Annotated in this window: 51 protein-coding genes and 1 riboswitch (1 of these 52 running past the window's edge); of the genes, 24 read left to right on the plus strand and 27 right to left on the minus strand. The window is 54.0% G+C overall.

The features are described from left to right. Positions 1 to 134, minus strand: a riboswitch (cobalamin riboswitch); it reaches 54 nt to the left of the window's first position. A gap of 134 nt (positions 135 to 268) precedes the next feature. Together cobO and RT613_RS01450 are read left to right on the plus strand one after the other, a co-directional pair. After that, positions 269 to 886 carry a cob(I)yrinic acid a,c-diamide adenosyltransferase gene (cobO, locus tag RT613_RS01445; protein WP_313612392.1) on the plus strand — a complete coding sequence of 206 codons (618 nt, stop codon included), beginning with the start codon at positions 269 to 271 and terminating at the stop codon, positions 884 to 886. A 13-nt stretch (positions 887 to 899) separates the two neighbouring features. Further along, positions 900 to 2,357: a cobyric acid synthase gene (locus tag RT613_RS01450; RefSeq protein ID WP_313612394.1), complete on the plus strand. Its 1,458-nt coding sequence runs from the start codon at positions 900 to 902 to the stop codon at positions 2,355 to 2,357. Here RT613_RS01450 and cbiB read toward each other — a convergent pair. Beyond that, positions 2,344 to 3,309 carry an adenosylcobinamide-phosphate synthase CbiB gene (gene cbiB, locus RT613_RS01455; RefSeq protein ID WP_313612396.1) on the minus strand — a complete coding sequence of 322 codons (966 nt, stop codon included), beginning with the start codon at positions 3,307 to 3,309 and terminating at the stop codon, positions 2,344 to 2,346. The genes RT613_RS01450 and cbiB overlap by 14 nt on opposite strands. On the opposite strand from cbiB, the gene cobD reads away from it, so the two are divergent. Further along, the gene (gene cobD, locus RT613_RS01460; protein WP_313612398.1) at positions 3,308 to 4,339 is read left to right on the plus strand and encodes a threonine-phosphate decarboxylase CobD; all 1,032 of its coding nucleotides are present in this window, start codon (positions 3,308 to 3,310) and stop codon (positions 4,337 to 4,339) included. The two genes, cbiB and cobD, sit on opposite strands and share 2 nt — an antisense overlap. Before the next feature lie 44 nt (positions 4,340 to 4,383). Here cobD and RT613_RS01465 read toward each other — a convergent pair whose 3' ends face one another. From RT613_RS01465 to RT613_RS01505, 9 genes are all read right to left on the minus strand, one after another. Then, positions 4,384 to 5,661 carry an L-fuconate dehydratase gene (locus tag RT613_RS01465; RefSeq protein ID WP_313612400.1) on the minus strand — a complete coding sequence of 426 codons (1,278 nt, stop codon included), beginning with the start codon at positions 5,659 to 5,661 and terminating at the stop codon, positions 4,384 to 4,386. Between the two features lie 35 nt (positions 5,662 to 5,696). Further along, entirely contained in the window at positions 5,697 to 6,026 is a 330-nt protein-coding gene (locus RT613_RS01470) for an L-rhamnose mutarotase (RefSeq protein WP_192490573.1), read from the minus strand. 12 nt (positions 6,027 to 6,038) lie between these two features. Further along, positions 6,039 to 7,172, minus strand: coding sequence for a mannitol dehydrogenase family protein (locus tag RT613_RS01475; protein WP_313612402.1), 1,134 nt, complete (start codon positions 7,170 to 7,172; stop codon positions 6,039 to 6,041). Further along, positions 7,169 to 8,179 carry a zinc-binding alcohol dehydrogenase family protein gene (locus tag RT613_RS01480; RefSeq protein WP_313612404.1) on the minus strand — a complete coding sequence of 337 codons (1,011 nt, stop codon included), beginning with the start codon at positions 8,177 to 8,179 and terminating at the stop codon, positions 7,169 to 7,171. The genes RT613_RS01475 and RT613_RS01480 overlap by 4 nt, the downstream gene beginning before the upstream one ends. Positions 8,180 to 8,183: 4 nt before the next feature. Beyond that, on the minus strand, positions 8,184 to 9,026 hold the full coding sequence (locus RT613_RS01485; RefSeq protein WP_313612527.1) for an amidohydrolase: 843 nt from the start codon (positions 9,024 to 9,026) through the stop codon (positions 8,184 to 8,186). A 5-nt stretch (positions 9,027 to 9,031) separates the two neighbouring features. Next, positions 9,032 to 10,045, minus strand: coding sequence for an aldo/keto reductase (locus RT613_RS01490; RefSeq protein ID WP_313612406.1), 1,014 nt, complete (start codon positions 10,043 to 10,045; stop codon positions 9,032 to 9,034). Between the two features lie 74 nt (positions 10,046 to 10,119). Further along, on the minus strand, positions 10,120 to 11,061 hold the full coding sequence (locus RT613_RS01495; protein WP_313612407.1) for an ABC transporter substrate-binding protein: 942 nt from the start codon (positions 11,059 to 11,061) through the stop codon (positions 10,120 to 10,122). 85 nt (positions 11,062 to 11,146) lie between these two features. Next, positions 11,147 to 12,169, minus strand: coding sequence for an ABC transporter permease (locus tag RT613_RS01500; RefSeq protein ID WP_313612409.1), 1,023 nt, complete (start codon positions 12,167 to 12,169; stop codon positions 11,147 to 11,149). An 8-nt stretch (positions 12,170 to 12,177) separates the two neighbouring features. Then, positions 12,178 to 13,743 carry an ATP-binding cassette domain-containing protein gene (locus tag RT613_RS01505; protein WP_313612411.1) on the minus strand — a complete coding sequence of 522 codons (1,566 nt, stop codon included), beginning with the start codon at positions 13,741 to 13,743 and terminating at the stop codon, positions 12,178 to 12,180. 245 nt (positions 13,744 to 13,988) lie between these two features. Between RT613_RS01505 and RT613_RS01510 the strand changes: the two genes are divergently transcribed. Next, positions 13,989 to 14,681: a FadR/GntR family transcriptional regulator gene (locus RT613_RS01510; protein WP_409558737.1), complete on the plus strand. Its 693-nt coding sequence runs from the start codon at positions 13,989 to 13,991 to the stop codon at positions 14,679 to 14,681. Positions 14,682 to 14,732: 51 nt separating this feature from the next. Next, positions 14,733 to 16,274, plus strand: coding sequence for an altronate dehydratase family protein (locus tag RT613_RS01515; RefSeq protein ID WP_313612529.1), 1,542 nt, complete (start codon positions 14,733 to 14,735; stop codon positions 16,272 to 16,274). Positions 16,275 to 16,398: 124 nt separating this feature from the next. Here the strand turns inward: RT613_RS01515 and purH are convergent, their stop codons facing one another. The 4 genes from purH to htpX form a co-directional block, all read right to left on the minus strand. Beyond that, entirely contained in the window at positions 16,399 to 18,015 is a 1,617-nt protein-coding gene (gene purH, locus RT613_RS01520; protein WP_313612415.1) for a bifunctional phosphoribosylaminoimidazolecarboxamide formyltransferase/IMP cyclohydrolase, read from the minus strand. 105 nt (positions 18,016 to 18,120) lie between these two features. Beyond that, positions 18,121 to 19,764 carry a heparinase II/III family protein gene (locus RT613_RS01525; RefSeq protein WP_409558738.1) on the minus strand — a complete coding sequence of 548 codons (1,644 nt, stop codon included), beginning with the start codon at positions 19,762 to 19,764 and terminating at the stop codon, positions 18,121 to 18,123. A gap of 222 nt (positions 19,765 to 19,986) precedes the next feature. After that, positions 19,987 to 21,372: an RsmB/NOP family class I SAM-dependent RNA methyltransferase gene (locus RT613_RS01530; protein ID WP_409558741.1), complete on the minus strand. Its 1,386-nt coding sequence runs from the start codon at positions 21,370 to 21,372 to the stop codon at positions 19,987 to 19,989. Beyond that, positions 21,372 to 22,331: a zinc metalloprotease HtpX gene (gene htpX, locus RT613_RS01535; protein WP_313612418.1), complete on the minus strand. Its 960-nt coding sequence runs from the start codon at positions 22,329 to 22,331 to the stop codon at positions 21,372 to 21,374. The genes RT613_RS01530 and htpX overlap by 1 nt, the downstream gene beginning before the upstream one ends. Positions 22,332 to 22,454: 123 nt before the next feature. Here htpX and RT613_RS01540 point away from each other — a divergent pair, with 123 nt between their 5' ends. Further along, a complete protein-coding gene (locus RT613_RS01540; protein ID WP_313612420.1) occupies positions 22,455 to 22,673 on the plus strand; it encodes a DUF1674 domain-containing protein in 219 nt (72 codons plus the stop codon). Between the two features lie 161 nt (positions 22,674 to 22,834). On the opposite strand, the gene RT613_RS01545 is transcribed toward RT613_RS01540, so the two are convergent. The 8 genes from RT613_RS01545 to hemE form a co-directional block, all read right to left on the minus strand. Beyond that, positions 22,835 to 23,716 (minus strand): ParB/RepB/Spo0J family partition protein, encoded by an 882-nt coding sequence (locus RT613_RS01545; protein WP_313612421.1) that lies wholly within the window; start codon positions 23,714 to 23,716, stop codon positions 22,835 to 22,837. Between the two features lie 30 nt (positions 23,717 to 23,746). Then, complete coding sequence (locus tag RT613_RS01550; RefSeq protein ID WP_313612533.1) at positions 23,747 to 24,541, minus strand: ParA family protein; 795 nt, start codon at positions 24,539 to 24,541, stop codon at positions 23,747 to 23,749. 24 nt (positions 24,542 to 24,565) lie between these two features. Then, positions 24,566 to 25,180 carry a 16S rRNA (guanine(527)-N(7))-methyltransferase RsmG gene (rsmG, locus tag RT613_RS01555; protein WP_313612422.1) on the minus strand — a complete coding sequence of 205 codons (615 nt, stop codon included), beginning with the start codon at positions 25,178 to 25,180 and terminating at the stop codon, positions 24,566 to 24,568. A gap of 11 nt (positions 25,181 to 25,191) precedes the next feature. Further along, positions 25,192 to 27,072 (minus strand): tRNA uridine-5-carboxymethylaminomethyl(34) synthesis enzyme MnmG, encoded by a 1,881-nt coding sequence (gene mnmG, locus RT613_RS01560; RefSeq protein WP_313612424.1) that lies wholly within the window; start codon positions 27,070 to 27,072, stop codon positions 25,192 to 25,194. 68 nt (positions 27,073 to 27,140) lie between these two features. Further along, positions 27,141 to 28,472: a tRNA uridine-5-carboxymethylaminomethyl(34) synthesis GTPase MnmE gene (mnmE, locus tag RT613_RS01565; RefSeq protein WP_313612425.1), complete on the minus strand. Its 1,332-nt coding sequence runs from the start codon at positions 28,470 to 28,472 to the stop codon at positions 27,141 to 27,143. 118 nt (positions 28,473 to 28,590) lie between these two features. After that, entirely contained in the window at positions 28,591 to 29,856 is a 1,266-nt protein-coding gene (gene rho / locus RT613_RS01570) for a transcription termination factor Rho (RefSeq protein WP_192490589.1), read from the minus strand. 195 nt (positions 29,857 to 30,051) lie between these two features. Continuing rightward, positions 30,052 to 30,594 (minus strand): protoporphyrinogen oxidase HemJ, encoded by a 543-nt coding sequence (gene hemJ, locus RT613_RS01575; RefSeq protein WP_313612426.1) that lies wholly within the window; start codon positions 30,592 to 30,594, stop codon positions 30,052 to 30,054. Further along, positions 30,591 to 31,619: a uroporphyrinogen decarboxylase gene (hemE, locus tag RT613_RS01580; RefSeq protein ID WP_313612427.1), complete on the minus strand. Its 1,029-nt coding sequence runs from the start codon at positions 31,617 to 31,619 to the stop codon at positions 30,591 to 30,593. The genes hemJ and hemE overlap by 4 nt, the downstream gene beginning before the upstream one ends. A 404-nt stretch (positions 31,620 to 32,023) precedes the next feature. Between hemE and RT613_RS01585 the strand changes: the two genes are divergently transcribed. Genes RT613_RS01585 through dnaQ form a run of 5 tightly spaced genes read left to right on the plus strand, consistent with a single transcriptional unit; the run spans position 32,024 to position 35,647 of the window. Beyond that, the gene (locus RT613_RS01585) at positions 32,024 to 32,845 is read left to right on the plus strand and encodes a pyruvate, water dikinase regulatory protein (protein WP_313612429.1); all 822 of its coding nucleotides are present in this window, start codon (positions 32,024 to 32,026) and stop codon (positions 32,843 to 32,845) included. Positions 32,846 to 32,895: 50 nt separating this feature from the next. After that, the gene (locus RT613_RS01590; RefSeq protein ID WP_313612431.1) at positions 32,896 to 33,495 is read left to right on the plus strand and encodes a Maf-like protein; all 600 of its coding nucleotides are present in this window, start codon (positions 32,896 to 32,898) and stop codon (positions 33,493 to 33,495) included. Beyond that, positions 33,488 to 34,348: a shikimate dehydrogenase gene (locus RT613_RS01595; RefSeq protein WP_313612433.1), complete on the plus strand. Its 861-nt coding sequence runs from the start codon at positions 33,488 to 33,490 to the stop codon at positions 34,346 to 34,348. Before RT613_RS01590 ends, RT613_RS01595 begins: the two co-directional genes overlap by 8 nt. Beyond that, positions 34,345 to 34,953, plus strand: coding sequence for a dephospho-CoA kinase (gene coaE / locus RT613_RS01600; protein ID WP_313612434.1), 609 nt, complete (start codon positions 34,345 to 34,347; stop codon positions 34,951 to 34,953). Before RT613_RS01595 ends, coaE begins: the two co-directional genes overlap by 4 nt. Continuing rightward, the gene (dnaQ, locus tag RT613_RS01605) at positions 34,946 to 35,647 is read left to right on the plus strand and encodes a DNA polymerase III subunit epsilon (protein WP_313612435.1); all 702 of its coding nucleotides are present in this window, start codon (positions 34,946 to 34,948) and stop codon (positions 35,645 to 35,647) included. The genes coaE and dnaQ overlap by 8 nt, the downstream gene beginning before the upstream one ends. A gap of 204 nt (positions 35,648 to 35,851) precedes the next feature. Here the strand turns inward: dnaQ and secB are convergent, their stop codons facing one another. Next, the gene (gene secB / locus RT613_RS01610; RefSeq protein ID WP_313612437.1) at positions 35,852 to 36,331 is read right to left on the minus strand and encodes a protein-export chaperone SecB; all 480 of its coding nucleotides are present in this window, start codon (positions 36,329 to 36,331) and stop codon (positions 35,852 to 35,854) included. A gap of 64 nt (positions 36,332 to 36,395) precedes the next feature. After that, positions 36,396 to 36,938 carry an FxsA family protein gene (locus tag RT613_RS01615; RefSeq protein ID WP_313612439.1) on the minus strand — a complete coding sequence of 181 codons (543 nt, stop codon included), beginning with the start codon at positions 36,936 to 36,938 and terminating at the stop codon, positions 36,396 to 36,398. A gap of 142 nt (positions 36,939 to 37,080) precedes the next feature. Between RT613_RS01615 and RT613_RS01620 the strand changes: the two genes are divergently transcribed. From RT613_RS01620 to gyrB, 5 genes are all read left to right on the plus strand, one after another. After that, complete coding sequence (locus tag RT613_RS01620; RefSeq protein ID WP_313612440.1) at positions 37,081 to 37,779, plus strand: Tim44/TimA family putative adaptor protein; 699 nt, start codon at positions 37,081 to 37,083, stop codon at positions 37,777 to 37,779. Continuing rightward, on the plus strand, positions 37,776 to 38,897 hold the full coding sequence (locus tag RT613_RS01625) for a murein transglycosylase A (RefSeq protein WP_313612442.1): 1,122 nt from the start codon (positions 37,776 to 37,778) through the stop codon (positions 38,895 to 38,897). Before RT613_RS01620 ends, RT613_RS01625 begins: the two co-directional genes overlap by 4 nt. Continuing rightward, positions 38,894 to 39,460 (plus strand): Smr/MutS family protein, encoded by a 567-nt coding sequence (locus RT613_RS01630; protein WP_313612444.1) that lies wholly within the window; start codon positions 38,894 to 38,896, stop codon positions 39,458 to 39,460. Before RT613_RS01625 ends, RT613_RS01630 begins: the two co-directional genes overlap by 4 nt. After that, positions 39,457 to 39,822, plus strand: a complete 366-nt coding sequence (locus tag RT613_RS01635) for a helix-turn-helix domain-containing protein (RefSeq protein WP_313612445.1) — start codon at positions 39,457 to 39,459, stop codon at positions 39,820 to 39,822. The genes RT613_RS01630 and RT613_RS01635 overlap by 4 nt, the downstream gene beginning before the upstream one ends. Before the next feature lie 141 nt (positions 39,823 to 39,963). Then, a complete protein-coding gene (gyrB, locus tag RT613_RS01640; RefSeq protein ID WP_313612447.1) occupies positions 39,964 to 42,399 on the plus strand; it encodes a DNA topoisomerase (ATP-hydrolyzing) subunit B in 2,436 nt (811 codons plus the stop codon). Between the two features lie 138 nt (positions 42,400 to 42,537). Here gyrB and RT613_RS01645 read toward each other — a convergent pair whose 3' ends face one another. Continuing rightward, positions 42,538 to 43,140, minus strand: a complete 603-nt coding sequence (locus tag RT613_RS01645) for a nitroreductase family protein (protein ID WP_313612449.1) — start codon at positions 43,138 to 43,140, stop codon at positions 42,538 to 42,540. A gap of 341 nt (positions 43,141 to 43,481) precedes the next feature. Between RT613_RS01645 and RT613_RS01650 the strand changes: the two genes are divergently transcribed. From RT613_RS01650 to RT613_RS01680, 7 genes are all read left to right on the plus strand, one after another. Further along, the gene (locus RT613_RS01650; RefSeq protein ID WP_313612451.1) at positions 43,482 to 44,324 is read left to right on the plus strand and encodes a fumarylacetoacetate hydrolase family protein; all 843 of its coding nucleotides are present in this window, start codon (positions 43,482 to 43,484) and stop codon (positions 44,322 to 44,324) included. Positions 44,325 to 44,511: 187 nt separating this feature from the next. Beyond that, positions 44,512 to 45,273: a M48 family metallopeptidase gene (locus tag RT613_RS01655; protein ID WP_313612453.1), complete on the plus strand. Its 762-nt coding sequence runs from the start codon at positions 44,512 to 44,514 to the stop codon at positions 45,271 to 45,273. Positions 45,274 to 45,410: 137 nt separating this feature from the next. After that, positions 45,411 to 46,073 (plus strand): phosphoribosylanthranilate isomerase, encoded by a 663-nt coding sequence (locus RT613_RS01660; protein ID WP_313612455.1) that lies wholly within the window; start codon positions 45,411 to 45,413, stop codon positions 46,071 to 46,073. Positions 46,074 to 46,075: 2 nt separating this feature from the next. Next, complete coding sequence (trpB, locus tag RT613_RS01665) at positions 46,076 to 47,296, plus strand: tryptophan synthase subunit beta (protein ID WP_313612457.1); 1,221 nt, start codon at positions 46,076 to 46,078, stop codon at positions 47,294 to 47,296. Positions 47,297 to 47,298: 2 nt separating this feature from the next. Then, complete coding sequence (gene trpA, locus RT613_RS01670; RefSeq protein WP_313612458.1) at positions 47,299 to 48,138, plus strand: tryptophan synthase subunit alpha; 840 nt, start codon at positions 47,299 to 47,301, stop codon at positions 48,136 to 48,138. Between the two features lie 39 nt (positions 48,139 to 48,177). Beyond that, positions 48,178 to 49,080 (plus strand): acetyl-CoA carboxylase, carboxyltransferase subunit beta, encoded by a 903-nt coding sequence (gene accD / locus RT613_RS01675; RefSeq protein WP_313612460.1) that lies wholly within the window; start codon positions 48,178 to 48,180, stop codon positions 49,078 to 49,080. A 123-nt stretch (positions 49,081 to 49,203) separates the two neighbouring features. Next, positions 49,204 to 50,556, plus strand: coding sequence for a folylpolyglutamate synthase/dihydrofolate synthase family protein (locus tag RT613_RS01680; protein WP_313612462.1), 1,353 nt, complete (start codon positions 49,204 to 49,206; stop codon positions 50,554 to 50,556). Positions 50,557 to 50,584: 28 nt separating this feature from the next. Here RT613_RS01680 and RT613_RS01685 read toward each other — a convergent pair whose 3' ends face one another. Continuing rightward, complete coding sequence (locus RT613_RS01685) at positions 50,585 to 50,995, minus strand: helix-turn-helix domain-containing protein (protein ID WP_313612464.1); 411 nt, start codon at positions 50,993 to 50,995, stop codon at positions 50,585 to 50,587. An 18-nt stretch (positions 50,996 to 51,013) separates the two neighbouring features. On the opposite strand from RT613_RS01685, the gene RT613_RS01690 reads away from it, so the two are divergent. Beyond that, a complete protein-coding gene (locus RT613_RS01690; RefSeq protein WP_313612465.1) occupies positions 51,014 to 52,324 on the plus strand; it encodes an MFS transporter in 1,311 nt (436 codons plus the stop codon). A 70-nt stretch (positions 52,325 to 52,394) separates the two neighbouring features. Here RT613_RS01690 and trxA read toward each other — a convergent pair whose 3' ends face one another. Beyond that, the gene (trxA, locus tag RT613_RS01695; protein WP_313612467.1) at positions 52,395 to 52,715 is read right to left on the minus strand and encodes a thioredoxin; all 321 of its coding nucleotides are present in this window, start codon (positions 52,713 to 52,715) and stop codon (positions 52,395 to 52,397) included. Positions 52,716 to 52,755 lie beyond the last annotated feature (40 nt).

Consider the following 52,755-nt stretch of genomic DNA (forward strand, 5'->3'; position numbering starts at 1 on the left):
AGTGGCGTTTCGGCGTGGGCTGACCGCTTACAGTTGCGGGGGCAGCCACGGACTGGCCCACAAATGCGGGCGGAACCGTGTTCCCTCTTAGCTTTTCCCGTTGCCGGAAAAAGACCGTCAGTGCGCTACACTTAGGCGTAACGATGGCTGCGGTCAATGCAAAGCCAACCGCCAAGCCGCATTGCCGGGTGAGGCAAATTGGCTATAGTCGCCGCTTCGCAAATAGCAGATAAGCGTTTTTTGGCACAGCAATGACAGGAAAACCGCAATGACCCGCGAGATTACCGACACGGAAGCAGAGCGCCACCGCCAGAAAATGGTCAATCGCAAAGCTGTTCAGGATGCTGAAGTCGCGGAAAAAACGGTCGAAAAAGGTCTTTTGATCGTCAACACCGGACCGGGAAAAGGCAAGTCGACCGCAGCCTTCGGTTTGGCGCTGCGCATGCTTGGCAATGGCCGTCGTGTGGGTGTCGTACAGTTTATCAAGGGTGCCTGGGCGACCGGTGAACAGCAGGCGCTTGAGCTTTTTGGCGACCGGATCGAGTGGCGCACCATGGGCGAAGGTTTCACGTGGGACACTCAGGACCTGAAGCGCGACGTTGCGGCAGCAACCAAAGCCTGGGAAGAGGCCAAGGCCTTGATGGCCGACGAAACAATTGGTCTGGTGATCCTGGATGAGCTGAACATTGCGTTGAGATATGACTATCTCGATTTGAACGAGGTCATTGAAAGCCTGACCAATCGTCGTGCCGATCTGCATGTGGTCATCACGGGCCGCAATGCAAAACAGCCGCTGATCGACGCCGCAGACATGGTCACGGAAATGACCCTGATCAAACATCATTTCAAGGCAGGCGTAAAAGCACAGGCCGGCATCGAGTTTTAGGACCAGACCCCACATGACAGCACGCGTTCTGATGTTCCAGGGCACCGGTTCGGATGTCGGAAAATCCCTTATGGTGGCGGGCCTTGCCCGTGCCTTCGTCAAACGTGGCCTTTCAGTACTGCCGTTCAAACCCCAGAACATGTCCAACAATGCCGCCGTAACTGCAGACGGTGGTGAAATTGGTCGCGCCCAGGCACTGCAGGCGCGGGCAGCCGGTGTGCCTTTGTCCGTTCACATGAACCCGGTGTTGTTGAAACCACAAAGCGAGACCGGTGCACAGGTGGTGGTGCAGGGAAAGGTCATCGGCAACGCTAAGGCTGCTGACTACCAGCATATGAAAGCTGGCCTGCTGACCCATGTCCTAGAGAGTTTCGAACACCTGAAATCACAGGCCGATCTGGTTCTGGTCGAAGGTGCTGGCAGTGCCTCCGAGGTTAATCTGCGCGCCAATGACATTGCCAATATGGGGTTTGCCCGCGCGGCAGACGCACCTGTCATCCTGATTGGCGATATTGACCGGGGAGGCGTCATTGCCAGTCTTGTCGGGACAAAGACCGTTGTTGAACCGGCTGATGCTGCAATGATCGAGGGATTTATCGTCAACCGGTTTCGCGGCGACCCGACATTGTTTGACAACGGAATGCGGATCATTGCCGAGGGTACCGGGTGGAGAAACATCGGTCTTTTACCGCATTTCTCCGACGCCCGGCATCTCCCCGCAGAAGACGCGCTTGGGCTGACAGGTCCGGGTCACCAGAAACCCGGTGCCAAAATCCGCATTGCCGTGCCTATCCTGCCGCATATTTCCAATTTTGACGATCTTGATCCTCTGGACATGGAAAATGATGTCGAATTGATCAGGGTGAGACCCGGGGACGTTATTCCCGGTGATTGTGCGCTGGTGCTGCTTTGCGGCTCCAAGTCGACCATTGCCGATCTCGAAACACTGAAAAAGGCGGGTCTTGATATTGATATCAAGGCGCATGTCAGACGCGGTGGCCACGTGCTTGGCCTGTGCGGTGGTTACCAGATGCTTGGCAAGACCGTCTCTGACCCTGATGGCATTGAGGGACCACCATCGACGCTGGCGGGGCTTGGATTGCTGGATGTCGATACGGTTCTGACTGGCGACAAACGTCTGGTTTCCGTCACGGGTCAGAGTTCAGATGGCATATCCTTCTCCGGCTATGAGATGCATGTCGGTGTCAGCAGCGGCGCGGACTGCAACCGTCCATTTTCATCCATCGGCAATCATCTGGAAGGCGCCGTATCACCTGACGGGCGCGTTTTCGGCACCTATGTCCACGGGCTGTTTGCCGATGACGGGCAACGCAGTGCCTGGCTTCAAAGGCTGGGTGGTACAAGCTCTGACCTGAATTACGAACAGCAGATCGACATGGTTCTGGATCGTCTGGCCGCCCACATGGAGCAGCATCTTGATCTCGATGCGCTGCTTGCTATCGCCCGATAAGCAGCGCCAGCAAAGCGAAAAGGCCGATCAGCAAACCATCGGCAATACGTGCCAGCTTCAATGCACGTCTTATATCGGCGGCATTGAGCTCGCGGCGGCCACCTTTGCCCATAAACCGCGCATCGATCATCATACCGTCATAAGACCGTGGACCGGCCAGCGCAAAACCAAGTGCGCCCGCAAGAGCGGCCTCGGGCCAACCGGCATTGGGTGAACGATGGTGGTGTGCATCACGTTTGATCGCTCGTAAAGCATTCTTGGGTGAAGCCCCTTTGACGAAAAAAGCCGCCGCGACAAAAAGATAACCGCTGAGCCGAGATGCCGGATAATTGACGAGATCATCCAACTTGGCCGATGCATTGCCAAAGGCTTCATAACGTTTGTTACGGTGGCCAATCATGCTGTCGGCCGTATTGATGGCCTTGTACGCAGCGCCACCGGGCAGTCCCAACATGCCAGTCCAGAAGGCTGGAGCGACGATGCCATCCGAAAAATTCTCGGCAAGGCTTTCAATGGCCGCCCGCGACACAGCCGCTTCATCCAACTGATCCGGATCACGTCCAACAATCATCGAAACGGCCTTGCGACCGGCTTCAAGCCCTTCGGTTTCAAGAGCCACCGCCACCGCCTTGACATGCTGCTCAAGACTGCGTTGCGCCGGCAAAGTCGCGCACACCAGTGCCACAAACAAAAGCCCAAACGGCAACAGCAACAACACCGACTGCACCAGTGACGCCAGAAAAATTGTCACCACCAGAAAAACTATCAGCGCCGTCACACCCATGACTTTTCGTTTTGCAAAATCGTCGCTCTCCCGGTTCCATTTTTTATCGAGGAGCGCAATAAACGATCCAACCCATGTCACGGGGTGCCCGATACGGGCGAAAAGCCAGTTCGGATAACCAGTGAACCGTTCGATCAGCAGAGACAGGAAGGCGAGAGCGAAAAACATGGACAGTCAAATAGCAGAAAAGATCGAGCCTGTGATCCTGCACGGCGGAAATCTTGCACGCGCCAAAACCCTGTTTCCACAGGCTCCTGAACCGTGGATCGACCTGTCGACCGGCATCAATCCTATTTCCTATCCTCACTCACCAATACCGGCCTTGGCGTTTTCCCGCCTGCCTGAACCTGCTTTGGCGGAGACACTCAAGAAACACGCTGCCCAAGCCTACGGCGCGCCGTCCGCCGCGCATGTCGTTGCGGCACCGGGCACACAGATCCTGTTGCCACTGGTTTCTGAACTGGCCAGAAAATCCTCGAAACCCAAAGCAGCAATTCTGTCACCAACCTATGCCGAACATGCCCGGGCAGCGCGGTTGAACGGTTTTGACGTGGTGGAAACGGACAATTTTGAGGAACTTAAAACGGCTGATCTGGCCATTGTTGTTAATCCCAACAACCCGACCGGCCGCGTGGTGTCCAAAACCGATCTGCTGGCGCTTGCAAAAATCTTGACGGCCAAGGGCGGCACACTGGTTGTCGACGAAGCTTTCGGAGATGCCGGTGAGGGGTATGAAAGCCTATGTGGCGAAGTTGACCAGGGCGGTATCGTCGTCCTGCGATCCTTCGGCAAATTTTACGGCATGGCGGGCTTGAGATTGGGTTTTGCGGTAACCACACCGCAGACCGCCAGCATATTGGAAAATCGCCTTGGCCCATGGGCGGTGTCTGGCCCTGCGCTGCACATTGCGACTGAAGCCCTCGCCGACAAATATTGGCAGGTCGACATGCGCTTGCACCTGCGCCAGAAAGCCCAAAGGCTGGATGAGGTTCTTGCAGCCGCTGGCCTGACGGTATCAGGTGGAACCAATCTTTTCCGTCTAGTTCGTCATGACGATGCCCGCGGGATTTTCACACATCTCGGTGAAAATGGAATTCTGGTGCGCGCTTTCGAGGAACGGCCGCAGGACCTGCGCTTTGGCCTGCCAGGACGCCAGGAAGAGTGGCAACGGCTTCGTGATGTCCTGAAATCCATATAAAAATCCCCGGACAAAGCCGGGGATCAGATCTTGCAGAGGTTTTATCAACCCTTGAAAGTATATTCCGCAATCGACGCGGGCTTCATTTCAATAGAGAAGCCAGGCAGCTTTGGCGGCATATAGGCCGCTTCACGGATATCGCATGGCTCGATGAAGTGCTCGTGCAGGTGGTCGACATATTCGATCACGCGGCCTTCCTTGGTACCGGAAACCACGAGATAGTCGATCATCGACAGGTGCTGAACATATTCGCAAAGACCAACGCCACCGGCATGCGGCCAGACCGGCAGATTGTATTTTGCAGCAATCAGCAGCACGGCGAGAACTTCATTCAGACCGCCCATGCGGCATGAATCGATCTGTACGACGTCAATCGCGCCTTCAGCGATGAACTGCTTGAACATGATACGGTTCTGGCACATTTCGCCAGTTGCAACCTTCACATCGCCAATCGCCTGGCGAATCTTGCGGTGGCCGGCAATGTCATCCGGGCTGGTTGGCTCTTCGATGAAGAACGGCTTGGAGAAGGCCAGCTTGTTGATCCACTCGATTGCCTGGTCAACTTCCCAGACCTGGTTGGCGTCGATCATCAGGTAACGATCCGGACCAATCACTTCACGTGCAATGGTCAGACGGCGGATATCGTCTTCCAGATCACGACCAACCTTCATCTTGACGTGGTTGAAACCGGCATCGATGGCTTCCTTGCATAGACGGCGCAGCTTGTCGTCGTCATAACCCAGCCAACCGGCCGAGGTCGTGTAGCAGGGATACCCCTCACTTTTCAGGGTCTCGATGCGGGCAGCCTTGCCGGCCTCAGCCTTCTTGAGAATGGCCAGTGCATCTTCACGCGACAAAACGTCGGTCAGGTAACGGTAGTCAACGATATCAGCGATTTCTTCTGCGCTCATATCGGCAACCAGCTGCCAGACCGGCTTGCCAGCCTGCTTGGCCAAGAGATCCCAAACGGCATTAACGACGGCACCGGTGGCCAGATGCATGGCACCCTTGTCCGGACCGATCCAGCGCAGCTGGCTGTCGCTGGTCAGGTGACGCCAGTACTGACCCGGATTTTCCAAGACCTTGGCAAGGTCGGTACCAATGACGAGATGGCTCATCGCCTTGATCGCCATGCAGCAAATGTCATTGCCGCGACCGATGGTGAAGGTCAGGCCGTGGCCTTCCAGACCATCCGTGTCGGTTTTCAGCACCACATAGGCTGCCGAATAATCCGGATCGGGGTTCATGGCGTCCGAACCGTCGAGGCTCTGGGAGGTCGGGAAACGCAGGTCGTATACTTTAAGGTCGGTAATCTTGGTCATGGCCGGTTACTCGCGGTCAGGGAAATTAAAGGTTCTCAGTCGTGGTGGAATGTTTCTTCCATCATAGCCCACCACTCTCCATCCTTGCGGCTTTCAAGCGGTTGCTGGCAAGGAATGGTGAAAGACCACCATTCCTGATTCTTGGGGTCGGCGGCGATACGAGCCATATCGGCTTCATAATCCGTGCCGTGATATTCCCAGTATCCGAACAGCAGATTTTCGGGCTCGCGCAGGAAGATCGTGTAGTTGCGGATATTGCTTTTGCTGATCAGCTCCAGAACTTCCGGCCATACCGCAGCGTGAAGCCGCTTGTATTCCGCAATCATGTCCGGCTTCACGCCAATGACCATGCCCATGCGCTGCATTGATAACTCCTGTTACTGCTTTATGGTCGCCATTGCAGCGCGAAGACGCGTCTGCGGCAGATTGAGGCCGAGCCTTTCAGCCCAGGCGATAACCGGTGCGATACGGCGGCGTTTTTTCTCGTCGTGATTGCCGGCAATGTCGGCAAGCCGGTGGGCGAGGTACGGGTTGAGAAAACGCTCGCGAACATCATCCACATAGGCCTTTGCCTCAATTCCCAAACCTTCAGCGGCAAACAGTGGTAGAACCTCTTCCTGCCAGACGGCTTCAAGATCGACACGCAAATCCACGTCTGCCATGGCTTCACGCACAGTCTCATCCTTGGCACGCGCATCGACCAACCAACGTTCAGCCAGATAGCTGTGACCGAGATTGAGAAGGTAGAGCTTCAGGTTTTCGTAATGATCGAGATCATCGGTCAAAACGAGATGAGGATGCACACAGGGCAATGTCAGCCCGGCCTGATTTTCAACCGCCCAGATGGCGTAGGGTTCGGAAACCGCACCAACCGGCTCAATCGGTTCGGAAACAATCCGGTCAACGAGGCTGTTCGCAAAACGGCACTTTTCCGTCAGGTAAAATGTGAAACCGGCGGGCAGTTGCCAACTATTGGCGAGCCCACGAATAATGTCCTTCAACCGGTCACCATTACGCGGGATCAGTTCACACGGGAAAACCGAAATTTCACTTTCCGGGTGAAGCTGCCAGCGCTCCAGCAGCAGCAAACAAAGCTTGGCCGGAAAGCTCTTTGGAACCCGGGTAAAATCATCAGCCAATTCGGCGCCATCATCCGAATCCAGCTCATAACCCTTGTCGCCGGTGTTGGAGATAATGACCTTGGCAACCGAGGCAATCTCGCGAACGGTCTGCCAATCCTGGCTCGCATTCAGGCCAAACGCCACAGCCGTACCGCGACGCTCCTCATCAACAGCAACGCCGTTTTTCAAGCCACGAATGCGCACCGGATATCCATTGGGATCACCGAGCGCTGCAATGCGTGCTGCACTCTGGGCATTGCCTGTTGTCTGAACAATCGCAATCTTGCCAAGCGCCTTGCCGGCCTCCAGCGCTTCCGACACGAAGAGGTCGGCATGCGCCAAAAGAAAACGACTTGTCCCGAACTGCAGGATGGGAGGGGCTTCGCTCATTGAACCTCAACCATGCCTTTCACAACACCAGCGGCGGGATCGAGCAAACCGGAAAACTTCTCCGGAACTTCGGTCAGTGTCATGCGGTGGGTGATCAAGGCATCCGGTACGCCGCCGCTGCGCTGTGCAGCAATGACCCGTTCAAAATCTTCAATCGTCGCATTGCGGCTGCCGAGCAGCGTCGTTTCGCGCTTGTGGAACTCAGGGTCGTTGAAGGTGATGTCGCTGCTGACGATCGAGACCAGCACATAGGTGCCGCCGTGGCCGACGAAAGAAAAACCGCGCTCCATGGCCTTCGGATTGCCTGTTGCATCAAAAACGGCATCAAAGAAGTCGCCATTGGTGATCTCAGACAGTTTGTCCTTGTCGCCATCACCCAGCTGAACGGTTTCATCGACACCGAGATGTTTCTTGCAGAAATCCAGGCGGTCGCTGCGTCCGTCAATGACAGTGACGCGTCCGCCATCAAGCTTTGCAAAGACGGCAACTGCCATGCCGATCGGACCACCGCCAACAATCAGGACATTCTGGCCTTTTTCGACTCTGGCGCGGCGCACGGCATGCGCGCCGATGGCCAGAAACTCGGTCATCGCGGCCTGATCAAGGCTCAAGCCTTCAGCCTTGAGAACGAATTGCTGGGGCACGCTGAGATATTCCGCCATGCCGCCATCGCGATGCACGCCAAGAACACCGATATTGCGGCAGCAATTGCTCTTGCCCTTGAGGCAGGCGCTGCAATGACCGCAGGAGATGTAAGGAATGATCGTGACAACATCGCCCTTGGCAAGGGTGCTTCCCTGCGGTGCCTCTTCCACAGCGCCAGACAGCTCATGGCCCATGATGCGTGGATAGGACAGATAAGGCTGATTGCCCGTGAAGATGTGCAGATCGGTACCGCACACACCAATGCGGCGTACACGCACCAGCACTTCGCCATCGCCTCGTGACGGCATGTCCTTGTCAACGGCTGTCAGTGTTCCGGGAGAATCGCAGCTTATCGCAAGCATCACATCACCTGTTTTCAGAAAACGACCTGCGGTCGGTCAGATTGTAGAAAGAAATGGCGTTTCCACCAAAGACGGCATCGTGATGCTGTTGCGGCACGATATCACGGCACATCTCCAGCCAGCCGGCATAATCGCCAGCAAGCCGCAGCACTGGCCAGTCACTGCCCCAGATCACCCGCGAAGGCCCGAAAAGCTCTAGGATGGTTTCCGCATAAGGGCGGACAGCCTGAGGTTTCTGCTCACCGGCCTCGGTCAGCAGACCCGACAATTTGCAGGATACATTGGGCAGGCCTGCCAATGCTGCCATGTTCTGACGCCATTCGCTGTAATGGCCAGTTGCTATCCAAGGTTTGGCGCCATGATCGATAACCACCTTCAAGCCAGAATGGCGTGACACAAATTTGAAAAGTGCGGGCAGGTGCCGAGGCAAAACCAATGCATCGAACACAAGGCCACTGGCAATCATCGCATCGATTGCCGGGTCCAGCGCAGGATCATCGATCCAATTGTCGTCTTCCAGACCCTGCAACATGGGCCGAAAACCCTTAAGCAGTGGATTGGCAGACAGTGCCTTGATGGCCTCTACAGCCCCTGGAGCTTTCAGATCCGTCCAGCCAACGACACCCTTGATAAAGCGGTTTTTGGCCGCCAAATCGAGCATATAGGCGGTTTCCGCCTCGCTCTCCATCGTCTGAACCAGCACGGTGCCATCGATGGACTGCGCGTCCAGCAATGGCTTCAGATCCAGAGGGGAAAAATCCCGGTAGATTGCCTCCAGGGACGGCGGGGGCCATTGGCCCTGCCGGTCCTTCATAAGCCAGAAATGCTGATGGGCATCGATCCGCATGTCGATCAAGCCTTGCCGCCAGGAACCGGTGCACCCTCGGCAATCAGGCCACGCTTGCGCAGCTCAGCCCAGAACTCGGCAGGCACCTCTTCTTCAAACCACTCAATGTTGGAGGTCAGCTGGCTTGCGTTGCGCGCGCCGGAAACCACCGTGACGGAGGCAGGATGGGCCAGAGGAAATTGCAAGGCTGCTGCTTGCAACTTGACACCTGTGTCAGCACAAACCGCTTCCAGTGCCTCCACGCTCTTGACGATATCAGCCGGTGCATCGGCGTAGTTGAACTTCTTGTTGCCAGCCAGAATACCGGAGTTGAACGCACCGGCGATGACGATCGCGGTACCGGCCTTGGCGCAATTGTCCATGAAGGCGAGGCTCTGCTGTTCTAGCAGCGTGTAGCGACCGGCCAGCATGGCGACATCAACGTCAAACACCTGCATGGCATCACGAATGACTTCCCATTCGTTGACGCCAAGGCCAACAGCCTTGACCGAACCTTCGTCACGCAGCTTTGCAAGCGCCTTGAAACCGCCGCCCGAGGTCAGCTGCTCCCAGTAATGCGGGTGCTTTTCACCATGCGTCGCAGAGCCGATGTCGTGGATGTAAAGAATATCAGGCCTCAGAATTCCAAGACGCTGCTGGCTGGCGTCAAACGAACGCAAAATGCCATCATAGGAATAATCATAATTCGGGCGGAACGGCAGTGGAGCGACATAGGCATCCTCCTCCGGACCAACCGTATCATCAGGAACCATCACGCGGCCAACCTTGGTGCTGACGGTGTAATCCTTGCGGTCATGCTCGGTCAGCATCGTGCCGAGACGACGCTCGGAACGGGTGTAGCCGTAAAACGGCGCGGTATCGAAATAACGAATGCCGCTTTCCCATGCCTTGTCGAAAGCACCCTTCGATTCCTCGTAAGGCGTGACACGGTAAAGATTGCCCATCTGGGCGCAGCCAAGCCCCATAAGGGTAACGTCAACGGAGCGGCGAGGCAGCTTGCGCGTATCGGATACTTTCATCGTCTGGCACTTTCATCACGCATTTGCAGGGAAAACCGGCGCGCCGCCTGTTGCGACGCGCCCTGTCTGGCAGATTAGTAAAGAACGTTCTTTGCTTCCGGCTTTTCGATGTTGTCCTTCGTGACAACAACCACACCGGTGTCAACGAACTTCTCGACCTTTTCCTTGTTCAGGATTTTGCCGATTGTCTGCACGCCAAGTTCACCCATCTGGTAGGAACCCTGAACGGCAATACCGGCCAGTGTACCATCCTTGACGAATTCCTGCAGGTCCTGGTTACCGTCAAAGCCGATACCAACAACCTTGCCAGCCTTGCCGGACTGAACGAGCGCACGGCCGACACCGATTGCTGTTGGCTCATTGGCACCGAAGATGCCCTTGAGGTCCGAATTGGCAGCGAGAACGTCGGTCGTCTGGTTCAGAGCCGTCGCCATCTGCGACTGGGAATAGAACGGACCAACGATTTCCAGCTTGGAATTTGCCTTGATGTAGTCGGTGAAACCACCAACACGACCAATTTCAGAACCGGCACCGGCAACGTAGGACATGATGGCAATCTTGCCTTCAGTACCGACCTTTTCGATCAGCGCCTGCGCTGCAAGTTCACCGGCCTTCTTGTTGTCGGTAGCAAGGAAAGACTGGTAATACTGCTCGGAACCCTCAGCAAGCTGGGAGTCGATCAGCACGACAGGAATGCGGGCTTCCCATGCCTTCTTGACAGCCGGGACCAGTGCGTCTGGATCCGACGGTGCAAGAACGATGCCGTCAACCTTACGGTTGACCGCGTTTTCAACCATGTTCACCTGGTCTGCAATCGCAGATTCCGAAGCCGGACCCTGGAATGTGATGGTGTGACCGTTCAGGTCCTTGATCGCAGCGTCTGCACCCTTCTGGACGTTCTGCCAGAAGGTGGAGTTTACCGTCTTGACGATAACTGCAATTTCACCGGCCTGAACTGCAGAAACGCTCCACAGTGCGATGACAGATGTGAGAAGGGCAGTCGAAAGTTTCTTCATCTTATCCTCCAATGATGGCCACTCTGGCCTGTTCGGGAGAACTCCTCGTCCCCCTTTATGTTTACGGAAAGGGTCCGCGCCCTTCTCAGCGGCGGTTACGCAACTGGTCGATCCACACGGTCACCAGAATGACGAGGCCGATGATAATTTGCTGCGTAAAGGCCGAAACACCGTTCATGTTGAGACCATTACGCAGAATGCCAATAACGAAGGCACCAATGCCCGTGCCGGAAATCGTACCAACGCCACCAATCAGCGACGTTCCGCCAATCACCGCACTGGCAATCGCGTCCAGCTCATACATCACGCCTTCATTCGGCTGTGCTGTGACGAGACGGGACATCAGAACGCAGCCGGTCAAACCAGCAAGCGTGCCTGAAAGAATGTAGGTAAAGTTGGTGACCCGGCTGACATTGACGCCCGAGAGGCGTGCAGCTTCGGCATTGGAGCCAACAGCATAGATATGGCGGCCAAGCACCGAACGGTTCAGCATCAGGGAAACGGCAATACCGATGACAACCATCAGGATGACCGGGTAAGGGATGCCAGGGAACACGACATTCGGAAAACCGTCTTCGCCAATGTTGACGATGCGGAACAGAGCGCCGTTACCGAGAACGCCAAAGGATTCACCAAGACCGGAAACCGCACGCGCGCCGGTAATTTGCAAGGCAACACCGCGGGCAATCAGCATCATGCCAAGCGTCGCAATGAACGGCGGCAGTTTGAAGCGCGTGACCAGAAGGCCGTTGATGTAACCACAGATCGAGCCGGTCAGAATGCCAAGGATCATGGCAAATGGCACAGGAATGCCAAGTTCCTTCACCGCAAGCGCAGCAACAACACCGGCAAGCGCCAGCACCGAGCCGACCGAGAGATCGATACCGCCGGTGATGATGACGCAGGTTGCGCCAATACCGAGAAGCGCAATCGACGTGACCTGCAAGGCGATGGTCATGGCATTGCTAACGGTGAAGAAAGCGCTGCTGGTGAGCGAAAACACGATGGTCAGCGCAACAAGGCTGCCCAGCGCCGCAAACTTCTGGATGATATCCTTCTGGCGGTCGCTCAAGGACATGTTCTTTTGTTCAGGATTATTGCTGCTCATTGCATTCCTCACTGCGCCGCCGGTACATAGCCGGATGCGTATCGCATGATTTCTTCCTGGTTCGTTTCGGCCGTCTTCAGGACACCGGTGATCTTGCCTTCATGGAAGACGGCAATACGATCGGTCAGACCCAGCACTTCCGGCAATTCGGAACTGATGAGAATGACGCCAATGCCCTGTGCGGCCAGTTCGTCCATGATTTTGTAGATGGCAAATTTCGCACCCACATCGATACCGCGCGTCGGTTCATCGAAGAACAGGATGCGGGATTCGCGGAACAGCCATTTGCCGATGATGATTTTCTGCTGGTTGCCACCGGATAGCAGACGAACGGTCTGCTCGATCGACGGTGTCTTGACGTTGAGAAGATCGACATATTTGCGAGCGATCTCATTGTGCTTGGCAAAATCAATCACGCCAAACTTGCTGGAAACCGCTTCCATATTGGCAAGTGTGGTATTGGCTGCCACCGACATTTTCACCGCAAGACCATCACTTTTGCGGTCTTCGGAGAGATAGGCGATGCCTTCACGGATCGCATCCTGCGGCGAGCGAATATCAAGGACACGGCTTTCAAAAGTGATTTCGCCGGCATCAAGCGGATCGGCACCAAAAATGGCGCGCGCAACTTCCGTGCGGCCAGCCCCCATCAACCCGGCAAAACCAAGAATTTCACCCCGCTTCAACTCAAAGCTGACATCCTCGAACACACCCTTGCGGGTCAGGCCCTTGACGGCAAAGATAACTTGATCGGTCGGCGTGGATGTACGTTCGGGGAACTTCTCTTCCAGCGACCGGCCAACCATCTGGGCAACGATATTATCAACCGTCGTTTCAGCAAATTTGGCAGTGGAGATGTAACGACCGTCACGCAAGATGGTGACGCGATCTACGATCTGCGCCATCTCATCGAGACGGTGAGAAATATAAACAATGCCGACACCGGAACGTTTCAGGTCATGAATGACCTTGAACAGCAGGGTCGTTTCCTGCTCGGTCAGCGATGAGGTTGGCTCGTCCATGATGAGCACTTCGGCATCCAGCGACAGTGCCTTGGCAATTTCCACCATCTGGCACTGCGCAACGGACAGACCGCGCACCGTCTGGTCCGGATCAATATCGACGCCCAGACGATCAAGACAGCGCTTGGCATCGGCGCGCAGTTTTTTTCGATCAACCCAGAACCCACGGCGCGGCTCGCGCGCCAGATAGATGTTTTCCGCCACACTGAGATGCGGAATAAGATTCAGTTCCTGATGAATGATGGCAATGCCGGCCGCTTCGGATTCGAGCGGCGAGGAATACTGAACCTTGTTACCCTTATGAATGATTGTACCTTCAGTCGGCTGATAAACGCCGCTGACGATTTTCATCAATGTTGATTTTCCGGCACCGTTTTCACCACAGACCGCGTGCACTTCACCGCGCACAAGATCAAAATCTACGCCCGACAAGGCCCGGACACCGGGGAATTCCTTGGTGATATTTTCGAGGCGCAGCAGGGTTTCGGCAGCACCGGCAAAGCTATCGCCAGGCGTATTTTCGCCTACGATATTGAGTTCGCCTTGTGACATTTGAGATCCTCCATGCGCAACCACGCTCCACCCGGTTGCCTTCAATCGGAGGCAATGGTTAGGCCGCATTTTTTTATTGGTCAAGCCAATTATCCGAAAACTTTAAAACTCAACTATGAGAAATCAAAATTGAGTCATAATAAATACTGTTATTTCAATATATTAAACTTGGTCTTGCCAATTGTCACACTTATCGATACGGTAAGGCCACATCCGAAAAATCGGAAACGCCTATTTACAATCAGATGATTGGCCTGACCAAACCAATGGAAACACGCCGCCTATACCAGCAGATTGCCGATCAGATCCGCGAGTTGATCGATCAGGGCGAATTTCAGCCCGGCTCACGGCTTCCAGCGGAGCGCGAACTGGCCCAGAAACTCGGTGTTTCACGGCCTTCCTTGCGTGAAGCGCTGATTGCGCTTGAAATCGACGGCAGCGTTGAAATCCGTATGGGCTCAGGTGTTTATGTCTCCGTGGAGCCGGCAACTGCCGCATGGCAAACCAAATCGATGGGCGAAAGCCCAACCGAGCTGATGCAGGCCCGTGCCGCCATTGAAGGTGCGACCATTGTCTTGGCCGCCAGCCGCATTACCCAGGACGCTCTGGCGACCCTTCGCCAACTGCTGAACGGCATGAAAAAAGAGATCGATCTCGGCAAAAAGCCGCTCGATCAGGACCGTCTGTTTCACATCACCATTGCCGAACAATCACAAAACAGCGTGCTGGCCCGCATGGTGGCAGAGCTGTTCGATGAACGGCATAGTCCTATTTCCGCCCAGTTTCGCGTTCGTTTTGAAGACCGTGAAACATGGACACGGGCCTTGAAAGAACATGAGGCCATTTTGGTTGCCCTTGAAATGCGCGACCCACTGCTTGCGCAAGCTGCGATGCATAGCCATCTCGAAAGTTCGAAGCAGCGCTGGATCGAGAATTAAGATAGCGCCCTTGCGCAGATTTAAGCCGGGAGGAGGAAAATCCCTGTGACAGTGCATGACAAAAAACTGAATTCTGAGCCCACCATACTGTTGAACATCAACGATAATGTTGCTGTGGCTCGCAGATCCATTCCAGCCGGTAGCCCAACGGGCAGGGGAGATCTTGTTGCCGCTGATCTGATCGGCCGTGGCCACAAGGTGGCATTGAAAACCATCAAGGCTGGCGAAGACGTCCGCAAGTACGGTCAGGTCATCGGCATCGCCACGCAGGATATCGAACCCGGTCGTCACGTGCATCTGCACAACCTTGCCATGGTACCCTCGGAGCACGCACATCAGTTCAGCGTCGATATCGAGGAAACTGGCATGGTGCCGGAAGCCGAACGTCGCACCTTCATGGGTTATGATCGTGGCCTTGGTGGCGCAGGCACCCGCAATTACATCGGCGTCATCGCCTCGGTAAACTGTTCCGCCACCGTCTCCCGCTACATTGCCGATTATTTCAACAAACAGGGCGGGTTGGACGGTTTTGACAATGTCGACGGCGTTGTGGCGCTGACCCATGGCGGCGGCTGCGCGCTCAATACAAAGTCTGAAGGTTACCGCCTGCTGATCCGCACCATTCAGGGTTATGCCCGCCATCCCAATTTTGGCGGCATTCTGCTGATCGGTCTTGGCTGTGAAACAAACCAGATTGCCCCCATTCTTGAACATTACCGGATGGAAGAGGGTGAGCGTCTGCGCACCATGACCATTCAGCAGCATGGCGGAACGCGCAAGACGATCGAAGCTGCGATTGCCCAGATCAAAGACATGCTGCCGCTGGTCAACCAGGCCAAGCGCACGCCACAGCCACTGTCCAAACTGAAGCTGGCGCTGGAATGTGGTGGTTCGGACGGTTATTCCGGCATTTCCGCCAACCCGGCACTCGGTTACGCATCTGACCTGATCGTGCGCAATGGTGGCACGACAGTGCTTTCCGAAACACCTGAGATCTACGGTGCCGAACATCTTCTGACACGCCGCGCCGTGACACCTGCCGTTGCCGAAAAGCTGCTGCAACGCATTGACTGGTGGCGCGATTACACTGCACGCAATGGCGACGAGCTGAACAACAATCCGTCACACGGCAACAAGCTGGGCGGCCTTACCACCATTCTTGAGAAGTCTCTCGGTGCCGTAGCCAAGGGTGGCTCGATGCCGCTGAAAGCCGTTTATGAATTTGCCGAAACAGTGACAGAACCAGGCTTCGTGTTCATGGACACCCCCGGTTACGACCCTGTGGCTGTAACAGGCCAGGTTGCTGGTGGCTGCAATGTCATCTGTTTCACGACAGGACGTGGCTCGGTGTCCGGCTTCAAGCCATCGCCTTGCATCAAGATCGCCACCAATACCGAAATGTTCGAACACATGCAGGAAGACATGGATCTGAACTGCGGTGAGATCGTTACCGGTGCCGAAAGCATTGAAGAAGCGGGTGAGCGTATTTTCGAACGAATTCTTGCCGTCGCGTCCGGCGACAAGACCGTCAGCGAAATCTACGACTACGGTGACAATGAATTCGTGCCGTGGCAGGTCGGCGCTGTGACCTGATAGGCGTGAAACATCTGAAATGACCGTGAAAACAGAAAAAGGCCCGGAGAAATCCGGGCCTTTTTCTTGATGTTGGATCATGTAGACCTTTCTCGCCGGTGGTACCGGCAAGGCGTGCCTAAACTTAGTGTCTGAAATGGCGCATGCCGGTGAAGACCATTGCCACATTATGTTCGTTGGCAGCGTCAATCACTTCCTGGTCACGCATTGAGCCACCCGGCTGGATAACGGCTGTAGCACCGGCAGCAATCGCAGCCAGCAAACCATCCGCAAATGGATAGAACGCTTCAGAAGCGACCGCAGAGCCCTTTGTGAGTGGTTCTGCAAGGCCCAATGCCTTGGCGGCATCTTCAGCCTTCAGGGCTGCGATGCGTGCGGAATCCACGCGGCTCATCTGGCCTGCACCGATGCCAGCCGTCTGTCCGTCCTTGGCATAGATGACAGCATTGGATTTGACATGTTTTGCGACCTTGAACGCAAACTTCATGTCTTCCAGTTCCTGTTCGGTTGGCGCGCGCTTGGTGACAACCTTGAGATCAAGATCTTCAACCATGCCATTGTCACGGCTCTGAACCAGAAGACCGCCGGACACGGTCTTGGCTGCGAGGCCACGCGAACGCGGGTCAGGCAGACCACCAGCCGACAGAAGGCGCAGGTTTGGCTTGCGGGCCACAATCGCCTTGGCTTCTTCAGTGACATCAGGTGCAATGATCACTTCGGTGAACAGCTTGACGATCTCTTCTGCCGTCTGCGCATCCAGTGTCTGGTTAAGCGCAATAACACCACCAAATGCCGAGACGGAATCGCAGGCGAGGGCCTTTTTATAGGCTTCGAGCATGTTCTCGCCGGTTGCAACACCGCAAGGGTTGGCATGTTTGATGATCGCACAGGCCGGACCATTTGCAGCTGGAAACTCCGCGACGAGTTCGAACGCGGCATCCGTGTCGTTGATGTTGTTATAGGAAAGCTGCTTACCCTGCAGCAGAGTGGCCGTTGCCACGCCCGGGCGCTTTTCGCCGGTCAGGTAGAAACCGGCGCTCTGGTGCGGGTTTTCACCGTAACGCATCTTTTCCTTCAAAACGCCGCCAATCGCCCGGTAATCAGGTGCTTCAATTTCCAAAGCATCTGCGAACCAGTTAGAGATCATCGCGTCGTATGCAGCGGTGCGGGCATAGGCCTTGGCAGCAAATTTCTGGCGCAATGCGTACGTCGTCTGGCCATCATCCGCCTTCAGGGCATCCAGCAATGCGGCGTAGTCCGAAGGGTCGGTGATAACGGTGACATAGGCGTGGTTCTTGGCAGAGGCACGGATCATTGCCGGGCCGCCAATATCGATGTTTTCAACCGTTGTCGGATAGTCGCCGCCCTTGGCGCGGACTTCTTCAAACGGATAGAGATTGATGACGGAAAGATCGATACCTTCAATGCCGTGCTTTTGCATGGCAGCAACGTGATCTGCGTCGTCACGAATGGCCAAAAGACCGCCATGCACATTGGGGTGCAGGGTCTTGACGCGGCCGTCCATGATCTCTGGAAACTTCGTGACGTCAGACACGTCAGTGACCGGCAGACCCGCATCAGCAATTGCCTTGGCGGTTCCACCTGTCGACAGCAGCTTCACACCAAGCGACGCGAGTGTTGTAGCCAATTCAATAATGCCGGTTTTATCGGAAACAGACAAAAGTGCCGTGCGAATTTTGACTTTATCCGGTGCGGGAATTTTCTTGGAAACAACAGCCATCGGCTTACTCCGTATAGGCGGGAAAATCAGCCGGAAACGAGACCCGGCGGTTGCGGTCGCGTTAGCACACCTTCCCGCATGAATAAACACGAATCAGGCAGAGTTTCAGGCTTTGCGGTCTAAAAACCAGCGGATTTCCCGTACTTCGGGAAGGTCGAAGGCCGCTTCAATCTGTTGCGAGCGGCGCGGACCCGACGCATTTGCCATGAAAATATCATCTGTGATGGCAAGCGTGCGTCCGGGAATGGAAAACTGCCAGCAGGTTCCATCAGGCGCACGCAGCAATGCGGCTTCCTCATTGATCTGGCTGAGCTCGATCAGCGGATGAATGTGAAACCGAGCAACCGCCGACAGGCTTTCGGATATATGTTTCACGTTTTTGCCAGATGCTGAAACAACATCCCGGCCTCTGATGCGCGTTCCAGCCTCGTTCAGATCAACTTCCCGCTCATGAAGATAACCGAAATCGGCGACATAACCATCATGTGTGGCGGACACGGTGTCATTCTGGTGGGTACCGGTGGCACGCCTCACTGTAACCTCGCGAACACCCTGCACCATGATCGGGCCAACGACAGTGGAGCGGGAAAAACGACAGGACGAGGTATCTGCCAATGTTACCGTTGAATGCGCAGCAGTGGACCGCGCCAGTTCCTTCAACTCGGTGCTGCTGTTTTCAGGCGAACCGGAATTGACGATGAAGCGGTAACGCCCACAGGACATTTCAAACGATAGACAGCCGGCATGTGCCGTCAAGGACAACTCGGTGGAACGAGCACGGCCGGTATCCATCAGCAGCGTGGTGTCGCCTGCCACCAGTCGTTGATAAGCCATATCAGGCAGCTCTCTGGTCGTCTGCCCGGCCGTATCATCATAACGCAAGACGGCCGCCAGCTCATTGGCCAAGGTACTGGTGGCGCCATTAAACAGGGCCAGGACACCATCCTGATGCCGGAAGAAACGCAGTGCGGGGAATATCCGGTCAATCGCTGACACAAGGCCTGACGGAACAGTGTGACCAAGATTGATGTAACTGTGTCTAAGCGGCAGGAGATCCAGCAACAGATCAAGCAGCACGCGAGGATCACGTGAAACATGGCCACCATCCGGCAGGATCTGGCGTTCCATCTCACGGCTCAACTTTTTCGCCTGTCGTGTAACCCAGGACTGTTTGCCGGACATGCAGATTGAGGCAACGGCCAGCGCAACTTGAAGCCGCAGCCGCGTTTCACCATCCGGCGCATAACGGGCAATCATGCCGAGGTAACGCACGTGAAAACTCAGGGTTTTCATGAAACGACGATAGAAGCCGCTCTCAGCTTCATTCAGCACCACTGGAGAATGAGACAGAAGCGCAATCAGGCGCCTGGAGGCGATATCCGGTTGCCAGGCCAAACCGCGAACCTTGCGGCCATGCAAGGCCATCCATTCCGCAACCAGCTGGCGCGCCTTGGCGCAACATTCATTGGTGCGATGGGCACGAACATGCCGCAGCCATTCAAAGGAATGCAGGCTCTCGGCAAAACTTGATGACGGCAGTTCTGCAGCAAAAGCTGAAACGCCATCCATCTCGTAAACACGGCCTGCAAGCACGATACGCCCGTACAGCAATTCTTCCGCAACAAAGGGATCGACAGCTCTGAGATCGGTCGGTGCGGCCACAAGCCCTTCAGGCGCTGCAACACCCGGCAACAAGGCCATGCGCAAGCCTGCGACACGCATGCGCGCGCGCCGGTAAACGGTTTTCATAAAAAACCCTGCACTTCCGTAGCCGTTGGAGCTAGACCCTGCCAAACCGTTTTTCCCGTCTATACGGTCTCATGCCTGTTTTTGAGGATTTGCACACGAAACAAATAATTTAGCAATCAATCACATGATTCGTGATTGATTGCATAATCTTTTTAAGGCACGGAATTTCAAGAAAAAAATCCGATATCCGTTTTCCATTCCGGGAAATCTGTCAGACGTTGCCTATTTCCTGCGCAGTACCGAGGCGAAAAAACCATCGGTTCCGCCCAGCATATCAGGCGTTGTGCGCAAGTCGCCATCGCGATTGATCGCATCCGCCAGATCTGGCCACTGATTTTTATCCACAGGCACCCGCTCAACATCAGCCGTATCAGCCAGCACACGGGCAACCATATGTTCGCCTTCCAGCGGATCAAGCGAGCAATTGGAAAACACTAGGATGCCGCCCGGACGGACCAGTGTGATGGCGTGACGCAGCATTTTTTCCTGAAGATCGGCAAGCTTTTCAATGTCTTCCGGTCCCTTGGTCCAGGGAACATCCGGATGTTTGCGCAAGGTTCCCGTAGACGAGCAGGGCGCATCGAGCAGAACCACGTCAAATGGCTGATCGGCGGTGAACTTCAGGAGATTGCTTTCAACAGTATTGGCAGCGAAACCGAGACGTTCCAGATTGCCGCGTAGCCGCTTCAAACGATTGCCCGATTGATCGAGAGCCGTCACCTCAGCGCCAGCCAGAACAAGCTGTGCCGTCTTGCCGCCAGGTGCGGCACAGAGATCAACAACGCGCTTGCCCTTGATATCACCCATCAAGCGCACCGGCATGCTGGCGGCGGCATCCTGCACCCACCATTCACCCTGCGTGAAACCCTCAAGGTCAGGGATCTGTCCCTCAAACGAACCCAAACGCACAGATCCGGTTGCTAGCACCTGACCGCCAAACTTCTCAGCCCAGGTGTCAGGATTGGATTTCACCGTAATGTCGATGGTTGAAGGCCAAAGCTGTGCCTGCGCAATCTGTTCGGCTTTTTCCTTGCCATAGGCGGCAACCAACCGGTCAAAAAACCAGGCTGGCAGAACCGGCACATCAGCGATCCGTACCATGATCTCGTCCTTCTCCCGGCCGAGACGACGCAGAAGCGCATTGACCAGTTTTACGAACCGTCTGTTGCGTGGGTCGCGATGCGCCTGTTCCACGGCGAGATCGACAGCAGAGTGATCTGGCACGTCGAGATAGAGCATCTGCGTGACGCCAACCACCAGAACATGATGCAGCGATCGTGCACCAGAGGGCAGGGGATTATCGAGCAGCATCAACAATGCCGCTTCAATGCGTGGCAGATGGCGAAGAGCCGTATTGATGATGGCGCGTACCAGACCACGGTCAGCAGCATTTAATGCCCTGTAGGCCGGATTGCCGGTCTCAGCATCCAGCATGCCATCCAGAGAGGTCTTTTTGTCGATAACCGCCGACAGGATTTTGACAGCCGCATTGCGGGTCTCAAGACCTGGCTTGTATTCACCCTGTTGTTCGCCCAACTGGTCATTGCCTGTTCTTGTGGTGTCACGCCGTTTGTTACGGTGAGGTGTTTTTTTGGCGTGTTCTGCCATCAAGACCATGGTCCTTTGCGTTCATTGTTTCCGCCCCGGCCCCAACCGGCGGAAGGAACAGAACGTGTCTTGCGCTCGGCATTAGCACTTGTTGCCGGTGGCGTCGATGGCTGTGAAAAATCGTTTGCCATCGCCTGAAGGGCAGCAACACGGTTTTCAGTGTTCGGATGCGTTGAAAACAGGTTGTCCATTCTCTCACCGGACAGCGGATTGATGATGAACATATGCGCTGTTGCCGGGTTGCGCTCGGCATCTTCATTGTGCAGACGCTGCGCCGCACCGGAGATTTTCTGCAGCGCAGAAGCAAGCCACAACGGATTACCGCAAATTTCAGCACCACGGCGGTCAGCGGAATACTCACGGGTACGGCTGATTGCCATCTGCACAAGCATGGCAGCGAGTGGGGCAACAATCATCGCCACCAGCACACCAATAAAACCGAGCGGATTGTTGTTGTTACGGTTGCCACCAAACAGAAATGCGAAATTTCCGAGCATGGAGATTGCACCGGCGAGGGTCGCCGTAATCGTCATGGTCAAGGTATCACGGTTCTGGATATGAGCCAGTTCATGCGCCATCACGCCGGCAACTTCCTGTGGCGACAGCCGTTGCAGAAGGCCAGTGGAGGCCGCAACAGCGGCATTTTCCGGGTTCCGGCCCGTCGCGAAAGCGTTCGGCTGTTCGCTCTCGTAAATGTAGATCTTGGGCATTGGCAGGCCAGCATTCTGCGACAGATCGCGGATCATGGTGAAAAACTCTGGCGCGTTGCGCTCATCCACCTGCTGCGCGTGATAGGCGGACAGCACCATCTTGTCGGAGTTCCAGTAGGAAAACAGGTTCATACCCGCCGCGATGACCAGCGCTATCATCATACCGCCCTGGCCACCGATGAGAAAACCAACCCCCATGAACAAAGCGGTCATGAAGGCAAGAAGCATGGCCGTGCGCGCAAGATTCATCCGTTGTCTCCATATTTATGAAAATCATACATCGATTACGGCCATTTGCCGATCGATCGTTCCTCGTGTAATTTGGTTATGATAATCCGCTTTTCAATATCAGACTGCCAAAGGCGTGAAACCATGCAGAATGCCGATAACGACAATATCATCGACGATAACGAGGCAAATCTCTCGACAAAGAAATTATCGCCAGCCGCGAAAAGAGCGCTGCAGGAAGCTGAAGACCGCCGAAAAGCCAAACAAGATTTGGAATTACCACCAGAGACAGGCGGACGCGGCGGCGCCGAGCCGGTTCGTTTCGGCGACTATGAAATCAATGGTCGCGCCATTGATTTTTGAGCAAGTGCCCGGGTTTCCTGTTTAAGTCCAATAAAAAAACTTGCACGGCAATGCCGAATTCGACAGTCTCGATATTAACACACAACTAACCATAGCCCGCACCAAATTGATGCGGGTTATAATGTCGATGATTTCAAAATTGTTTCATTATCGAAACGATGTCAGGCTCGTTCCAGAAGCTTGCAGACGGCTTCGAGTTGCTCCAGCGTTTTATAGCTGATCTTAATTTGGCCACCCGATGCTTTGTGATTGATTTTGACGTCAAGTCCAAGAGCATCCGTCAATGAACGCTCAAGTGCGAGCGTGTCCGAATCCTTCGCTTCAGGAACGGATTGTCTCTGAGGCTCAGTTTGGCCCTTGATGTCATTTTGCGCCAGACGCTCGGCATCACGAACAGACAGGCCCTTCGACACGATTGTTTTTGCCAAGCCCGACGGATCGGAAGTCGATACAAGTGCACGTGCATGACCGGCAGACAGGGAACCCTGTGCCAACATATCGCGGACGGGATCGGGCAGCTTCAACAAACGCAGACTGTTGGCGACGTGGCTTCGACTTTTGCCGATAATCTCGCCAAGGTCGTTTTGTGTATAACCATGTTCTGCAATCAACTGGTCATAACCCAAGGCTTCTTCAAGCGGGTTTAGGTCTGAGCGCTGAACGTTTTCAACAATCGCCAATTCCAACGCTGTCCGGTCATCCACATCACGAATGATAACCGGAATTTCAGTGAAGCCAGCCAACTGCGCAGCGCGCCAGCGACGTTCACCAGCGATGATCTCATAACGACTAGGTTCAACAGTACGAACCACAACCGGCTGCACGATGCCATGTTGACGAATGGAAGCCGCGAGATCCTGTAGCTCGCTTTCATCGAAATGTCGGCGCGGGTTACGCGCACTGCGAGCGATGAATTCGATTGGAACATTCCGATCGGGATTGACCGTACGTTGTGTATCTCCTGAGGGCAGGGGCTGATCCATTTCACCGATCAGCGCTGCCAAACCGCGGCCAAGCCGGCGTTTTGAAATATCGTCACTCATGCATGTCACTCCGTACTATAAACTTGTCCGTCACGCCGCCTTACGCAACCGCTCACGCTGGATAACTTCCGATGCGAGCTGAAGATAGGCCTGGCTACCTGCGCATTTCAGGTCATACAGAATGGCAGGCTTACCATGAGATGGCGCTTCCGACACACGAACATTGCGAGGGATAAGTGTGTGGTAGACCTTTTCCCCAAGGTGCGTGCGGACATCGTTAACGACCTGCTGAGCCAGATTGTTTCTGGCGTCAAACATGGTCAGAACAATACCCTGAATATCGAGGGTCGGATTCACAGTCTGCCGGACCTGGTTGACCGTATCGAGCAGCTGGCTCAACCCTTCAAGTGCGAAGAACTCGCACTGAAGCGGAACCAGGACAGAATGGGCAGCAGCCATGGCATTCATCGTCAAAAGGTTGAACGATGGTGGGCAATCGAGAAGGATATAAGAATAGGTCCTGGCCTGCTCACTGGAAAGAGCCGACTTCAAGCGGAAAGCACGGTTTGGAAGGCTTGCTGCCTCCATTTCGAAACCGAGCAAGTCCATTGTTGACGGCACAATATCAAGATTGGGCACAGCAGTTGCAACAACAGTCTCGCCGATCGTATTGCTACCAATGAGGAGATCGTAGGAGGACAGCTTGCGATCCCGACGATCAATCCCCAGACCTGTGCTTGCATTACCCTGCGGATCAAGATCGACAATCAGCACACGTTCGCCAATCGCCGCCAAGGCTGTCGCCAGATTGATGGCGGTCGTTGTTTTACCAACGCCGCCCTTTTGATTTGCAATGGTGATAATCCGGTTTTTCTCAAACATAATGCCGCACACCCAGAGTTTACATCATTAAAGAGATGTAAGTCGGCTGATTTCCAAAACAACGGAATCTGCCTCAACAACACTGGAGTGTTTTACCAGATCAAACTGCCAACGACCACGGGCTTTAGCGATCTCACTTTGGTAATCCCGGCCTTTATTAAAAAACGCCTTCACTTTTTCAGATTTTTTCGCCCAAGGCTGCATATATTCAAGCAGCAGATCGAGATCTGCCAATGCACGCGCAGAAATCACATCGCATTCAGCGATAATTTCAGGGGCTTTTTCGATTCTGACGGGGTGGACACTGCCACGGGCACCGGTCTCAGCCAATGCGACCCGCAAAAAGGCAGCCTTTTTATTGTTGCTCTCCACCAGGTTAACCCAACCGTCACCCAGCTCAGCAAGGAAAATCGCTGTTACGACGCCGGGCAATCCACCACCGCTGCCAAGATCAACCCAGATCTGAGGTTTTGGATTCAATTGGAAGATCTGAGCGCTGTCAGCAATGTGACGGCTCCATATCTCTGATATCGTCGAAGGGGCTGCGAGATTTGTAGTCTTGTTCCACTTTTTGAATAACTCAACATAATGTGTGAGTCGTTCATGTGTTTCACGTGAAACACTTTGGCCGTTTATCTGCATATAAAGACTCGTTATGAGTGCGTTTGTATCTGCGGTTGAATCGCTACGTTGTGCTTTTTCACCAATGCGAGGATAAGCGATACAGCAGCTGGTGTCATGCCGTCAACGCGCGAAGCCTGGGCAATATTCAGAGGTTTTGCGGCAATGAGCTTCTGCTTCAACTCATTCGAGAGACCAGAGAGCAAGCTGTAATCAAAATCCTCAGGAATCTTGCGATCTTCATCACGACGGATCTCGATAATATCAGCGCTCTGTCTCTGCATATAAACCGCGTATCCAGCTTCAATCTCCAGCACCTCACCGACCTTATTGCTAACGTCGCTGAGTTCTGACCAATGGCCGCGCAGCTGTTCCAGTGAAATATCGGGGTAGGAAAGCAACTCGTAGGTGGAGCGACGCTGACCGTCCTGATTGAGTTTCAGTCCCATCTTGGCGCCTTCAGTCGGGCTGATCTGAATGGATTGAAGGAGGGCACGTCCCTGGTCAATTGCTGTAGTAAATTCAGAAAAACGCGAAGCACGTTCCGACCCAACAATACCGGCTTTCAACCCAATAGGGGTAAGGCGCAGATCGGCATTGTCGACACGCAGTGAAAGACGATATTCGGCCCGCGAGGTAAACATGCGATAGGGCTCACTGACACCCTTGGATGTCAAATCATCGATCATCACACCGATGTAAGACTCCGTGCGGCTGAAATGCAGAGCTTCCGACCCTGACGCATATAGCGATGCATTCAGACCAGCGACCAAGCCTTGAGCGCCTGCTTCTTCATAACCGGTCGTTCCATTGATCTGTCCCGCCAGGAACAATCCGTCGACTGTCTTTACCTGAAGGGAAGGGTAGAGTTCCCGCGGATCGACATAGTCATATTCGATGGCGTAACCCGGTTGAAGGATTTCAACTCTTTCCAAACCTGGAATGCTGTGAATGAAAGCATCCTGCACGGATGCCGGCAACGATGTCGATATACCGTTCGGATAAATGGTATCGTCATCGAGGCCTTCTGGCTCAAGAAAAATCTGATGACCATCACGGTCACCAAAACGGACGATCTTGTCTTCGATGGATGGGCAGTAGCGAGGGCCAACACCTTCGATCTGTCCGGAATACATGGCAGAGAGATGAATATTGTCTCTGATAATTTTGTGGCTGTGTTCGATCGTGCGCGTCACCCCGCAATCAATCTGCGGATTGACGATCGCATCCGTCATGAAAGAAAACGGAACTGGATCTTCATCTGCAGACTGGCGCTCGACTGAATCCCAATCAATGGTCTTGCCATTCAAACGAGCAGGCGTGCCAGTTTTCAAACGGCCCAGTTTAAGACCAAGTCGTGCCAAGGTATCTGAAAGACCGACAGAGGGTTTTTCTCCCCCCCGTCCGGCTGGAATCTTTTCGGACCCGATATGAATGAGGCCACGAAGGAATGTTCCACTCGTAAGGACCACAGCGGCGCAAGGGAAGATCCGGCCATCCGCCATGATGACTTTTCTGACCGTTTTTCCTTCAATTTCAATATCATAGGCATCACCTTCAATAACCGTGAGGTTTTGAATGGATGCAATTTCCTTGGCCATGGCCAAGCGATAGAGCTTACGGTCAGCCTGTGTGCGTGGACCACGAACGGCTGGACCTTTTTTACGATTGAGCATACGAAACTGGATGCCACCAGCATCGGCAACGCGACCCATCAGACCATCGAGAGCATCAATCTCGCGAACAAGATGGCCTTTGCCCAGTCCACCGATCGCGGGATTACAGGACATGACGCCGATTGTGTCAGCCTTATGCGTGATCAAGGCTGTTTTGGCGCCATGGCGTGCAGCTGCGCCGGCCGCTTCACAGCCCGCATGTCCACCACCGATAACGATCACGTCGAAGTGCTGCATATCAATGCCCTTGTATTATATCCGCTGAAACGGGGAGGGCATTCATTCGCCCGAATGTTTCACGTGAATCACTTGCCAATGCAAAATTCTGAGAAGATCACACCCAAGAGATCTTCAACATCAACCCGTCCTGTTATACGCCCCAGAGAGCTGGCAGCCAGGCGAAGATATTCCGATCTTATGGCCAAATCCCGACCTTCGGATTGAAGCGCATCACTAACATAATTTCGCGTCTCTTCAAGACGTTTCTGATGCCGCTGTCGCACCGGTGCCAGCATTGATGCCGAACCGACACTGTTGTCGATGTGATCTTTTATCAGAGACTTCAGATCATCAAGACCATGTCCTGTCTCCACGGACAATGCGAGGGAGAATTCGCTGGGTAACGGCGCAGCATCGCGCATATCGCTTTTGCTACGAACGAATATATGTTTGCCAGATATCAAGGTTAAATTGGTTTGTTTCGGAATCGAATCGGAATCGATAAGATGAATAACCAAGTCGGCAGTTTCCGCCTTAGCGACCGCGCGTCTCACACCTTCTTTTTCGACGGCATCCGATGTCTCTCTTATTCCGGCAGTGTCTGAGACGGTGACGAGATATCCACCGAGATTAAGATCAACATTCAGAATATCACGCGTGGTGCCAGCGATATCAGTGACGATAGCGACATCACGACCGCTCAAGGCATTAAGAAGGCTAGATTTCCCAACATTGGGTTCGCCAACCAGAGCGATTTTCAAGCCATCACGAATGATTTCGGCAGAATGCGCGCCTGTGAGATGGTGATCGATTTCACCAAGCAGCGCTGCCATTTGCACCCAAACCTGATTGGCAACAGAGTCGGGCACATCTTCTTCATCAGCGAAATCAAGTTCAGCTTCGATAAAGGCGCGTGCGCGGGTCAGTCGATCGGCCCAACCATCATAGAGGCCGGATAGTTTGCCCGTGCTTTGTTCAACGGCCAGACGTCGCTGCATTTCGGTTTCTGCATGCAAGAGATCAGCAAGTCCTTCGACCTCCACCAAATCCATCTTGCCGTTTTCGAATGCCCGTTGCGAAAACTCTCCAGCTTCTGCTGGTCTTGCGCCTTCATAGCTCGAAAATTCCTCAAAGATCGCACTGACGACAGCACGGCTGCCATGGACCTGCAGTTCAACGCAGGCCTCACCGGTAAATGAATTCGGCGCAGGAAAGATCAGAACCAAGGCCTGGTCGATCACAAGACCATTCCGGTTACGAATCGTTCTGAGACTTGCTTTTCTGGAATCCGGCAAAGGACCATCGATCAAACCTTGCAACATCGAAGGGGCAAGGGGCCCACTCAACCGGATCACCGCAACGCCGGCCGGCAGGGCTCCACTGGAAAGGGCGTAAATCGTGTCTGTGGTTTTGATCATCGCTGGAACTTCTTTTGAAATCGACGGCGGATAACCCAATAATGCTATCCCCTCAACGAAAATGGCCGTGTCAGCATTACACCGCACGGCCATTATATCTATTGAATCCGGCTAAACGTCAGGTGTTCATCGAGTCGAAGAAATCGCCGTTGTTCTTTGTCTGCTTCAGCTTGTCGATCAGGAACTCGATGGCATCCATTGTTCCCATTGGAGCGAGGATACGACGCAGAACGAAGATCTTCTGAAGATCCTGACGTGGAACAAGCAGGTCTTCCTTACGTGTACCGGACTTGAGAATATCCAGGGCAGGGAAGATACGCTTGTCTGCGACCTTACGGTCGAGAACGATTTCAGAGTTACCTGTACCCTTGAACTCTTCAAAGATAACTTCGTCCATGCGGCTACCTGTGTCGATCAACGCTGTGGCAATGATCGTCAATGAACCGCCTTCTTCGATATTACGGGCAGCACCAAAGAAACGCTTCGGACGCTGCAAGGCATTGGCGTCCACACCACCGGTCAGAACCTTACCGGAAGAAGGAACAACGGTGTTGTATGCGCGGCCAAGACGGGTGATGGAATCGAGCAGAATGACAACGTCTCGGCCATGTTCGACAAGGCGCTTGGCCTTCTCGATAACCATTTCGGCAACCTGAACGTGGCGAACAGCTGGCTCATCGAAGGTCGAAGACACAACTTCACCCTTCACTGAACGCTGCATGTCGGTCACTTCTTCCGGACGCTCATCGATCAGCAGAACGATCAGATAGCATTCTGGATGATTAGCAGTGATGGAATGGGCAATATTCTGCAGCAGAACCGTTTTACCGGTACGTGGCGGCGCAACGATCAAACCGCGCTGACCTTTACCGAGTGGTGCCACCAGATCGATAACACGCGAGGAAAGATCCTTTGAGGTTGGAACATCCAGTTCCATCTTGAAACGCTCATTAGGATAGAGCGGTGTCAGGTTATCGAAGTGAACCTTGTGCCGGATCTTTTCAGGATCGTCGAAATTGATCGAATTGACCTTCAACAGCGCGAAATAACGTTCACCTTCCTTCGGACCACGGATCGGGCCCTCAACTGTATCACCGGTCTTCAGAGAGAAGCGGCGGATCTGCGAAGGGGAAATGTAGATATCGTCAGGGCCTGGCAGGTAGTTGGCGTTGGCGGAACGCAGAAAGCCAAAGCCATCCTGCAGAACCTCAACAACACCTTCACCGATAATCTCGATATCCTGGCTGGCGAGAACCTTGAGAATAGCGAACATCAGCTCCTGCTTACGCATGGTACTGGCGTTTTCCACCTCGAGGGATTCCGCAAATGTCAGCAAATCGGTTGGGGATTTGCTTTTGAGTTCTTGAAGCTTCATTTCAGCCATGAAGAGAAGACCGTTTCAGAGATTAAGAAATAATAGGGGAGGGGCGTGCTGAAAAATTCGGTACTGGGTGAGTGACCCGCATACGACGGAACAAGACACATGCCACGAAGATGAGTATGCGGAAAATAGCGACTGAATTAGAACCCTGCAAGAGAAAAGCACCAATTCCGCGAAATTTATAAAAATATGAGCAGATCAAAACGGTTTCACAACCACAAGTATGACGATGATGATCATCAACACGGTTGGAACCTCGTTTAACAACCGCCAGTGTCGGGCGCTGCGGGTATTTTGATCACGGGCAAAAGCACGCACTGCCCGACTGAAATAGACATGTGTTGCCGTCAGAAACACAACGGCAAGGATTTTGGCGTGTAACCAACCGCCGGAAAAGCCGTAAACGCTCCAGGCTAGATAAAGACCCAGCATCCAGGAAATCATCATGGCCGGGTTCATGATCAGCTTGAGAAGCCGCCATTCCATGATCTTAAATGTTTCTGATTGCTCTGAGCCCGCCGGCGCATCTGTGTGATAGATGAACAGGCGGGGCATATACAGCAAACCTGCCATCCAGGAAATGACGGCAATGATGTGCAGTGCCTTGATCCAGAGATAAGTTTCATCGGGACCGATCCAGTAAAGCAGACCGGCAAAGCAAGCAAAAGCGGTCAGCGCCGCAGCAACACGCAGCTTCGTTTTTCGACCCGCGGAGGCAGATATCTGTCGCTCATCACTCATCGTTTGAAACCACGCACACGGCTTACCAGCTTCGTTACATTATCGGGATCAGCCTGAGGGGTGATGCCATGCCCAAGATTGAAGATCAGCGGGCCATTTCCGAGAGCCTGCAGGATGGCATCAATACCGTCTTCCAGGGCTTTACCGCCAGCCACCATCAGCATTGGATCAAGATTGCCCTGCACAGGCCCGTCCTTTTGCAGCTCCTGCGCAAAGGACAGAGGAACGGACCAATCGAGGCCAATCGCATCAGCACCGGTCTTGGAGCGGTAATCTTTCAGCAAAACACCGGCACCCTTGGCAAAGGCAATGATCTTGGCTCCAGGCCGGCGATTGCGAACCGATGTTATGATGCGCCGAACCGGTTTGACCGCATATTCTTCAAATTCCTTTTCACCAAGCACGCCTGCCCAGGAATCAAAAATCTGAACGGCGTCCGCTCCGGCATCAATCTGCGCCACCAGATAATCCGCCGAGATATCAGCCAGAATGGCAAGCATCTCTTCCATGGCCTTTGGGTTGTTATAACCGAAAAGCCGCGCAGGTGCCTGATCTGGCGTGCCGTGACCAGCAATCATATAGGTCGCAACAGTCCAGGGAGCGCCACAGAAGCCGAGCAACGTGGTTTCCTGGGGTAGCTCTGCCCTCAACCGCTTTACCGTGTCAAAGACCGGGCAGAGATGAGGAAGAACATCCACCTTCGAGAATGAAGCTATGTCCGATACCTCGATTGGGTCCATGGCTGGTCCCTTGCCTTCACTGAAAGTCACATTGCGCTTCAAAGCATCGGGAATGACCAGAATATCCGAGAACAGAATGGCAGCATCCAGACCAAAACGACGGATGGGTTGCAAGGTCACTTCCGTGGCCAGTTCCGAATTATAACAGAGGTCTAGGAAACTTCCGGCTTGCTGGCGCGTTTGCCTGTATTCGGGAAGGTAACGACCCGCCTGTCTCATAAGCCAGATAGGAGGAGGCGTCAGCGTATCTCCATTTAGAACTTTTAGCAGACGGCGTTCAGCCATGGATCCACACCTTTCCAAAATTTAAAAAAAGAGATTCTTAGAATTTTCTTATTCTTAGAGTCAGTGAGTATCAGGAATTAAAAACACCTCAAGCCTTACCCATAAAAAGCTGATCAATCACAACTGTTGGGAATGGGATTAATCCAAATTGCTTAGATTTGTGAATAATCAGAAAAATCAAGTATAATCATAGCGTTGACAGGCGTGTTGTGTGTTGTTCTCTGTGGATAACAGTTTCATAAAATTGAACTGCGGCATTTTTTCCCACTAATCCACAAGTCCTCTCAAACGATGTTCGCAAGACCGCTATTTGTGGAAAACTCGACACTTTTCCCGTTCCCGGAAAGGCTGCCTGTCGATAGGATGAAGTCATCCCCACTTATCAACAGGCAGGCAAAAACAACGTGGAGAACCAGAAAAGTTTCTTTCATCTGCATCTGATTTCTGACTCAACGGGAGAGACTCTGCGTTCAGCAGGCCGCGCAGCATCTGCGCAGTTTCATGCAGCAACACCTATCGTCCATGTCTACCCCATGGTCAGAAACCAGAAACAACTGGGCCAGATCCTCGATGCGATCGACAGCGAACCGGGCATCCTGCTCTATACACTCGTCGATGAAGCGCTTTGTGAGTTTCTCGCTCAGCGCTGCAAGGCCATGGATATTCCCTGCGTGAACGTGCTGGAGCCAATTCTCACCACATTCCAGACCTATCTCGGCAAGAAGTCGAAACAACAGGTCGGTGCACAATATGCACTGAACGCCGACTATTTTGGGCGTATCGAAGCCCTGACATTTGCTATGGATCACGATGACGGGCAGATGTCGGAAAGTTACGACGAGGCCGACGTCGTCATTATCGGCATAAGTCGCACGTCAAAAACGCCAACCAGCATCTATCTTGCAAACCGGGGTATCAAGGCGGCAAATATTCCAGTCGTGCCAGGTGTTCCTTTGCCTGATAGTCTTTATGCCGCCACGAAACCTTTGATCGTCGGATTGATCGCGACATCGGACCGGATTTCGCAAATCCGCGAAAATCGCGAACTGGGCACCACAAATGGGTTCGATCCTGGCGGATACACCGACCGGGCAACCATTATGGAAGAACTGAAATATGCGCGCTCGCTCTGCGCGCATAACAACTGGCCAGTGATTGATGTGACCCGTCGATCCATCGAAGAAACGGCTGCAGCGATCATTGCCCTGCGTCCACAGCTACGGTAAGCGGCGATGAGATGTATAAACCGTCACCGATCTGTACGTTGGAGATACGCATGAAACCGGCATTGATTCTGGCGTCGTCCAGTTCGTCTCGTCAGACTCTCATGAGAAATGCAGGCTTGGAATTTACCGCTCAGGCTGCAGATATAGATGAGCGCCTTATTGAGGCACCACTGCAGGAAGCGGGTAGTACCCCGGATCAGACTGCACTGGAACTCGCAAAGGCAAAAGCCCTTGCTGTCTCTGCTCTCCACCCAACGGCAATTGTCATAGGTTGTGACCAGACCATGTCACTTGGTCCGAGAATCTATCACAAACCAAAAGACATGGCTGAAGCAGCTCAGCATCTTTTGTCTTTATCCGGCAAAACCCATCGTTTGAATTCAGCTGCTGTTATTGCACAAAACGGACAAGTGCTCTGGCAGACGGTAGCACATGCCAATTTGTCGGTTCGGCAATTAAGTGAAGATTTTGTCGCCACACATCTGGAAAGGGTCGGAGACAAGGCCTTGACCAGTGTTGGAGCCTATCAACTTGAAGGTGAAGGAATCCAGCTATTCACTTCAATAGATGGTGACTATTTCACCATTCTCGGTTTGCCGCTGTTGCCACTTTTGGAAGTGTTAAGAAAATTTGGGGTCATAAATGTGTGATTCACGTGAAACATTAACCATCAATGCTTTCGTTGCCGGCTATCCAATCAAGCATTCGCGATCTCCACTGATCCACGGTCACTGGTTGAAACAGTTTGGAATTGATGGTTCCTATAATGCCGTTGAGGTGCATCCTGATAATTTCAGAGAATTTCTGAGCAAGGTCAAATCGGGTGAGGGCGGTTTTGCCGGTGGCAATGTCACAATTCCTCATAAGGAAACAGCTTTCCAATGCGCCGACAAACCCGATGAATTGGCCACTGAGCTTGGCGCCGCCAACACGATTTGGGTGGAGGAAGGAAATCTCTGCGCCACCAACACGGATGGGCATGGATTCATCGCCAATCTCGATGAACGTCATCCCGGATGGGATAGAGCCGGCAAGGCTGTTGTTCTTGGAGCAGGGGGAGCAAGCCGAGCCATTATCCAGGCACTGCGCAATCGTGGCCTCAAAGAAATTCATGTCCTCAATAGAACGGTCGAGCGGGCCCAAGAACTTTCCGACCGGTTCGGCGAAAAAGTTCATGCGCATTCCATGGCTGCCTTGCAGGAAACAATGCAGGGCGCTGGCCTCTTTGTGAACACCACGTCGCTTGGCATGGACGGAAGCGAAATTCCCGATTTTGATTTCTCGCCATTGGCGTCAGGTGCTGTGGTGACTGACATTGTTTATGTGCCGCTGACAACGCCTATTCTGAAGATCGCTGAGCAACAGGGTTTTGCGATTGTCGATGGACTTGGTATGCTGTTGCATCAGGCAGCACCCGGTTTCGAAAAGTGGTTTGGTGTTCGCCCGCAGGTCGATGAAACCCTGCGCTCGCTGATAACAGCCGATATGGAGAAACACGCATGATTGTGGTCGGGCTGACCGGTTCGATTGGTATGGGCAAGTCGACAACTTCTGGCCTGTTCGCCAATGCCGGAATTCCCGTCAACGACTCCGATCGCAATGTGCATGCGCTTTATTCGGGTAAAGCCGTTGAGGTCATCGAACAGGCTTTTCCCGGTGTCACTCAAAATGGTTCGGTTGATCGCCAAAGGCTCGGTGAAGAGTTACGGAAGAATCCGGCTAATTTTAAAGTGCTTGAGGCCATCGTTCACCCCTTGGTTCGCGAAATTGAGACCGAGTTTCTGCAGACACAGAAAGCCGCGGGGCAGGATATCGTTGTGCTCGACATACCCTTGCTGTTTGAAACCGGGGCAGAAAGACGCGTTGATAAAATTGTCGTAGTCACCTGCGATTCGCTGATCCAGAAGGAGCGGGTTCTCGCTCGACCGGGAATGACGGAAGATAAATTTGCAATGATCCTGTCACGCCAGATGCCCGATGCACAAAAACGGGCAAGAGCTGATTTTATAGTCGACACTGGAAAAGGGCTCGAGGCAGCGCGCAAGCAAGTCGGTGAGATTCTCAGGGAACTGCGTGGACAGGTAAAAAAGGATAATGCTGGTGCGTGAGATTATATTCGATACGGAAACAACGGGGCTGGAATCGAAGAATGACCGTATTATTGAAATTGGTGGCATCGAGCTGATCAACCATTTTCCGACAGGTCGCACGATCCATCTGTATATCAATCCGGACGGTCGCAAAGTTCACCCAGACGCTTTGGCGGTGCATGGCATTAGTGACGAATCTTTGGTTGATAAGCCAAAATTCTCCGAGGTCGTGGATCAGATACGGGAGTTTTTCGAAGGCGCGAAGTGGGTTGCTCACAATGCCACCTTCGATATGGGGTTCATCAATGCAGAATTTGCGCGCATGGGCATAGAGCCGGTAGCACCCGATATGGTGCTTGATACCCTGGCAATGGCCCGTCGCAAACATCCGATGGGGCCAAATTCGCTGGATGCGCTTTGCCGTCGTTATGGCATCGATAACTCCCGTCGCGAAAAGCACGGCGCGCTTCTCGATTCCGAACTGCTGGCCGAAGTCTATATCGAGATGATTGGCGGGCGTCAGACCGCACTTGGTTTTGGCTCCACGCAACAGGTAACAGTGCAGCAGGACGAGACAGATGATCGCCAGATGGACGAGCCACTTTCAAGGCCACGTGTTTTGGCACCACGACTTTCTGCGCAAGAAGCCGACGCACATGCCAAGCTTGTAACTTCGATGGGTGATAAAGCTCTTTGGAGCCGCTACAACTAAGCCAAATTGAAAATGACAATGGGTCTCGCGGAGGACGCTGGAACTCATATTTTTGAAAATGGCTTGCGCCAACAAGGCGATCACGAGGTTTTGAAATCGAAAATTTCGGTTCTCACGCCAGACCAATGCTTGTCATAAGCTCAAACAAAAAGCCCGCGGCGATAACGCAGCGGGCTTTTTTGAATTTCATATCTCAAACCGAAATCAGTTTGTAACTTCAACCTTAGAACGTGCCTGCTCTTCAGCAACACGCTGCGCAAACATCTGCGCGAAATCGATAGGATCGATCATCAGTGGCGGGAAGCCACCATTGCGTGTCACATCAGCAATGATCTGGCGTGCAAACGGGAACAGAAGGCGCGGGCACTCAATGAAGAGAACCGGAAGCATATGTTCCTGCGGGAAACCGGTGATGCGGAAAACGCCGCCATACACCAGTTCGGCTGCGAACAGAACCTTGTCGCCATCCTTGGCTTCAGCGTTCAGCGTCAAAACCACGTCGAAGTCGGAACCGCTAATAGGGTTCGCATTGACGTTGACATTGATGTTGATGGCAGGAGCACCCTCGCGGGCCTGCAAGGAACGGGGAGCGCCGGGATTTTCGAACGACAGATCCTTGATGTACTGGGTCAGAATATTCAGGGAAGGGCTGGCTCCGCCCTGCGCGCCATTTTCGGTGGTCATGCTTTTTCCTCGCGGATTGAATGTGACTGGCCATCTATCATTTCGAAACAGGGCTTACAAGCCTTCAGCCACGGGGACCGTTGTTTCCGGGTCCATCAAGATGATCTATGTCAGGGCCTTTGCGCCATGGGCTGTTGTCATTGGGCTGGTCGCGGTGAAAGTCCGTATCATCGAGATCAACGACATTGGGTCGTGACGAGGGGCCATTCGGATTTGCGTTCCAGCGACGACCCTGGCTGAAATTGCTGGCAACAACAATTCTGTTTGAGAATCTGGACCAGATGAATTTCCGCACGAACGGCAACAGCAACAGCAAACCGATGATATCGGTGATGAAGCCGGGCAGGAAAAGCAGAACGCCGGCAAGGCCCAGCATAACGCCCTGCACGATATCTTCCGCCGGCGCTGTGCCGCTCTGCTGGCTCGCGGAAAGTTTACGGAACATGCCAAGGCCAATACCACGCAGGATCATCAGACCTGCAAATGCGCCGAAGATGACAAGTGCCAGGGTTGCCCACAGTCCTATTGCCTTGCCGACAATGATGAAGCCGGCAATTTCAAAAATCGGCATCAGAATGACGAAGAGGGGCAGGAGTGGAAAACGCATTATTCTCGCCTTGCGTGTGAGTTATCTCGTAGCCGGGGGTATAACGCCCATACCGCCGATTGCATCTGTCTATTTGAATGAGTGACAGTTCAGACTATATGATGTTTCATGATGTGGATTTAAATGGTGGTTTTGGCGAAACATGGGTTCAAGCGATTTCATAACATTATTCTTCCTCGTTGCGGCTGTACTGATCTTTCTTCAGTTACGCAGTGTTCTTGGCCGTCGTACAGGGAATGAAAAACCGCCATTTGATCCCTATAGCGCCAAGGATGCTGCACGTGGCCCTGGCAGCGATGATGGCAAGGTCGTCACTCTGCCGCGCCGCGATGGTCGTGATGAGGATGAGCGCTTCGCTGAAATCGATGCTTTTGCAAAGCCCGGCACGGATCTGAACGAATCACTTCGTGAACTTCTCAAGAGCGATCCGTCTTTCCGCCCGAAGGAGTTCCTGAACGGCGCGCGCATGGCTTATGAAATGATTGTCATGGCATTTGCCGATGGTGATCGTAAAACACTCAAGAACTTGCTGTCGCGGGAAGTCTATGACGGGTTCAATGCTGCGATCACTGAACGTGAAGCGCAGGGCGAGGTCGTGAAGTCGACCTTTGTCGGCATTGAAAAGGCCGATATTCTTCAGGCCAGTATTCGGGATGAGGAAGAACAGATCACGGTTCGCATTGCCAGCCAGCTTATTTCGGCCACTTATAACAAGGACGGTGAATTGGTGGACGGCGATGCTGACGGTGTTTCCGAGGTCAATGATATCTGGACTTTTGCACGCGATGTGCGTTCTAAGGATCCGAACTGGAAACTGGTTGCTACTGAATCCGAACAATGAGTGCCGAAGGCCGGAACTTCTCGCTAAGAGAATTGACATTTGCGGATATGCCGGGCTGGCAAGGGGACGATCCGCGCCCCTTGCTGGAAGGCATGGCTGCATGTCTTCGGCATCTGCGGTCAGTCAAACCTTACCGCACTGGATCTCTTGGACTGTCGAGTGATGATCTTCTGCCGCTTCTTCAAGCGGCAGAAACATTTCAGCCGGCAAGTGCCGCTGCTGCACGTGAGTTTTTTGAGCAGCACTGTTCGCCCTTTTTAATTCTCCCCAAGGCCACGCAAAAAGGTTTTGTCACCGGCTTCTACGAGCCGGAGGTTGAAGTATCCGCTGTTCCTGACGATGTCTGGAAGTATCCGTTCTACAATCGCCCGGCGGATCTGATTGATCTTGATGTAGACAATCGTGCCGCCCATATGGACGAGTCTTACATGTTCGGGCTCGATGGAAAGAACGGTGTCGATTTTTATCCTGATCGCCAGGCCATCGATCAGGGATATTTGCAAGGCAGGGACCTGGAGATTGCCTGGGCGAAATCAAAGGTCGACGTGTTTTTTGCCCACGTGCAGGGAGCTGCACGTTTAAAGTTTCCCGATGGCAGCATGAAGCGCATTACCTATGCGGCGAAGGCTGGCCATCCGTTTTCCGGCATTGGCCGGCTGTTGATCGATCGCGGTTGCATCGATCCGGCTGTGGTGTCGATGCAGTCAATTCGCGCATGGCTCGCTGAAAACCCTGATCTTGTCGACCAGGTGCTGTGGCATAACCGCTCCTACATCTTTTTCAGGGTTGCCGATGTTTTTGATGAAAGGCTGGGACCTGTTGCTGCGGCAAAGGTGCCGCTGATCCCAGGTCGGTCCCTGGCGGTTGACCGTACCATCCACACATTCGGTTTTCCCTTCTTTATTCGTGCAGGAGGTTTGACACATCTGGATGATGGGCAATCATTTGCAAGACTGATGTTGGCGCTTGATACCGGATCGGCGATTGTCGGCCCGGCCCGTGGCGATGTTTTCACCGGCTCGGGTTATCTGGCTGGTGAACAGGCGGGGACCATCCGTGCTGATGCGGATTTTTACATTCTGCTGCCAAAGCAGGCGGCGCAAAGGTACCGACCATGAAAGGTGGTCGAAAGCTCAACCGGGATGAACGCATATTGTGGGGCAAGGTCGCCAGAACGACCCGGCCCGTTTCCGGTCGGCTTGAAGACTTTGAATTTGAAGATCCTGAGGAACCTGCGCCGTTTGCATCACCGCCGGAAAAACCAAAGGCACAATTCCCGAAAATGATCATCGAGGAAGTGCCGGTAGATCCTGCTATCAAGACAAAAGCCGGTCGTGTTCACCATCCGCTGGAAAAGCCAGTCAAACGAAAACTGACCCGCGGGCATTTGCCGCTTGAAGGTCGTATTGATCTGCACGGCATGGTTCAGAGCGAGGCCCATGCGATTCTGCTTGATTTTCTGATCCGTGCCCATGAGCGTGGCATGCGCCATGTTCTGGTGATTACCGGCAAGGGACGGTCGATGGGCAGCGATGGCGCGTTGAAGCGTGCGGTGCCGTTGTGGTTTTCCAAACCGGAATTTCGTTATCTGATTTCATCCTATGAAGATGCTTCGCGCAATCATGGCGGTGACGGTGCTCTTTATGTCCGTTTGTCCCGGGTGAGGGGAGATCGCCTATGACGCCCTTTGCAGAGGCCGTTCGTCTATTGAGAGAGCGCAAAGGCGTGACGCAGAAACAGATGGCCTATGCCATTGGTGTTTCGCCCGCCTATCTCTCGGCCCTTGAACATGGAAAACGTGGCAAACCCAGCTTTGATTTTCTCCAACGCGTCGCCGGCTATTTCAACATTATCTGGGATGAGGCAGAGGAGCTTTTTTCCCTTGCTGGTGTGTCGGACCCAAGAGTGGTGATCGACACATCAGGCATGCCGCAGGAATATACCGCCTTTGCCAATGCTCTTGCCAAGGATATTCGCCATTTGCCATCATCCGTGCTAAATGAGCTGTCAGATGTTCTGCAACGGAGCCGGACGGCTGGATAAATGCCTCTATCCCCGGAATTATGCGGGGTAGAACAGTTACCGGACTTTGGATGTTGCCCTAAAATTTCTATAGTCGCGGGTCAGGAATCTGGTGATTCGCAGAGACCCCGTCTGCCACCGACAAATTTGGAAAGACTATTCATGACCGAAACACCGTCAGGCGAAGTTGGCGCAACCCCTGAATATGGCGCCGATTCGATCAAGGTTCTCAAGGGTCTCGATGCCGTGCGCAAGCGCCCTGGCATGTATATCGGTGATACCGACGATGGCTCTGGCCTGCACCACATGGTCTATGAGGTTGTCGATAATGCCATCGATGAAGCACTGGCCGGCCACGCTGATATTGTCACGGTGACGTTGAACGCTGATGGTTCGGTCACAGTGACCGATAACGGTCGCGGCATTCCGACGGATATTCACAGCGGTGAAGGGGTTTCCGCCGCAGAAGTTATCATGACCCAGCTGCATGCTGGCGGAAAGTTTGACCAGAACTCCTATAAGGTGTCCGGTGGTCTGCACGGTGTGGGCGTGTCGGTTGTGAACGCCTTGTCGGTCTGGCTGAAGCTGCGTATTCGCCGCAATGGCAAGGTGCATGAAATTGCCTTCACCCACGGTGTTGCTGATGCGCCGCTGAAAGTGATCGGTGATTATGAAGGCCGCTCGGGCACGGAAGTGACCTTCCAGCCAAGCACGGAAACCTTCTCCCATATAGAATTTGACTACAGCACGCTCGAACACCGTTTGCGCGAACTGGCGTTCCTGAATTCGGGTGTACGCATTCTTTTGACCGATAAGCGTCGCCCTGAGATCAAGCAGGAAGAGATGCTCTACGAGGGCGGTCTGGAAGCCTATGTGCGTTATCTTGACCGCGCCAAGAAATCGCTGGTCGACAAGCCGATCTTTATCAAGAGTGAAAAGGACGGCATCACGGTTGAAGTGTCCATGTGGTGGAATGACAGCTACCACGAAAATGTTCTTTGCTTCACAAACAACATTCCGCAGCGCGATGGCGGCACGCATATGGCCGGCTTCCGTGGTGCGTTGACGCGTCAGATCACTTCCTATGCGGATACCTCGGGTATCACCAAAAAGGAAAAGGTCAGCCTGACCGGTGACGATTGCCGCGAAGGCTTGACGGCTGTTCTGTCCGTCAAGGTTCCTGATCCGAAGTTCTCGTCGCAAACCAAGGACAAGCTGGTTTCGTCGGAAGTACGTCCGGTTGTCGAAGGTCTGGTCAACGAGGCTCTTTCGACATGGCTGGAAGAACACCCGACAGAGGCCAAGGTTCTGGTCGGCAAGGTGGTTGAAGCTGCCGTTGCCCGTGAAGCTGCTCGCAAGGCGCGCGAACTGACCCGTCGTAAAGGTGCGCTCGATATCGCATCCTTGCCAGGCAAGCTTGCTGACTGCTCCGAACGTGATCCGGCCAAATCAGAACTTTTCCTCGTCGAGGGTGACTCCGCTGGTGGCTCAGCCAAGCAGGGTCGTTCGCGTGAATCACAGGCCATCCTGCCGCTGCGTGGTAAAATCCTCAACGTCGAGCGTGCACGCTTCGACAAGATGTTGTCCAGCCAGGAAATCGGAACGCTGATCACTGCACTCGGCACGTCGATCGGCAAGGATGAGTTCAATCCTGACAAGCTGCGTTACCACAAGATCATCATCATGACCGATGCTGACGTGGACGGCGCGCATATTCGTACACTGCTTTTGACCTTCTTCTTCCGCCAGATGCCGGAACTGATCGAACGTGGCCATCTCTACATCGCCCAGCCTCCGCTTTATAAGGTGATGCGTGGCAAGTCCGTGCAGTATCTGAAGGACGAAAAGGCGCTGGAAGATTACCTTGTGACCATGGGTCTCGAAGACGCAACCCTGACGCTTGGTTCGGGTGAAGTTCGTGCCAGCCAGGACTTGCGCGAGGTTATCGTCGACACATTGCGATTGCGCTCTCTGATCGACGGTCTGCATTCACGTTATAACCGCAGCGTTGTAGAACAGGCGGCAATTGCCGGTCTGCTCAATGTCGAGCTTGCTGCGGACAAGAGCCGCGGTGAAGAAATTGCCGGCGAAGTGGCACGTCGTCTCGACATGATTGCTGAAGAAACCGAGCGTGGCTGGACCGGCCACGTGACCGAGGAGGGCGGTTTCCGTTTCGAACGTATGGTTCGCGGCGTGAAGGAAGTCGCCATGCTGGACATGAACCTGATCGGTTCGGCCGACGCTCGTTATATCGACCAGCTGTCTGTTCGCCTGGCAGATATCTATCGCGTTCAGCCAGTCCTCACGCGCAAGGAAGGCAATATTACCATTTCAGGTCCACGTGAATTGCTGGATGCGATCTTCGCATCGGGCCGCAAGGGGCTGTCCATGCAGCGCTATAAGGGTCTCGGCGAAATGAATGCCGAGCAGCTCTGGGAAACCACGCTGGATCCGAATGTTCGTTCGCTACTGCAGGTCAAGGTGGCGGATGCAACAGATGCCGATGGTTTGTTCTCGCGTCTGATGGGTGACGAGGTTGAACCACGTCGTGACTTCATTCAGGAAAATGCGTTGAGCGTTGCCAACCTGGATATCTGATCAAGGGCTGCCTCTTTGGCCAATGGTCAAGGATTCACGTGAAACCATCAAAAAATCCCCGGGCTGGTTCCGGGGATTTTTATATCGTCAGTTTTTGAAATTCGGCAGAACCCGACTTTCAAATCCGATGGAAGAGCATCAGTCGGCTTTTCCCGTAAATTTGCCTTTGAAAGCAACCTCGGCTAGCGGCAGACGTCCACTTGGCACTTCACGTTCTTTGAGATCGTCGGGCAGGGTGTCTTTGCTGGCAATCTTGCCGAGCGCAACCGCTGCCTCGACCTGATAACCCTCCGGAATATCCAGGGCCTCAAGTGCCTTGTCGCGGTAAATGCCACCCATGCCATGGGCATGGTAACCCAAGAGCTGCGCCTGCATGGCCATTGAAAACCAGGCAGCACCTGCATCAAAGGAATGCGTCGCAGACGGCTTCTTTTCGCCTTCACGGGACATATTGTAGCTGCGTGACACAACGAACAACAGCGCAGAAGCCTTTTCGACCCAGCGTTTGTTACCGTCCATCAGCAGGTCGAACAGGACAGGCCATTCGTCACTACCATTATGGGCGTAGATAAAACGCCATGGCTGAAAATTGGAGGCGGATGGCGCCCAATGCGCCGCATCGAGAATGGTCAAGAGATCATCCACCGGCATAACCTCGCCAGTAAAGGCACGCGGTGACCACCGTTCCAGAAAAAGGGGATCGACAGGGTGTTCCGATTGGCGGGAATTGGCTTTGGTCATCGTGACGCCTTTCATGGGTTAGGCCCAGAACCTATTCAATTCTTGCGACATGCGGCAGTGTTTTTTTGTCGAGATTAAAAACATCGGCAATAGGCGTGGTGGACTTTCTCAAACAGGCAACTGAGCCTGCATCCCGCGGACGCAGGCATGAAACTAGACCATCCATTATGTGTGAAACCTCGGTCATCACGGAAAAAAAGCAGTCTATTTTCCTGATGTGACCTTAAAGATATCATCTTTCTGTATGGTATTTTTCATCACGCAAATGCGGTGAAGGGGTGACAAGGATAAATAGTTCGTTCATATATGATCTATCTTGTCTGACAACCGGGAGGATTCCTATGAAATTGATGCGTGTTGGCCCAGCAGGCCAGGAAAAGCCGGCTATTGTAGATAGCGAAGGTAAGGTCCGCGATTTGTCGGCCCATGTGAAGGATATTGGTGGCGAAGCGATTTCGCCGGAAGGTCTGGCAAAGATTGCCGCTCTGGATCTGTCCACGCTGCCAGTTCTCGAAGAAAGCCGTATTGGCGCTTGCGTTGCTGGCACCGGTAAATTCATCTGCATCGGCCTGAACTTCTCCGACCACGCTGCCGAAACCGGTGCTGCGGTTCCTTCCGAACCGGTTATCTTCATGAAGGCAACCTCTGCCATCGTCGGCCCGAACGACAATGTCGTTATTCCGCGTGGCTCTGAAAAGACCGACTGGGAAGTTGAACTCGGCGTTGTTATCGGCAAGACCGCAAAATACGTCTCCGAAGCTGATGCGCTGGATTATGTTGCCGGTTACTGCGTCAGCCACGACGTTTCCGAGCGCGCCTTCCAGACCGAACGTCAGGGTCAGTGGACCAAGGGCAAGTCTTGCGACACCTTCGGCCCAATCGGCCCATGGCTGGTAACGAAGGACGAAATCACCGATCCGCAGAACCTCGGCATGTGGCTGAAGGTCAATGGCGAGACTGTACAGAACGGCTCCAGCAAGACCATGGTTTATGGTGTTGCCAATGTCGTATCTTACCTCAGCCAGTTCATGTCGCTTCATCCGGGCGATGTTATCTCCACCGGCACACCTCCAGGTGTAGGCCTTGGCATGAAGCCACCGCGCTTCCTCAAGGCTGGCGACGTTGTTGAGCTGGGCATTGAAGGTCTCGGCACACAGAAGCAGACATTTGTCGCTGACGTTTAAGCTGTCGAAACACCGCATGCCGCGCAAAAATGTTCAGCGATTTTGCGGTCACGACATGGTGTGAAACAACAAAAGCCCGGGGTCATCTCCGGGCTTTTGTTTATCCGTCATCTCGCATCCGGCCTGCGCAACGGACGGGATGCAGTTTTCCTTGGCGCGAATGACCTCGAATCGGTTATGAAACAGCATGTTTTCCCTGTTGAGAAAATCTCGCACACCAGCCAAGCCCAAAGCCCCACTTCAGCGTATGCATGATGTGGCTGGCAGAAGCCTGCCTTTGGTGATCAAGGAAAACCTCCGCGCCACGCGTATCACGCTGCGTATCGAACCGGGCGGCAAGGGCCTGAAGCTTACAATTCCCTATGGTCTGCATCACCGGGAAGTGGATGACTTCCTGGAGCGACATCAGGGCTGGCTGAAAAGTCGGCTGGAAAAGCTCGGTCCCGAACAGCATTTGCGTCACGGTGGCATCATCAGTATTCGCGGTATTTCCCATCGCATCGAACATACCGGCACATTGCGGGGTGTCACACAGGCGATCCAAACACCGGAAGGGGAGGCGGTTCTGCGGGTCAGTGGCCTGCCGGAGCACACCGGGCGGCGGATTTCCGCCTACATGAAAAAGGAAGCGCGCGCCGATCTTGAGCGGCTGGTGGCCATGCATGCAAAAACCGTTGGCCGGCCCGTGCGCTCCTTGACCATGAAGGATACGCGCAGCCGTTGGGGATCCTGTTCGTATGAAGGAAATCTCAGCTTTTCATGGCGTATCGTCATGGCGCCAGCCAGCGTCATTGATTATCTTGCAGCCCATGAAGTGGCGCATTTGCGTGAAATGAACCACGGACCAAAATTCTGGGCTCTGTGCAAAGCGCTTTGCCCACACATGGAGGAATCCAAGGCATGGCTCAAACGTCATGGCTCACAACTGCACGCATTGGATTTCAGCTAGTCCTCTCCATGATTTGGCCCACTTTAGCGCGCGTATAACAGACAAGATTACAACTTGGATTCACGTGAAACATATTCTCTCATCCGGATGTCGCGTTTTGGCTCGACTCTTGGATAAAATCATGTCACGTCGCGGCTATGAAACCTGATATCAAGATATGCGGATTGAAGACCTCGGAAGCGGTGGAAAAAGCCGTTGCTCGTGGCGCAAGCCATATCGGCTTTATTTTCTTTGAAAAAAGCCCCCGCAATATTGAACCGGACATCGCCGGACATCTGGCTGATGCGGTGCGGGGACGGGCCAAGATCGTGGCTGTTACGGTGAATGCGGACAATGATGATCTTGACGAGATCATTGCGCTTCTCAAGCCCGATATTCTGCAGCTTCATGGCACTGAAACGCCCGAACGGGTTTTGAACGTCAAGGCAATTTACGGCCTGCCGGTCATGAAGGCACTTTCCATCCGTGATGCCGATGATCTGGTAAGGATCGAACCCTATATTGGGATTGCCGATCGTTTCCTGTTTGATGCCAAGCCGCCAAAAGGCTCGGATCTGCCGGGCGGCAACGGTGTCAGCTTCGACTGGTCGCTGTTGGCCGGTCTTGACGCAGATGTCGATTACATGCTTTCCGGTGGGTTGAACAAAGATAATGTCGCTGAGGCGCTGTCACGCACCGGGGCGAGGGGAATAGATTTGTCGTCAGGCGTGGAAAGCGCGCCGGGTGTAAAGGATTTGGGACTGATCGATGGGCTGTTTGATGCCATCGAAACGGCCGAAAACAAACCGCAGGGAGTTTGAAAGTGAACGAGACGCCAAAACCGAATTCGTTTCGTGCCGGTCCCGATCAGGATGGGCGCTTCGGCATTTACGGGGGTCGCTTTGTCGCCGAAACCCTGATGCCTCTGATCCTCGATCTGCAGGCAGAATGGGACAAGGCCAAGAACGATCCTGAATTCCAGGCGGAACTGAAAAACCTCGGCGCCCATTACACCGGTCGTCCAAGCCCGCTGTATTTCGCAGAGCGTCTGACGGAAGAACTCGGCGGCGCAAAAATCTACTTCAAGCGCGAAGAGCTGAACCACACGGGTTCGCACAAGATCAACAACTGCTTGGGCCAGATCCTGCTTGCCAAGCGCATGGGCAAGACCCGTATCATCGCAGAAACCGGTGCCGGTCAGCACGGCGTTGCCTCTGCCACGGTTGCTGCGCGTTTTGGCCTACCTTGCGTGGTTTATATGGGCGCAACCGACGTGGAACGTCAGGCTCCAAACGTGTTCCGCATGAAACTTCTCGGTGCTGAAGTGAAGCCGGTGACGGCTGGCCACGGCACGTTGAAGGATGCGATGAACGAGGCGCTGCGTGACTGGGTCACCAATGTCGATGACACATATTATCTGATTGGCACAGCTGCCGGTCCACATCCGTATCCGGAAATGGTTCGCGATTTCCAGGCCGTGATCGGTGAAGAAGCCAAACAGCAGATGCTGGAGGCCGAAGGCCGTCTGCCTGACCTGGTTGTCGCTGCTGTTGGCGGTGGCTCTAACGCCATCGGTATCTTCCATCCGTTCCTGGATGACGAAGGCGTCAAGATTGTTGGCGTGGAAGCGGGCGGTAAGGGTCTGTCCGGTGATGAGCATTGCGCATCGATCACCGCTGGTTCGCCGGGCGTTCTGCATGGCAACCGCACCTACCTGCTGCAGGATCAGGACGGCCAGATCAAGGAAGGCCATTCCGTATCCGCCGGTCTCGATTACCCCGGTATCGGTCCTGAACACTCGTGGCTGAATGATATCGGTCGTGTGGAATATGTTCCGATCATGGATCACGAAGCCCTTGAAGCCTTCCAGATGCTGACACGCCTTGAAGGCATTATCCCGGCACTTGAGCCAAGCCATGCACTGGCAGAAGTGATCAAGCGTGCTCCGACAATGGGTAAGGATGAAATCATTCTGATGAACCTGTCCGGTCGTGGCGACAAGGATATCTTTACCGTGGCGAAGCTTCTGGAAATGGGTGCGTAATCATGACTGCTCGTATGGACAAACGTTTCGCCGATCTGCGTGCGATAAACCGCCCGGCACTGATCACCTATTTCATGGGCGGCGATCCGGATTTTGAAACATCGCTTGGAATCATGAAGGCATTGCCGGAAGCCGGTGCCGACGTGATCGAACTTGGCATGCCGTTTTCCGATCCGATGGCGGATGGTCCGGCAATCCAGCTGGCTGGCCAGCGCGCACTGAAGAACGGCCAGACGCTGAAAACCACACTTGATCTGGCGCGTGAATTCCGCAAGCAGGACAATGACACGCCGATCGTGCTGATGGGATATTACAATCCGATCTATATTTATGGCGTCGAAAAATTTCTTGAGGACGCGCTTGAAGCCGGTATCGATGGTTTGATCGTTGTTGATCTGCCACCGGAAATGGATGATGAGCTGTGTATTCCGGCATTGAAACACGGCATCAATTTCATTCGTCTTGCAACGCCGACGACCGACGAGAAGCGCCTTCCTGCGGTTCTCAACAACACGTCAGGATTCGTTTATTATGTCTCGATGAACGGTATCACCGGTTCAGCTCTGCCTGATCCGTCGTTGATCTCCGGTGCCGTCGGGCGTATCAAGACGCACACAGACCTGCCGGTTTGTGTCGGTTTCGGCGTCAAGACAGCCGATCATGCCAAGGCCATTGGTGCAGTTGCCGATGGTGTGGTGGTCGGCTCTGCCATCGTGGCACAGATTGCCGGAAGCCTGACAAAGGACGGCAAGGCGACGGCGGACACTGTTCATGCCGTCACGACACTGGTAAAGGGACTTTCCACGGGCGTCAGAGCATCACGCCTTGCTGCTGCCGAGTAGTATTCGGTACGGACAGCAGAAAGAGTCAGGAGTTTTCAAGTGAACTGGATCACCAATTACGTTCGGCCGCGCATCAATTCCATGCTGGGCCGCCGCGATGTACCGGAGAACCTCTGGATCAAGTGCCCGGAGACGGGCGAAATGGTTTTCCATAAGGATCTGGAAGACAACAAGTGGGTTATTCCTGCTTCCGGTTATCATATGAAGATGCCAGGCAAGGCCCGTCTTGCGGATCTGTTTGATGATGGCGTTTACGAAGCACTACCACAGCCGAAGGTCGCGCAGGACCCGCTGAAGTTCCGCGATTCCAAGAAATATACGGATCGTCTGCGTGACAGCCGCACCAAGACCGACCAGGAAGATACCATTCTGGCCGGTGTTGGTTTGTTGAAGGGCTTGAAGATCGTTGCCGTCGTGCACGAATTCCAGTTCATGGGTGGTTCGCTCGGCATTGCGGCCGGTGAGGCGATCGTCAAGGCGTTTGAACGCGCCATTTCGGAGCGTTGCCCATTGGTCATGTTCCCAGCCTCTGGTGGCGCTCGCATGCAGGAAGGCATTCTGTCTCTCATGCAGCTTCCACGCACCACGGTTGCCGTGAACATGCTCAAAGAAGCCGGCATGCCTTACATCGTGGTTCTCACCAACCCGACCACGGGTGGCGTGACCGCGTCCTATGCGATGCTGGGCGATGTCCATATTGCTGAGCCGGGTGCCGAAATCTGCTTTGCTGGCAAGCGCGTTATCGAGCAGACCATCCGCGAAAAGCTGCCGGAAGGCTTCCAGACGTCGGAATATCTGCTGGACCACGGTATGGTGGATATGGTGGTGGATCGCCACGATATTCCAGATACTCTGGCAAACCTTCTCAAGATCATGACGAAATCGGACGTCGCGGCTCCTGTGAAACAGCAGGCCGTCGTTGTTGATGCCGTTTCTGCCTGATTGCGCTTTTTCATGACCCGTGCGCAGCCTGTTCATCGTCGGGCTGCGCATTTGTATTTTCCGGATTGCGTGTCGGCTGAAAGCTTTGGCTAGCCGATAACGCTTTAGACGCCTGAGGGGCGAATGAACGACATGACGCAGTTGCCCATGAGCGAAGCCGAACTGATCATCGAAAAGCTGATGCAGCTTCATCCGAAGGGTTTTGACCTTTCACTGGAGCGCATTACGGTTCTTCTCGAAAAACTGGGCAATCCGCACAAACGCCTTCCACCGGTCATTCATGTGGCCGGTACAAACGGCAAGGGTTCTGTCACGGCGTTCAGCCGGGCGCTGCTTGAGGCCGCTGGGCTGTCCGTACACGTTCATACCTCTCCACATCTGGTGCGCTGGCATGAGCGTTATCGTTTGGGTGTTCCCGGTGGTCGCGGCCGTTTTGTCGAAGACGCAGTCTTTGCCGACGCGCTGAACCGGGTGGCCGAGGCCAATGGCGGGCAGAAAATCACCGTTTTTGAAATCCTCACCGCCGTAACCTTTTTGTTATTTTCGGAACATCCGGCAGATGTCGCCATCATTGAAGTTGGACTTGGTGGTCGGTTTGACGCAACCAATGTCATCAACAGCCCGGCCGTATCCGTCATCATGCCCATCTCGCTTGATCACCAGCCTTATCTGGGAGACCGCGTCGAGCTGATTGCGGCCGAAAAGGCTGGTATCATGAAAAAGGGTTTTCCTGTCGTCATCGGTCACCAGCAGTTTGATGCCGCTCTTGAGGTTCTGGTCGGCACAGCGGAAAGGCTTTCCTGTCCCACCACTGTCTTCGGACAGGATTACGGTGCGCATGAAGAATTTGGCCGCATGATCTACCAGGATGAATTTGGCCTGTCCGATCTGCCATTGCCGCGCCTTCCTGGCCGTCACCAGCTCGCCAATGCTGCTGCCGCTATCCGCGCCGTTAAGGCGGCCGGTTTCGAAGTCAGCGAACGCATGATGGAAAAGGCCATGCAATCGGTCGAATGGCCGGGTCGCTTGCAAAGGTTGATGGATGGCAACCTTTTCCTGCTGGCGCCGAAGGGTGCTGAATTGTGGGTGGATGGCGGCCATAACCCCGGTGCCGGCGAAGTCATTGCCGAGGCCATGGCAGGTTTTGAAGAAAAACAACCGCGTCCGCTGTTCATCATCGCCGGTATGATCAACACCAAGGATCCCGTCGGGTATTTCAAGGCATTTGCAGATATTGCCGAATATGTCTTTACCGTGCCGATCAGCGGAACGGATGCGGCCATTGACCCGGTCGTCTTGGCCCATGCCGCATTTGATGCCGGACTGACGGCAGAACCGTCGTCATCCATTGCTGAAGCCTTGCAGGAAATCCACGGACGTCTGATGCTGGATGCACCGGCACCACGCATCCTGATTGGCGGATCATTGTATCTGGCTGGAAACGCCCTTTCTGCCAACGGCACATTGACTGACTGACCACTCAGGGATTACCAATTAGATCAGCTCACGGCTTTTTCCCGTGAGCTGGAACCTCTACCCCATCCAAAAGTCGTCTGAAGGTTGCGCACTGCATATGCGACGGTGCGCGGCAATCCGCGATATGGCGTAATGTATCGCGTAGCGCTGTCAATTCGCGGATTTGTGTGTCTATATCATCGGCCTTCTGATGAAACACCGCACGTGGCAGGTCCGGCAGACCATTGTCGCCAAACATTCCAGCGATTTCCTCAAGAGAAAAACCGGCAGTTTTCGCCAGCGCAATCAGCTTGAGCTGTAAAAGAACCTCCGGTGGAAATTGCCTGCGCAATCCCTTGCGCGATACCGAAGCAATCAGACCGGTTTCCTCGTAATACCGCAGGGCAGAAGGCTTGAATCCGCTGCGTTCCGAAACCTCACCAATATCCAGAAATTTCACGCTTGACCTCAAGTTGGCTTGAAGTGGCAGCATGCGCCTGAATGTTTCAACGAACAAGAGGCAAAAAGAATGGAAAAAACAGAGGACCTGGAGATCAATGTTTTGCAGCCGGCGGTGCTAGTGGCGCTCGCTGTGCCAATGTTGCTGGCGTCATTCGGCACCAGCGTCGCCAATGTCGCTTTACCCGTGCTGGCAACGACATTTGGCGCGCCTTTTGCTGAGGTGCAGGCGGTGGTCGTCGCCTATCTCGCCGCTTTGACAATCACGGTTGTCATCGCAGGTCGGTTGGGGGACAGGTTTGGGCTGAAACCCATGTTGCTGGCCGGTCTCGGCTTGTTTTTTCTCGCCTCCTGCGCCTGCGCAATGTCTCCTGGTCTGGGCTGGCTTATTGCAGCGCGTGCCGTTCAGGGCGTCGGTGCTGCATTTCTGATGACGCTTTCCATGGCTTTGATGCGCCAGATGGCAGACAAAGCACGTTTGGGGCGGGCCATGGGGTTGCTCGGCACGATTTCAGCGCTTGGAACGGCCCTTGGTCCGTCATTGGGTGGGATGATCATTCCACTTTTGGGATGGCGAAACATCTTCTGGCTGCAGGCGCCGCTTTCGCTCCTGGCCCTCGTACTGGCGATATTGGCGCTGCCAGACAGGACCGAGCAGCAAAACACGCCGGAGAGGGGGCTGTGGGCGGTTTTGAACCAGGCGTTGCTGATCAATCTTTTTGTCAACGTTCTGGTGGCCGCCGTCATGATGGCGACGCTGGTGATCGGTCCGTTTTATCTCGGCCTGCGGCTTGGGCTGGAAGTCAACCAGATTGGATTGGTCATGGCAGTTGGGCCGTTGTTGTCGATCCTGAGCGGAGTGCCGTCAGGCCGTCTTGTCGATGTTTGGGGAAGTCATAGGGTGCTCACAACAGGCCTTGTTCTTCTCGCTGTCGGGTCATTCCTGTTGTCCATTCTGCCAAATATGATCGGGCTGGCAGGTTATCTGTCGTCCATCATGCTGCTGACGCCCGGTTATCAGCTTTTCCAGGCCGCCAACAACACAGCCGCTTTGCGTGACGTTTCAGCACAGCATCGCGGCAGTGTGTCGGGCACGCTCAACCTGTCGCGTAATATCGGTCTTGTGGCAGGTGCGTCAGTGATGGGAATGGTATTTGCCTATGGTGCTGGCACCAGCGATATCATTCATGCCACGCGAGAAGGCATCGAAGCAGGTATGCAGCTTACGTTTCTGACGGCAGGTGCGATGACGAGCATCGCCATTGCCATCATCTACATGGGTCGCTGGGCTGATCAGAGAGGGGCGCGTGCAAACGGCTCGCGTGATTGATTGCAATTGTCCCAAAGAAAAAGCCCGGCAATAACCGGGCTTCATCATCAGAACTTAAAACTTGCTGAAATCAAGCAGCGCCGGAAATCCAGGCAGAAAGCGCGCTCTTAGGCGCAGCACCCACCTTGATGTCAGCCACTTCACCGCCCTTGAACACAGCAAGGGTAGGAATGGAACGAACGCCGAACTGGGCAGCAAGTTCAGGGTTTTCATCAATGTTCAGCTTCGCAACCTTGACCTTGCCAGCCAGTTCATTGGAAATTTCTTCAAGGCTTGGTGCAATCATCTTGCACGGGCCGCACCATTCCGCCCAAAAATCAACAACGACAGGTTCGGAGGATTCGAGAACTTCCGACTGGAAGTTGGCGGTATCGACTTTAACGGTAGCCATCGCGGCTCTCCTTTCAGTGAAGCTTGTTGGCAAGCATGTG

The sequence above is a fragment of the Agrobacterium sp. genome, from assembly GCF_032092815.1.
Classification (GTDB): domain Bacteria; phylum Pseudomonadota; class Alphaproteobacteria; order Rhizobiales; family Rhizobiaceae; genus Agrobacterium.

Excerpts from the sequence above, each read along its gene's own strand:
- RT613_RS01680 (WP_313612462.1), top strand. The coding sequence starts at position 49,204 with ATGAACGACATGACGCAGTTGCCCATGAGCGAAGCCGAACTGATCATC.
- RT613_RS01630 (WP_313612444.1), top strand. The coding sequence starts at position 38,894 with ATGAAAGGTGGTCGAAAGCTCAACCGGGATGAACGCATATTGTGGGGC.
- RT613_RS01485 (WP_313612527.1), bottom strand. The coding sequence starts at position 9,026 with ATGCGGATCGATGCCCATCAGCATTTCTGGCTTATGAAGGACCGGCAG.
- cobO (WP_313612392.1), top strand. The coding sequence starts at position 269 with ATGACCCGCGAGATTACCGACACGGAAGCAGAGCGCCACCGCCAGAAA.
- RT613_RS01475 (WP_313612402.1), bottom strand. The coding sequence starts at position 7,172 with ATGAGCGAAGCCCCTCCCATCCTGCAGTTCGGGACAAGTCGTTTTCTT.
- htpX (WP_313612418.1), bottom strand. The coding sequence starts at position 22,331 with ATGAATCTTGCGCGCACGGCCATGCTTCTTGCCTTCATGACCGCTTTG.
- RT613_RS01450 (WP_313612394.1), top strand. The coding sequence starts at position 900 with ATGACAGCACGCGTTCTGATGTTCCAGGGCACCGGTTCGGATGTCGGA.
- rho (WP_192490589.1), bottom strand. The coding sequence starts at position 29,856 with ATGGCTGAAATGAAGCTTCAAGAACTCAAAAGCAAATCCCCAACCGAT.
- RT613_RS01545 (WP_313612421.1), bottom strand. The coding sequence starts at position 23,716 with ATGAGTGACGATATTTCAAAACGCCGGCTTGGCCGCGGTTTGGCAGCG.
- RT613_RS01465 (WP_313612400.1), bottom strand. The coding sequence starts at position 5,661 with ATGACCAAGATTACCGACCTTAAAGTATACGACCTGCGTTTCCCGACC.
- RT613_RS01650 (WP_313612451.1), top strand. The coding sequence starts at position 43,482 with ATGAAATTGATGCGTGTTGGCCCAGCAGGCCAGGAAAAGCCGGCTATT.
- RT613_RS01490 (WP_313612406.1), bottom strand. The coding sequence starts at position 10,045 with ATGAAAGTATCCGATACGCGCAAGCTGCCTCGCCGCTCCGTTGACGTT.
- trxA (WP_313612467.1), bottom strand. The coding sequence starts at position 52,715 with ATGGCTACCGTTAAAGTCGATACCGCCAACTTCCAGTCGGAAGTTCTC.
- cbiB (WP_313612396.1), bottom strand. The coding sequence starts at position 3,309 with ATGTTTTTCGCTCTCGCCTTCCTGTCTCTGCTGATCGAACGGTTCACT.
- cobD (WP_313612398.1), top strand. The coding sequence starts at position 3,308 with ATGGACAGTCAAATAGCAGAAAAGATCGAGCCTGTGATCCTGCACGGC.
- RT613_RS01495 (WP_313612407.1), bottom strand. The coding sequence starts at position 11,061 with ATGAAGAAACTTTCGACTGCCCTTCTCACATCTGTCATCGCACTGTGG.
- gyrB (WP_313612447.1), top strand. The coding sequence starts at position 39,964 with ATGACCGAAACACCGTCAGGCGAAGTTGGCGCAACCCCTGAATATGGC.
- trpA (WP_313612458.1), top strand. The coding sequence starts at position 47,299 with ATGACTGCTCGTATGGACAAACGTTTCGCCGATCTGCGTGCGATAAAC.
- coaE (WP_313612434.1), top strand. The coding sequence starts at position 34,345 with ATGATTGTGGTCGGGCTGACCGGTTCGATTGGTATGGGCAAGTCGACA.
- RT613_RS01620 (WP_313612440.1), top strand. The coding sequence starts at position 37,081 with ATGGGTTCAAGCGATTTCATAACATTATTCTTCCTCGTTGCGGCTGTA.
- RT613_RS01540 (WP_313612420.1), top strand. The coding sequence starts at position 22,455 with ATGCAGAATGCCGATAACGACAATATCATCGACGATAACGAGGCAAAT.
- RT613_RS01590 (WP_313612431.1), top strand. The coding sequence starts at position 32,896 with ATGAAACCGGCATTGATTCTGGCGTCGTCCAGTTCGTCTCGTCAGACT.
- RT613_RS01530 (WP_409558741.1), bottom strand. The coding sequence starts at position 21,372 with ATGGCAGAACACGCCAAAAAAACACCTCACCGTAACAAACGGCGTGAC.
- RT613_RS01595 (WP_313612433.1), top strand. The coding sequence starts at position 33,488 with ATGTGTGATTCACGTGAAACATTAACCATCAATGCTTTCGTTGCCGGC.
- rsmG (WP_313612422.1), bottom strand. The coding sequence starts at position 25,180 with ATGCAGATAAACGGCCAAAGTGTTTCACGTGAAACACATGAACGACTC.
- RT613_RS01500 (WP_313612409.1), bottom strand. The coding sequence starts at position 12,169 with ATGAGCAGCAATAATCCTGAACAAAAGAACATGTCCTTGAGCGACCGC.
- hemE (WP_313612427.1), bottom strand. The coding sequence starts at position 31,619 with ATGGCTGAACGCCGTCTGCTAAAAGTTCTAAATGGAGATACGCTGACG.
- RT613_RS01480 (WP_313612404.1), bottom strand. The coding sequence starts at position 8,179 with ATGCTTGCGATAAGCTGCGATTCTCCCGGAACACTGACAGCCGTTGAC.
- RT613_RS01505 (WP_313612411.1), bottom strand. The coding sequence starts at position 13,743 with ATGTCACAAGGCGAACTCAATATCGTAGGCGAAAATACGCCTGGCGAT.
- hemJ (WP_313612426.1), bottom strand. The coding sequence starts at position 30,594 with ATGAGTGATGAGCGACAGATATCTGCCTCCGCGGGTCGAAAAACGAAG.
- RT613_RS01510 (WP_409558737.1), top strand. The coding sequence starts at position 13,989 with ATGATTGGCCTGACCAAACCAATGGAAACACGCCGCCTATACCAGCAG.
- RT613_RS01525 (WP_409558738.1), bottom strand. The coding sequence starts at position 19,764 with ATGAAAACCGTTTACCGGCGCGCGCGCATGCGTGTCGCAGGCTTGCGC.
- RT613_RS01660 (WP_313612455.1), top strand. The coding sequence starts at position 45,411 with ATGAAACCTGATATCAAGATATGCGGATTGAAGACCTCGGAAGCGGTG.
- RT613_RS01635 (WP_313612445.1), top strand. The coding sequence starts at position 39,457 with ATGACGCCCTTTGCAGAGGCCGTTCGTCTATTGAGAGAGCGCAAAGGC.
- secB (WP_313612437.1), bottom strand. The coding sequence starts at position 36,331 with ATGACCACCGAAAATGGCGCGCAGGGCGGAGCCAGCCCTTCCCTGAAT.
- mnmE (WP_313612425.1), bottom strand. The coding sequence starts at position 28,472 with ATGATCAAAACCACAGACACGATTTACGCCCTTTCCAGTGGAGCCCTG.
- purH (WP_313612415.1), bottom strand. The coding sequence starts at position 18,015 with ATGGCTGTTGTTTCCAAGAAAATTCCCGCACCGGATAAAGTCAAAATT.
- RT613_RS01615 (WP_313612439.1), bottom strand. The coding sequence starts at position 36,938 with ATGCGTTTTCCACTCCTGCCCCTCTTCGTCATTCTGATGCCGATTTTT.
- mnmG (WP_313612424.1), bottom strand. The coding sequence starts at position 27,072 with ATGCAGCACTTCGACGTGATCGTTATCGGTGGTGGACATGCGGGCTGT.
- RT613_RS01645 (WP_313612449.1), bottom strand. The coding sequence starts at position 43,140 with ATGACCAAAGCCAATTCCCGCCAATCGGAACACCCTGTCGATCCCCTT.
- RT613_RS01625 (WP_313612442.1), top strand. The coding sequence starts at position 37,776 with ATGAGTGCCGAAGGCCGGAACTTCTCGCTAAGAGAATTGACATTTGCG.
- RT613_RS01655 (WP_313612453.1), top strand. The coding sequence starts at position 44,512 with ATGTTTTCCCTGTTGAGAAAATCTCGCACACCAGCCAAGCCCAAAGCC.
- RT613_RS01470 (WP_192490573.1), bottom strand. The coding sequence starts at position 6,026 with ATGCAGCGCATGGGCATGGTCATTGGCGTGAAGCCGGACATGATTGCG.